55 protein-coding genes and 1 pseudogene (1 of these 56 running past the window's edge) are annotated in these 57,671 nt (G+C 45.5%); 50 read left to right on the top strand and 6 right to left on the bottom strand.

Features of this window, described 5'->3' with window-relative positions; genetic code table 11:
* On the top strand, nucleotides 1-62 hold the 3' end of the coding sequence (gene rplM, locus QGT46_RS03505; protein ID WP_006568523.1) for a 50S ribosomal protein L13. 373 nt of this gene lie to the left of the window's left edge; the window shows 62 of its 435 coding nt (coding positions 374-435); the start codon falls outside the window, past its left edge; its stop codon occupies nucleotides 60-62.
* A 16-nt stretch (nucleotides 63-78) separates the two neighbouring features.
* Nucleotides 79-471: a 30S ribosomal protein S9 gene (gene rpsI / locus QGT46_RS03500; protein WP_006568524.1), complete on the top strand. Its 393-nt coding sequence runs from the start codon at nucleotides 79-81 to the stop codon at nucleotides 469-471.
* A 339-nt stretch (nucleotides 472-810) separates the two neighbouring features.
* On the opposite strand, the gene QGT46_RS03495 is transcribed toward rpsI, so the two are convergent.
* Both QGT46_RS03495 and QGT46_RS03490 read right to left on the bottom strand, forming a co-directional pair.
* Entirely contained in the window at nucleotides 811-1,434 is a 624-nt protein-coding gene (locus tag QGT46_RS03495) for a uracil-DNA glycosylase family protein (protein WP_148459130.1), read from the bottom strand.
* Nucleotides 1,431-2,357, bottom strand: a complete 927-nt coding sequence (locus QGT46_RS03490) for a helix-turn-helix transcriptional regulator (RefSeq protein ID WP_301589611.1) — start codon at nucleotides 2,355-2,357, stop codon at nucleotides 1,431-1,433. The genes QGT46_RS03495 and QGT46_RS03490 overlap by 4 nt, the downstream gene beginning before the upstream one ends.
* Nucleotides 2,358-3,006: 649 nt before the next feature.
* Between QGT46_RS03490 and QGT46_RS03485 the strand changes: the two genes are divergently transcribed.
* The 6 genes from QGT46_RS03485 (at nucleotide 3,007) to QGT46_RS03460 (ending at nucleotide 10,085) form a co-directional block, all read left to right on the top strand.
* Nucleotides 3,007-4,920, top strand: a complete 1,914-nt coding sequence (locus QGT46_RS03485; protein WP_148459131.1) for an endonuclease MutS2 — start codon at nucleotides 3,007-3,009, stop codon at nucleotides 4,918-4,920.
* 24 nt (nucleotides 4,921-4,944) lie between these two features.
* Nucleotides 4,945-5,505, top strand: a complete 561-nt coding sequence (locus tag QGT46_RS03480) for a sugar O-acetyltransferase (RefSeq protein ID WP_024729390.1) — start codon at nucleotides 4,945-4,947, stop codon at nucleotides 5,503-5,505.
* Between the two features lie 96 nt (nucleotides 5,506-5,601).
* Nucleotides 5,602-6,273, top strand: coding sequence for an MgtC/SapB family protein (locus tag QGT46_RS03475; RefSeq protein WP_207727577.1), 672 nt, complete (start codon nucleotides 5,602-5,604; stop codon nucleotides 6,271-6,273).
* A 137-nt stretch (nucleotides 6,274-6,410) separates the two neighbouring features.
* Nucleotides 6,411-6,944 carry a VanZ family protein gene (locus QGT46_RS03470; RefSeq protein WP_024729392.1) on the top strand — a complete coding sequence of 178 codons (534 nt, stop codon included), beginning with the start codon at nucleotides 6,411-6,413 and terminating at the stop codon, nucleotides 6,942-6,944.
* A 289-nt stretch (nucleotides 6,945-7,233) separates the two neighbouring features.
* Nucleotides 7,234-8,715: a ribosomal protection-like ABC-F family protein gene (gene abc-f, locus QGT46_RS03465; RefSeq protein WP_301589604.1), complete on the top strand. Its 1,482-nt coding sequence runs from the start codon at nucleotides 7,234-7,236 to the stop codon at nucleotides 8,713-8,715.
* Between the two features lie 65 nt (nucleotides 8,716-8,780).
* On the top strand, nucleotides 8,781-10,085 hold the full coding sequence (locus QGT46_RS03460) for an NCS2 family permease (protein ID WP_301589602.1): 1,305 nt from the start codon (nucleotides 8,781-8,783) through the stop codon (nucleotides 10,083-10,085).
* Nucleotides 10,086-10,096: 11 nt separating this feature from the next.
* Here QGT46_RS03460 and QGT46_RS03455 read toward each other — a convergent pair whose 3' ends face one another.
* Nucleotides 10,097-10,726 carry an SdpI family protein gene (locus QGT46_RS03455; protein WP_301589601.1) on the bottom strand — a complete coding sequence of 210 codons (630 nt, stop codon included), beginning with the start codon at nucleotides 10,724-10,726 and terminating at the stop codon, nucleotides 10,097-10,099.
* The gene (locus QGT46_RS03450; protein WP_024729396.1) at nucleotides 10,727-10,993 is read right to left on the bottom strand and encodes an autorepressor SdpR family transcription factor; all 267 of its coding nucleotides are present in this window, start codon (nucleotides 10,991-10,993) and stop codon (nucleotides 10,727-10,729) included.
* Between the two features lie 325 nt (nucleotides 10,994-11,318).
* Here QGT46_RS03450 and QGT46_RS03445 point away from each other — a divergent pair, with 325 nt between their 5' ends.
* From QGT46_RS03445 to QGT46_RS03385, 13 genes are all read left to right on the top strand, one after another.
* Nucleotides 11,319-12,143: a helix-turn-helix domain-containing protein gene (locus QGT46_RS03445; protein ID WP_301589598.1), complete on the top strand. Its 825-nt coding sequence runs from the start codon at nucleotides 11,319-11,321 to the stop codon at nucleotides 12,141-12,143.
* A gap of 2 nt (nucleotides 12,144-12,145) precedes the next feature.
* Entirely contained in the window at nucleotides 12,146-13,063 is a 918-nt protein-coding gene (locus QGT46_RS03440; protein WP_024729398.1) for a DMT family transporter, read from the top strand.
* 57 nt (nucleotides 13,064-13,120) lie between these two features.
* Nucleotides 13,121-13,444, top strand: coding sequence for a thioredoxin (gene trxA, locus QGT46_RS03435; protein ID WP_024729399.1), 324 nt, complete (start codon nucleotides 13,121-13,123; stop codon nucleotides 13,442-13,444).
* Nucleotides 13,445-13,509: 65 nt separating this feature from the next.
* Nucleotides 13,510-14,445 (top strand): thioredoxin-disulfide reductase, encoded by a 936-nt coding sequence (gene trxB / locus QGT46_RS03430; RefSeq protein ID WP_024729400.1) that lies wholly within the window; start codon nucleotides 13,510-13,512, stop codon nucleotides 14,443-14,445.
* Nucleotides 14,446-14,770: 325 nt separating this feature from the next.
* Nucleotides 14,771-15,301: a ribosome hibernation-promoting factor, HPF/YfiA family gene (hpf, locus tag QGT46_RS03425; RefSeq protein WP_024729401.1), complete on the top strand. Its 531-nt coding sequence runs from the start codon at nucleotides 14,771-14,773 to the stop codon at nucleotides 15,299-15,301.
* Nucleotides 15,302-15,497: 196 nt separating this feature from the next.
* Nucleotides 15,498-18,065 (top strand): preprotein translocase subunit SecA, encoded by a 2,568-nt coding sequence (secA, locus tag QGT46_RS03420; RefSeq protein ID WP_024729402.1) that lies wholly within the window; start codon nucleotides 15,498-15,500, stop codon nucleotides 18,063-18,065.
* 12 nt (nucleotides 18,066-18,077) lie between these two features.
* Nucleotides 18,078-19,181 carry a peptide chain release factor 2 gene (gene prfB / locus QGT46_RS03415; RefSeq protein ID WP_301589595.1) on the top strand — a complete coding sequence of 368 codons (1,104 nt, stop codon included), beginning with the start codon at nucleotides 18,078-18,080 and terminating at the stop codon, nucleotides 19,179-19,181.
* Between the two features lie 586 nt (nucleotides 19,182-19,767).
* Nucleotides 19,768-20,211 carry an ACT domain-containing protein gene (locus tag QGT46_RS03410; RefSeq protein ID WP_006568552.1) on the top strand — a complete coding sequence of 148 codons (444 nt, stop codon included), beginning with the start codon at nucleotides 19,768-19,770 and terminating at the stop codon, nucleotides 20,209-20,211.
* 5 nt (nucleotides 20,212-20,216) lie between these two features.
* Entirely contained in the window at nucleotides 20,217-21,431 is a 1,215-nt protein-coding gene (locus tag QGT46_RS03405) for a homoserine dehydrogenase (RefSeq protein WP_301589593.1), read from the top strand.
* A 17-nt stretch (nucleotides 21,432-21,448) separates the two neighbouring features.
* Nucleotides 21,449-22,648 carry a cofactor-independent phosphoglycerate mutase gene (locus tag QGT46_RS03400; RefSeq protein WP_006568554.1) on the top strand — a complete coding sequence of 400 codons (1,200 nt, stop codon included), beginning with the start codon at nucleotides 21,449-21,451 and terminating at the stop codon, nucleotides 22,646-22,648.
* Nucleotides 22,649-22,670: 22 nt separating this feature from the next.
* Entirely contained in the window at nucleotides 22,671-23,873 is a 1,203-nt protein-coding gene (locus QGT46_RS03395) for an aspartate kinase (protein WP_148459134.1), read from the top strand.
* A gap of 70 nt (nucleotides 23,874-23,943) precedes the next feature.
* Nucleotides 23,944-24,423, top strand: a complete 480-nt coding sequence (locus QGT46_RS03390) for a deoxycytidylate deaminase (protein ID WP_301589589.1) — start codon at nucleotides 23,944-23,946, stop codon at nucleotides 24,421-24,423.
* 12 nt (nucleotides 24,424-24,435) lie between these two features.
* Entirely contained in the window at nucleotides 24,436-26,577 is a 2,142-nt protein-coding gene (locus tag QGT46_RS03385) for a Tex family protein (protein WP_301589587.1), read from the top strand.
* 1 nt (nucleotide 26,578) lies between these two features.
* Here QGT46_RS03385 and ymfI read toward each other — a convergent pair whose 3' ends face one another.
* On the bottom strand, nucleotides 26,579-27,301 hold the full coding sequence (gene ymfI / locus QGT46_RS03380; protein WP_301589584.1) for an elongation factor P 5-aminopentanone reductase: 723 nt from the start codon (nucleotides 27,299-27,301) through the stop codon (nucleotides 26,579-26,581).
* Nucleotides 27,302-27,416: 115 nt separating this feature from the next.
* Between ymfI and QGT46_RS03375 the strand changes: the two genes are divergently transcribed.
* From QGT46_RS03375 to uvrA, 19 genes and pseudogenes are all read left to right on the top strand, one after another.
* A complete protein-coding gene (locus QGT46_RS03375) occupies nucleotides 27,417-28,682 on the top strand; it encodes an LCP family protein (protein ID WP_301589582.1) in 1,266 nt (421 codons plus the stop codon).
* 71 nt (nucleotides 28,683-28,753) lie between these two features.
* Nucleotides 28,754-29,587 (top strand): YitT family protein, encoded by an 834-nt coding sequence (locus QGT46_RS03370; protein WP_301589580.1) that lies wholly within the window; start codon nucleotides 28,754-28,756, stop codon nucleotides 29,585-29,587.
* A 90-nt stretch (nucleotides 29,588-29,677) separates the two neighbouring features.
* Nucleotides 29,678-30,763 carry a PucR family transcriptional regulator gene (locus tag QGT46_RS03365; RefSeq protein ID WP_301589579.1) on the top strand — a complete coding sequence of 362 codons (1,086 nt, stop codon included), beginning with the start codon at nucleotides 29,678-29,680 and terminating at the stop codon, nucleotides 30,761-30,763.
* Nucleotides 30,764-30,787: 24 nt separating this feature from the next.
* Nucleotides 30,788-31,468, top strand: coding sequence for a cell division ATP-binding protein FtsE (gene ftsE, locus QGT46_RS03360; protein WP_301589578.1), 681 nt, complete (start codon nucleotides 30,788-30,790; stop codon nucleotides 31,466-31,468).
* Entirely contained in the window at nucleotides 31,458-32,366 is a 909-nt protein-coding gene (ftsX, locus tag QGT46_RS03355) for a permease-like cell division protein FtsX (RefSeq protein WP_301589577.1), read from the top strand. The genes ftsE and ftsX overlap by 11 nt, the downstream gene beginning before the upstream one ends.
* A gap of 10 nt (nucleotides 32,367-32,376) precedes the next feature.
* The gene (locus QGT46_RS03350; RefSeq protein ID WP_301589575.1) at nucleotides 32,377-33,531 is read left to right on the top strand and encodes a murein hydrolase activator EnvC family protein; all 1,155 of its coding nucleotides are present in this window, start codon (nucleotides 32,377-32,379) and stop codon (nucleotides 33,529-33,531) included.
* Between the two features lie 112 nt (nucleotides 33,532-33,643).
* A complete protein-coding gene (locus tag QGT46_RS03345) occupies nucleotides 33,644-34,531 on the top strand; it encodes a LysR family transcriptional regulator (protein WP_024729416.1) in 888 nt (295 codons plus the stop codon).
* A 169-nt stretch (nucleotides 34,532-34,700) separates the two neighbouring features.
* Nucleotides 34,701-35,141 (top strand): MaoC family dehydratase, encoded by a 441-nt coding sequence (locus QGT46_RS03340; protein ID WP_148459136.1) that lies wholly within the window; start codon nucleotides 34,701-34,703, stop codon nucleotides 35,139-35,141.
* Complete coding sequence (locus QGT46_RS03335; RefSeq protein ID WP_301589571.1) at nucleotides 35,129-36,697, top strand: acyl CoA:acetate/3-ketoacid CoA transferase; 1,569 nt, start codon at nucleotides 35,129-35,131, stop codon at nucleotides 36,695-36,697. Before QGT46_RS03340 ends, QGT46_RS03335 begins: the two co-directional genes overlap by 13 nt.
* Nucleotide 36,698: 1 nt before the next feature.
* Nucleotides 36,699-38,015 (top strand): GntP family permease, encoded by a 1,317-nt coding sequence (locus tag QGT46_RS03330; RefSeq protein ID WP_024729419.1) that lies wholly within the window; start codon nucleotides 36,699-36,701, stop codon nucleotides 38,013-38,015.
* Nucleotides 38,016-38,212: 197 nt separating this feature from the next.
* Nucleotides 38,213-38,491 carry a hypothetical protein gene (locus tag QGT46_RS03325; RefSeq protein WP_301589568.1) on the top strand — a complete coding sequence of 93 codons (279 nt, stop codon included), beginning with the start codon at nucleotides 38,213-38,215 and terminating at the stop codon, nucleotides 38,489-38,491.
* 97 nt (nucleotides 38,492-38,588) lie between these two features.
* Nucleotides 38,589-39,743 carry a S41 family peptidase gene (locus QGT46_RS03320; RefSeq protein ID WP_301589566.1) on the top strand — a complete coding sequence of 385 codons (1,155 nt, stop codon included), beginning with the start codon at nucleotides 38,589-38,591 and terminating at the stop codon, nucleotides 39,741-39,743.
* Between the two features lie 272 nt (nucleotides 39,744-40,015).
* A complete protein-coding gene (locus QGT46_RS03315) occupies nucleotides 40,016-40,423 on the top strand; it encodes a hypothetical protein (protein ID WP_301589565.1) in 408 nt (135 codons plus the stop codon).
* 219 nt (nucleotides 40,424-40,642) lie between these two features.
* The gene (locus QGT46_RS17190; protein ID WP_301589563.1) at nucleotides 40,643-40,849 is read left to right on the top strand and encodes a GntR family transcriptional regulator; all 207 of its coding nucleotides are present in this window, start codon (nucleotides 40,643-40,645) and stop codon (nucleotides 40,847-40,849) included.
* Nucleotides 40,850-40,974: 125 nt separating this feature from the next.
* Nucleotides 40,975-42,182: pseudogene (locus tag QGT46_RS17185) on the top strand (EAL domain-containing protein); the annotation flags it as partial.
* A 392-nt stretch (nucleotides 42,183-42,574) separates the two neighbouring features.
* Complete coding sequence (locus tag QGT46_RS16840) at nucleotides 42,575-42,772, top strand: hypothetical protein (RefSeq protein WP_330655716.1); 198 nt, start codon at nucleotides 42,575-42,577, stop codon at nucleotides 42,770-42,772.
* A gap of 1 nt (nucleotide 42,773) precedes the next feature.
* Nucleotides 42,774-43,214: a PAS domain-containing protein gene (locus QGT46_RS16835; RefSeq protein WP_330655715.1), complete on the top strand. Its 441-nt coding sequence runs from the start codon at nucleotides 42,774-42,776 to the stop codon at nucleotides 43,212-43,214.
* Between the two features lie 110 nt (nucleotides 43,215-43,324).
* Nucleotides 43,325-45,310: an excinuclease ABC subunit UvrB gene (uvrB, locus tag QGT46_RS03295; protein ID WP_024729422.1), complete on the top strand. Its 1,986-nt coding sequence runs from the start codon at nucleotides 43,325-43,327 to the stop codon at nucleotides 45,308-45,310.
* A gap of 9 nt (nucleotides 45,311-45,319) precedes the next feature.
* Nucleotides 45,320-48,142, top strand: coding sequence for an excinuclease ABC subunit UvrA (uvrA, locus tag QGT46_RS03290; RefSeq protein WP_301589560.1), 2,823 nt, complete (start codon nucleotides 45,320-45,322; stop codon nucleotides 48,140-48,142).
* A gap of 62 nt (nucleotides 48,143-48,204) precedes the next feature.
* On the opposite strand, the gene QGT46_RS03285 is transcribed toward uvrA, so the two are convergent.
* On the bottom strand, nucleotides 48,205-48,747 hold the full coding sequence (locus QGT46_RS03285) for a stage V sporulation T C-terminal domain-containing protein (RefSeq protein ID WP_024729424.1): 543 nt from the start codon (nucleotides 48,745-48,747) through the stop codon (nucleotides 48,205-48,207).
* A 157-nt stretch (nucleotides 48,748-48,904) separates the two neighbouring features.
* Here QGT46_RS03285 and QGT46_RS03280 point away from each other — a divergent pair, with 157 nt between their 5' ends.
* The 10 genes from QGT46_RS03280 to QGT46_RS03235 all read left to right on the top strand — a co-directional run bounded on the left by QGT46_RS03280 (nucleotide 48,905) and on the right by QGT46_RS03235 (nucleotide 57,574).
* A complete protein-coding gene (locus tag QGT46_RS03280) occupies nucleotides 48,905-49,414 on the top strand; it encodes a YcxB family protein (RefSeq protein WP_024729425.1) in 510 nt (169 codons plus the stop codon).
* 1 nt (nucleotide 49,415) lies between these two features.
* Nucleotides 49,416-49,838 carry a tRNA (adenosine(37)-N6)-threonylcarbamoyltransferase complex ATPase subunit type 1 TsaE gene (tsaE, locus tag QGT46_RS03275; protein WP_024729426.1) on the top strand — a complete coding sequence of 141 codons (423 nt, stop codon included), beginning with the start codon at nucleotides 49,416-49,418 and terminating at the stop codon, nucleotides 49,836-49,838.
* Entirely contained in the window at nucleotides 49,839-50,558 is a 720-nt protein-coding gene (gene tsaB, locus QGT46_RS03270; RefSeq protein ID WP_024729427.1) for a tRNA (adenosine(37)-N6)-threonylcarbamoyltransferase complex dimerization subunit type 1 TsaB, read from the top strand.
* On the top strand, nucleotides 50,539-51,243 hold the full coding sequence (gene rimI, locus QGT46_RS03265) for a ribosomal protein S18-alanine N-acetyltransferase (protein WP_301589557.1): 705 nt from the start codon (nucleotides 50,539-50,541) through the stop codon (nucleotides 51,241-51,243). Before tsaB ends, rimI begins: the two co-directional genes overlap by 20 nt.
* A gap of 14 nt (nucleotides 51,244-51,257) precedes the next feature.
* Nucleotides 51,258-52,169 (top strand): ribonuclease Z, encoded by a 912-nt coding sequence (locus QGT46_RS03260; RefSeq protein ID WP_024729429.1) that lies wholly within the window; start codon nucleotides 51,258-51,260, stop codon nucleotides 52,167-52,169.
* A gap of 10 nt (nucleotides 52,170-52,179) precedes the next feature.
* Entirely contained in the window at nucleotides 52,180-53,202 is a 1,023-nt protein-coding gene (tsaD, locus tag QGT46_RS03255; protein WP_301589553.1) for a tRNA (adenosine(37)-N6)-threonylcarbamoyltransferase complex transferase subunit TsaD, read from the top strand.
* A gap of 16 nt (nucleotides 53,203-53,218) precedes the next feature.
* Complete coding sequence (gene ispD / locus QGT46_RS03250) at nucleotides 53,219-54,004, top strand: 2-C-methyl-D-erythritol 4-phosphate cytidylyltransferase (RefSeq protein ID WP_301589551.1); 786 nt, start codon at nucleotides 53,219-53,221, stop codon at nucleotides 54,002-54,004.
* Between the two features lie 404 nt (nucleotides 54,005-54,408).
* Nucleotides 54,409-56,265, top strand: a complete 1,857-nt coding sequence (locus tag QGT46_RS03245; protein ID WP_301589549.1) for a BglG family transcription antiterminator — start codon at nucleotides 54,409-54,411, stop codon at nucleotides 56,263-56,265.
* Complete coding sequence (locus QGT46_RS03240; protein ID WP_301589547.1) at nucleotides 56,262-56,732, top strand: PTS sugar transporter subunit IIA; 471 nt, start codon at nucleotides 56,262-56,264, stop codon at nucleotides 56,730-56,732. Before QGT46_RS03245 ends, QGT46_RS03240 begins: the two co-directional genes overlap by 4 nt.
* 11 nt (nucleotides 56,733-56,743) lie before the next feature.
* Nucleotides 56,744-57,574, top strand: coding sequence for an HAD-IIB family hydrolase (locus QGT46_RS03235; RefSeq protein WP_148459143.1), 831 nt, complete (start codon nucleotides 56,744-56,746; stop codon nucleotides 57,572-57,574).
* The last annotated feature ends 97 nt before the right edge of the window (nucleotides 57,575-57,671 follow it).

Genomic DNA, 57,671 nt, shown 5'->3' with positions numbered 1-57,671 from the left:
ATGCAGGCGCAGAGCACAACAACCAGGCTCAGCAGCCAAAAGCATTAGAGATCAAGTATTAAGAAGGAGGACGATTAAGTGGCTACAGCAAAATATTACGGAACTGGTAGAAGAAAAAGCAGTATCGCTAGAGTATATTTAGTACCAGGAACAGGAAAGATCACAATCAATAAAAGAGATATTGACGAATATTTAGGATTAGAGACATTAAAAGTAGTCGTACGCCAGCCATTGGTTGCTACTGACACTCTCGGAAAATACGATGTATTGGTAAATGTTATCGGCGGTGGATTTACAGGACAGGCAGGAGCAATCCGCCACGGTATTTCCAGAGCTTTATTACAGGTTGACGGAGACTTCCGTCCGGTATTAAAGAAAGCAGGATATTTAACCAGAGATCCTCGTATGAAGGAAAGAAAGAAACCGGGACTTCGTTCTGCACGTCGTGCACCACAGTTCTCAAAACGATAATTTTTGCTATATAAGAGAATTAATCAACCCCATGAAAACTTTTTGTTTTCATGGGGTCTTTTTATAATAAGAGAATATGAATTTACTAAAAAATACAAAATTGGAATTGTAATAAATAAAATAGTATGATAAAATTTGGTTATGGAACAACCGTGTTACAGGGTGGTTTGACCTTCATACATTTGATCAGTCATTAGCTATGCATAGAAAAACCACCCTTGAGAACTTTGGCAAGTAATAGAGTGGATTTTCTGCCTTTATTATTAGGTCAAACCGCTTTGGACGGTTGTTCCTTTTTCTGCTTAAAATATACCACTAATTTGAAAGTTTGTAAAGAATTCATTTTTGATGAAGATGAAACACAATACCTTGATTGATTATATAAATCATGTTAGAAATATCTTCAGAAGCCATCTGAAACTTCGACTTTTCAATTAGGATGTTTGTCCCTGTCATAATATAGGAGGGCATCAGTCGTATATTTTTATAGTAAATTTCGCTGTGGCGCAGTTTGTATGTTGAAACAGCAGGAATTGCATTCCTTTTCGTTGTTTTTTTAGCGATCATGTTCATTGCTTTTTTTGCCACATCCCCCATCAGCATGACTACCTGGACATTAGGAAATAAGGACAGCTCCTTCTCAAGAAAGGGCAGGCTTTCTTCGATCATGCTTCTTTCAACGGAAGTGTGAGATTTTGGTTTCTTTACTGCATTTGTAATATAGATCCCCAAGTCCAGCAGCTCTTTTGCTGTTTTCACTGCTATCCCTGCGTTGTGGAAAAGAGAAATAGCGGCAGAAAGATATTCTCCCTCCTGTTTTCCATAAAAATCGTTATCAGGATCTTGGGGAACGACTTCATTAATAAGTACAGCTTTGATATTCTCCGGGACAACATCAACGTCATTGAAATAAAAATTACTGCCCGAAGCATCTATGGTTTGCAAACTTTTTTTTATATTCATAATCCCGCTCCTTTGTGATGGTTTAGAGCTTTTTCACACCGCTCTATGATTTCTTCTTTTAAGCTTATCGGGTGTACAATTTCAACATTCTCTCCGAAAGATAATAACATTTCGTACAGCCATTCGTTCCGGGGCAGCGACGCCTTTACAACAATCTGTTTATTGTTTTGTATTATCGCCTCTTCACTGAAAATATCTAAAACTCTATGCCCCATGTTCAGTGGAAAGCGAAGTTCTATTTCGCATAATACTTCCATATCCTCAGGCAGCGGCAAAATTCTTGAACTGTCATCAGAAATTTCATCAAACATAATTTCTGTGAGCTCTAGCTTTCTCATTCTTGAGATACGGAATAATCTGTAATCTTTTCTTTTGCAGCAAAATCCAAACAAATACCACGACCTGTCTTTATACAATAATTTTATCGGACGGCACCGCCTTTCACTGATGTCTCCTTTGGAGTTATAATAACAAAATATAATTTCCTGTCTTTTTAAAACAGAGGTTTTCAGCAGAGAAAATATTTCGCTTTCTTTTTGAACGCAGGCTCCCCAGCGAGAAAAATCAATTTCAATCCAGTCTGTATTTGTCTGCTTAAAAAGAGCACGTAATTTTTCTAATGTACTTTCATGATCGGAATACCGGGCAGCGGATAAGCTTTGCAGACCGATTAAGATATCCTGAATATCAGACTCAGACAGCAAGGCTTTGCTGATTATAAAATCATCATACAGTTTAATACCGCCGTCCCTTCCGGCAGCGGCATATACTGGGATTCCTGCACTGTTCATTACATCAATATCGCGGTAAATGGTTCTCACAGATACTTCAAACTTTGAGGCCAGTTCAGGTGCAGTTGCCTGTCCTTTTTCCAACAGATAGTAAATAATTTTGAATAAGCGGCTTTCGTGCAATCGTTTCACCTCCTTGTCCCCTATTATATCAGACAAACCCTGACAACGTGTGTCAGGATAAAAATGGATGTTGACAATATCAATGTCAGAGACTATAATAAATAAAAATGAGAAATGAAATGAGGTGTCTTGGTGTTACGGGTTTCTGGAATGAGCATTGCAGAAAAATAAAATATTGATCAGGAAGGACAGGTATGGATATGCCGGTCTGTCTTTTATCAGCCTGCCTATAACTGCAGTCTGATCTGATATTTTGCCTTACGAACCCGTTTCATACGCTTTATATAGATGGAAAGAGATGTTGGAACATAGCTGTAATGCTGTGTTTTTTTATTATTTTAATTTAGACTTCTTTCGTCAGAAGATCACAGGGAATGTACCGGTTTCGGGGCAATGTATCTGTGATCTTTATTTTATTTCATAGGAAAGTTCTACGACCTTCCCTATGAAATAAAAACGCTCCGCGGGTTGTGCACAGATGCGTAAGGAAATTATTTGCCTGCGGCAAATTGCATCTGGCACGCAAAGTTGTCAAGCCCCTCAAAGAGTGAGGGAGGGGTTGGGGCGTTGAAGTGGGCTTGCCCACTTTGTTCTTTCAAGAAAATGTAATTTTGATATTATAGGCATAATTCTGTCTTGACTGAGAAAGGAATCTATTATGAAAAATGAATCATTAAAGACACTAGGTTATTATCAGATATTAGAGCAGCTCAAAGACTATGCATTTTCTGCGGGTGCAAAGGAACGGATCGGCCGGATGCGGCCTTTACTGTCTGAACTGAAACTGAGGAAGTATATAAATGACACATCCCAGGCCAAAGGAATGGTGGAGGCGTATGGAACACCACCTCTTCCGGCCATGGACCATATGGATGAATATATTAAAAAAGCAGCTGCGGGGGCATTGCTCCTGCCGGAAGAACTGGAAGAATTGTGTATGTTTTTAAATTCTGTCGGACGGCTGAAGATCTACCTTGGAAAAGGGGAGGATGAAAAAATCAGCCTGGCCTTTTATAATCAGAATTTAGAATCCCTGGATGACTTGAAAGAAGAGATCAGGCGATGTATCAGGAATGGAAGAGTAGATGACTATGCATCACCGTACCTGAAAGACATCCGAAAGCAGATTGTTTTGCTCAGTGAGAAAATCGGAGAGAAAGCTGAAAAAGCACTGAAGGCAAATAAAGCTTATTTAAGCGATGCATTTGTTGTGAAGAGAAACGGAAGGTATTGTATTCCTGTTCGTAAAAAATGCAGAAATATGGTTTTGGGAAGCGCAGTTGACCAGTCTTCCACCGGTGCCACTATATTTGTGGAGCCTGCTTCGGTTGCAGGGCTCAGAGAGGAACTGGAACTTTATCAGATTGAGGAGGATTCGGAAGAAAGAAGAATCCTTTACAGCCTGACGAGCCTGGCAGCCCAGAACGAGGAAGCTTTGAAAGAAGATATTCGCGTGATCGAAAAGCTTGACTTTATATTTGCCAAGGGACGCCTGAGTCTTCACATGGATGCAGTTGAACCTGAGATCAATACAGAGCATTATATCAGGCTGAAGAAAGCCAGGCATCCAATGCTGTCAGGAAATACCTGCGTGCCATTAGACTTTGAAATAGGCAGAGAAAACCGTGGAGTCATCATAACAGGACCAAATACAGGAGGAAAAACGGTTGCAATTAAGACCGTCGCCTTAATGAGCGCGATGGCATGCTCCGGGCTTCATGTTCCCTGTGAGCGTGCAGAGATCTGCATGCAAAATGAAATCCTCTGTGATATTGGGGACGGACAGAATATTTCTGATAACCTGTCTACCTTTTCAGCCCACATCAAGAATGTTCTGGAAATATTAAAAAGAAGTCAGAAAGACAGTCTTGTAATATTGGATGAACTCGGTTCTGGGACCGACCCGGCGGAAGGGATGGGAATTGCTGTGGCGATCCTTGAAGAATTGAGGAACAGCGGGGCATTATTCCTGGTGACTACTCATTATCCGGAAGTAAAAGAATACGCTGACCGGTATCCGGAAGTGGTGAATGCAAGAATGGAGTTTGACAGGGAAACTCTGAAGCCCTTGTACCGGCTGAAGGTAGGCGAGGCGGGAGAGAGCTGCGCCCTCTACATTGCAAAGCGGCTTGGTTTCCCGGGGAAAATGCTCAGTGCTGCAGCCAGAGAGGCGTACGGAGATAAAAGCGAGGCTGTCATAGACAGTTTGCAGCTAACAGATACACAGGAGAGACTGCGGAGGGAAAAAGCCCCGTCCATTCAAAAGACAGAGAAGAAAAAGGAAACTAAAATAAGAAAATTTGTTACCGGGGACAGTGTGACAGTCCTGCCGGAAGGAGAGATCGGGATTGTAGTGAAGCCTGCCGATGAAAACGGTCAGGTGTTGGTACAGATTAAGAAAGAAAAGAAGTTCTGCAGCCATAAACGCCTGAAACTAAAAGTAGCAGCAACAGAACTATATCCCGAGGACTATGATTTTTCCATTATTTTTGATACAGTAGAAAACAGAAAGGCAAGACATAAAATGGGGAAAGGCTTTCGGGAGGACCTGGTCATAAAGACAGACGAATAGAGAAAAGAACAGGAGGAATTGAGAATGACAGAGAAGGAAAAAGCGGCTTTGGGAATGCTTTATAATGCAAACTATGATACTGATTTAAAGGAAGAGAGACTTGATTGTCAGGAGCTGTGTGCAGAATATAACCGGCTGATGCCGAAGGAATTGGAAAAAAGGACAGAACTCATGAAGAGGATTCTGGGAAAAACAGAGGGAGAATTCACAGTGGAGCAGCCGTTTTTTTGTGACTACGGCTATAATATTGAAGTTGGTGAGAGGTGTTTTCTGAACTATAACTGTACTATTTTAGACGGAGCCAAAGTTACATTTGGACACGATGTCTTCGTTGCGCCTAATTGTTCCTTTTATACAGCGGGACACCCCTTTGATATTAAACAGAGAAATGAGGGGCTTGAATACGCTTATCCGATCCATATAGGCAGCAATGTCTGGATCGGAGGAAATGTGACAGTGCTTCCCGGGGTGTCTGTCGGTGACGGCACGGTTATTGCTGCCGGAAGTGTTGTGACCAAGGATCTGCCCGCCGGGGTGCTGGCGGCCGGAAATCCATGCAAAATCATTCGGATGCTGTCTGAATAACAGAAAGGAGAAGCGGCGGGAAATTGAGGCTGCATTGCACATTTTTAAGTACAATGCTATACTCTAATTAAAACGAGAGAAAGAAGTGTGGTGCATATGACAGGCCTTATATTACAGCTGGAATACAGTGCAAGGATCCTTCTGGCAGCAGTCTGCGGAGCCTGTATTGGTTATGAGCGGACCAACAGGCTGAAAACAGCAGGTATCAGGACTCATGTAATCGTATCATTGGCCGCCGCACTGATGATGATCATCTCCAAGTATGGATTCAGTGACATTCTCGCTGTCCACAACGTAGGACTGGATCCGTCAAGGATTGCGGCAGGTGTCGTAACCGCCATCGGTTTTCTGGGTGCAGGAATTATCTTTGTGCATAACCAGAGTGTCAGCGGACTGACCACAGCAGCGGGCATCTGGGCTACTGTAGGAGTCGGTATGTCCGTAGGAGGCGGGCAGTATTTGATCGGGATTTTCAGCACGATCCTTCTGATCATCGTACAGTGGGTCCTGCACAGGGATTTCAAATGGATCAGGACGCCTACGGTGGAAGTAATTACCCTGAAGCTGCCCAACGGTCCTGATGCCGTGAAGATGATCCAGGAAACGATCAGGGAGGAATCCATAGAGATCCTGAACATCTCAGTTCAGAAGATAGGGAATGAGAGCATCAAGGTCAGACTGGATGTGAAACTGACGGACAGCTTTGATATGTACGATGCGATCCAGCGGCTGCTTGAAAATGAAAATATTGAATCTATTGATATTTGAAGGAGAAAGGGCCGGAAAGGGATAAAAAGTCATTTTACAGGGGTATTTATCTGCTGATTGTCAGAAATTTATAAGAAACTTGAAGCTTTTTTTTCTATATTGTATGATACCCTAATAGAAAGAAAAGGGGGTGCTTTATGAGAAATCATAGGAACAGGAAGCTTCGGGATGGAATATTTAACGGCGTCTTTATTTTTTATCTGGCATTTCTGTTGGAAAATATTCTGTTTAAATATGTACAGCCGTGGCAGCTATTTCAGCATGGAAGATACTTTTCAAGATCTTTAAATTTAGTTCCGTTTCGGCAAATCATTGGTTCTTCAGGAATCGGTGACCTGAATATTTATGGGAATATCATTTTATTTGTCCCGCTGGGAATTTATCTGATGTTCTTTATAAAAAGAAGAAAAGCGGTCAAAAGTCTGCTGGCAGTCTTTGGCATCAGTTTGTTCTTTGAAGCTTTTCAGTATGCAGCAGCCATCGGAGCCACAGATATTGACGATATTATTTTAAACTGTGCCGGAGGAATTTTGGGAGTTATATGCTATAAAGTTCTGCTTTTTGTCTGCATGGGAAAGGAAGAGAAGGCAAAGACTGTGATTGCCTGTATTGCGGCCGTGGTCGGAATGATCACCGCAGTTCTTACAGGCTTGCTTATTGCCTTTAATTAAGGCTTTACAAGATATAAAAGATATTTTATACTCTAATTAAGAAAAAGAAATGAGGTGTGGAAGGGTGATGATTATTTCTTGCTAAGATTAAAACGGCATAAGATGAGAAGGAGGTTTCCTTCTGGTTTTATGCGCTCTGCAAGAAAGATCATCCGAACTGCTTCTATATAGATTGATATTAGTGTACGCTTGGCGTGCGTGATATTTTTGTATGCGAACCTGCGGGGAGAGTCTTTCCTGCGGGTTTTTTGTTTTGTTAAAGATCTTATCACGGTCAGGAGGTACATTTATGTCTATGATTCAAATTTCAGATTTAACGTTTTCATATGATACCAGTTTTGATTATATCTTTGAGCATGTCTCGTTTCAAATTGATACGGACTGGAAGCTTGGATTTACGGGAAGAAATGGAAGGGGGAAAACCACATTTTTAAAATTATTGATGGGAGAGTATGAGTATAGGGGCTCTATTGCGGCGAGTGTAAAATTTGATTATTTTCCGTATCCGGTAAAGGACCCGACGGCGCTCACAGTGGATGTGCTGGAGTCTGTGGACCCGCAATATGAACTTTGGAAGGTCATGAAAGAGATGTCACAGCTGGGTGTTCCGGATGAAGTCCTGTACCGTCCATTCCAAACGTTATCAAACGGAGAGCAGACGAAAGTGCTGCTGGCTGTTTTGTTTGGCAAAGAAAACAATTTTCTGCTGATCGATGAGCCTACCAATCACCTGGATGCCGAGGCCAGAAGAAAGGTAGGAGCGTATTTAAACTCCAAGAAAGGATTTATTCTTGTATCCCATGACCGGGCGTTTCTGGATGAGTGTACGGATCACGTTTTATCTGTGAACAGAACGGAGATCGAGGTGCAGAAGGGAAATTTTTCTTCCTGGTATGAAAATAAGCTTCTCAGAGACCAGTATGAACTCTCGGAAAATGAGAAACTGAAAAAGGAGATCGGAAGGCTTTTAAAATCTCAGAGAAGGACTGAGGGATGGTCAGATCAGGTGGAAAAGACAAAAAGGGGCACCAGAAACTCCGGCCTTCGTCCGGACAGGGGATTCATCGGCCATAAGGCGGCAAAAATGATGAAGCGGTCAAAGGCGGCAGAGACAAGAAAGGAAGATGCAGTCAAAGAGAAATCAAAGCTGTTAAAGAATATCGAGACTTCGGAATCCTTAAAAATATCTCCTCTGGAACACCATGCGAAACGGCTGGCAGTATTGGAGGATGTGTCAATTTCCTATGGAAGCAAAATTGTAACCGAAAATCTGTCCTTTGACATTGAGAAAGGGGACAGGATTGCCCTGGTTGGGAAAAATGGCTGCGGAAAATCCAGTGTGCTGAAACTTTTGCTTGGAAAGGCGGTGGATCACGAAGGTTATCTTTATACAGCCAATGGTCTGAGGATATCTTATGTGCCCCAGAACACGGACGGATTGAAGGGGGATCTCAGAGAGTATGCATATAACTGCGGTATTGATGAGAGTCTGTTTAAGACCATCTTGAGAAAGCTGGATTTTTCCAGGATTCAGTTTGAGAAAAAAATAGAGGAATTCAGCGAGGGACAGAAAAAGAAGGTGCTGATCGCAGGAAGTCTGTGTGAGCAGGCACATCTGTATTTGTGGGATGAACCCTTGAACTATATTGATGTGTTTTCCAGGATACAGATTGAGGAATTGCTGAAAAACAGCGGAATAACCCTTTTATTTGTGGAGCATGACCTGGCATTCTGCAATCAGATTAAAACAAAAGAAATTTTAATGCAATAAAACAGTGCTCAGAATGAAGCCTCCTTCAAATGGAAATAATAATTCCATAAGAGAAGGAGGCTTTTATGATTCGCTGGATAGAAAAAAAATTTAAATTAAGAGAGCATCATACAGATATCAGAACAGAATTCCTGGCAGGTATCACAGTCTTTATTACCATGGCCTATGCCCTGGCTACGGTGCCCAACATGCTGGAAGCCACGGGAGTGGATAAGCACGTGATGATGACGGTTATGGTGCTGCTCATCGCCGCTGCGACACTGGCGATGGCACTTTATACGAACCGGCCCTTTGCCCTGGCACCGGGACTCAGCAGTGCAGGGATTGTGGCTGCTATGATAAGCGCCGATCACGTACCGGTAAGGATTGCAGGAGGCATTGTTTTCTGGAGCGGTCTGCTGTTTCTCGCCATTACATTTTTGGGTCTCAGGGAGGCGATCGTAAGAGCTGTCCCTGCCAGTTTAAAATATGCGGTCAGCGCCGGTATCGGTATTTTCATTGCTCTGATCGGAGCAAGGGGAGCGGGTATTATTGCGGCGAATGAGGCAAAAAACAGCCTTGTATTTGAAAACCTTGGATCGCCGGAGGTGATTACGGCAGTGTTTGGATTTGTCATTCTCCTGATTCTGAGGGCAAAGCGTGTGGCTGGAGATATGGTTCTGTCTATACTGGCGGCTGCCATAGCCGGAATACCGCTGGGAGTGACGAAACTGCCTGAAAAGATTATTTCCATGCCGGCTTCTGTCGGGGGACAGCTGTTTCAGATTGATATCCTTGGAGCGCTTCAGGTGTTCTATCTTCCGTTTCTTTTAGCCCTGTTTGTTCCGGATTTCTTTGCCACCGTGGGGACAATCCTTGGGGTTGGTGCACGCGCGGGTTACCTGGATGAGAACGGGAACTTTGACGGCATTGATCAGTGTTTCCAGGTAGATGCAGCTGCAACGAGTCTGGGAGCACTGTTTGGAATGCCGGGCATGACCACTTATCTGGAATCTTCTGCGGGTATCGAGTCCGGGGGAAAGACGGGACTGACCGTAGTGTTTACGAGCATATGCTTTCTGTTTGCACTGTTTTTTGCCCCGGTGGCCCTCATCATACCTTCTGCGGCTACGGCCCCGGTGCTGGTCTATATCGGCATCAGCATGCTGGAGGCCATGAGCCATATCAAGTATGATGATGTGACGGAGAGTATGCCGGCCTTTATGTGCGTGGTTTTCACAGTTCTGGCCGGGAATATCGCAAACGGGATCTGCACCGCCATTCTGACGTATCTGGTCATGAAAACCGCGGGAGGGAAAACAAAAGAGATACATCCGTTCATGTATCTCTTAGGTGCGGTGAGTTTGCTTTACTTTTATACGCTGTTTTGACGAAAAATATTTTAGCGTTTCCTGCGGAATTCTGTATATGAGTATACAAACGGTGTGATGACCATGACCGCCAGGACTGTCAAAAAGACAGGCACCTGAAACGATTCGGGTGCAAGAGCGGTGAGTGTGACTGTCAGTCCTCCCAGTACCCATATTTTTGCGGCCAGCCGGTGCGTCAGAAACCAGTTTTGTTCATCGGCCAGGGTCCATGGGGTTCGGATGCCAATAAAATAATTATGTTTTGTTTTGGGCAGCAGGTTTCCAAGAAAAATAAATAAGCTGCCCATGCCCAGACAGAAGATTAGGTTGACATCAAAATCAATTTTAAAGGCTGACGCAATCGTCATGATCTGGACAACGAAGAATACTAGGCCTATGACGAAGGTGTACCGGTGATATTCTTTCTGAAATTTATCATAGTTTTCAGAATTGGGATCTGTACGCCGCATAAACTGAAAAAGTATGGTGATCAAAAAGATGACAGCCGGAAATATAAAGATCGCAAATTTGGGAGCGTAACGGTCGATGGCTCCATGCGTGTTCCAATGGGCAGGGATCTGTTCGGGCAGGGAAGAGAATACTGCCAGAGAAAGCAGCAGGGAGACCGCTGTCAGTAAAATACTTGATCTGGATTGTTTCATTTATATGTCCTCCTTAAAGCTTTGAAACCAGTGAATCACTTCTTCAAATACAGAGAGATTCAATTCATAATAAATATATTTTCCTTGTTTCTTGTCAGTTATGAGATTTGCCTGTTTTAAAATGTTCAGATGATGGGAAATCGATGCTCCTGTCATATCGAAATGACTGCATATTTCTCCGGCCGGCATGGAACCGTCTTTCAGCAAGTCTAAAATTTCACGTCTGGTGGAATCCGACAATGCTTTGAATGTTTCCTGAAAACCCACAGTTCCTCCTTTCTGATACATTTAGAAGTTTATCTAAATGTATTATACCATTCTGTTCATACAAAAGCAAGAACATTTAGAAGATTATCTAAATAAATATGAGTTTTTTACCACTATTTTTGTCACACTTTGAAATGCGTTCCTCCAATAGTGATAAAAAACTATGGTTGAATGGTTCCTTTTATTGGTGGAATACCTTTCCGGCAGATGTCATACCCACAGGGTACCCCGTATTTTATGCCCTTCAGGCTTGGCGCGCTTCGCGCGATAAGGTATGCAATATCATCCAAGATTTTCTCAGCACATTTATGTTAAACTTAGTATTATGAAAGAAATAAGAGAAATATTTTATGACGAACAATTAAAGATTGAAGCCTATGGCTTTTACGGACTCAAACAGAAGTTTCCTAATCATTTTCACGATCATTACGTGATCGGATGCATCGAGAGCGGTATGCGGAAAGTGACTTGCCGGGGAGAAGAATTTCTTATTGAACCAGGAGACCTGCTGTTTTTTAATTACAGGGAGAACCATGCATGCGAGCAGGTGGGGGATTACCCTCTGAACTGCAGATTTATTAATATCAAGAGAGAAAGGATGAAAGAAATTGCAGAAGAGATCACGGGAAAGTATGAATATCCCGAGTTTGAAAGACCGGTGATCCGGAAGTGTTCAAAATCTGAGCTTCTCCGGGAAGTGTACCGGATGGTGGCAGTGGGGAATCAGGAGTTTGAAAAGGAGGAGTTATTTTATCTTCTCATGGAGCAGCTGCTCTCCGAGTATGCGGTATTTGAACAGAAGAAAGTACAGGTGCCTGACACAGAACGGCTCAATGCTGTATGCAGTTATATGAAGGAGCATTACAGTGAGAACGTTTCACTGGAACAGCTCTGTAAGATTGCAGGCGTCAGCAGATACAGCCTGATCCGGTATTTTACAAAGTATAAAAAGATTACACCGTACCAATACCTGGAATCCATCAGGGTAAACCGGGCCAAATTATATTTGGAGGAGGGAACAGAACCGGCAGAGGCGGCGGCTCTGACCGGATTCTCAGATCAGAGCCATTTTACAAATTTCTTTAAGCGGCTGTTTGGCCTGACACCGGCACAATATCAGAGAATTTTTACAGAAAAGAAAGGTTATTAATTATGGAAGACAAAAAATACATACAGGGTCATTTGTTTGCACTGGCTACTATTTTTTTATGGGGCACAACGTTTATCTCCACGAAGATTCTGCTCAGGCAGTTTCAGCCGATTGAGATTTTATTTTTCCGTTTCCTTCTGGGCTTCTTGGTGCTGATTCTTATTTATCCAAAGAGGCTGAAGACAGAAGGCTGGAGGGAAGAAAAATATTTTATGGCAGCCGGCCTGTGCGGGATCACCCTGTACTATTTATTTGAAAATATTGCCCTCACATACACGATGGCTTCCAATGTGGGGGTTATTATTTCCGTATCGCCGTTTTTTACGGCACTCCTGGCAAGAGTGGTGACGGGAGAAAAGTCTCTTGGAAGACGTTTTTTTCTTGGATTTTTGCTGGCCATGTGCGGTATTTGCCTGATCTCTTTCGGCGGCACAGCGCTGCATCTGAGCCCAAAAGGGGATTTTCTGGCAGTGCTTGCAGCCTTCGTATGGGCGGCTTATTCCATGCTGACAAAAAAAATCGGAAACTTCGGACACAATATCATGCAGTCCACAAGGCGCTGCTTTGCATGGGGACTTTTGTTCATGTCTCCGGTTCTGCTGTTTACGGATATTTCCTTGGGGAGACAGAGATTTGCTGATCCTTTAAATCTTGGGAACCTTCTGTTCCTTGGGATAGGCGCCTCAGCCATCTGCTTCGTCACCTGGAATACGGCAGTGAAAAGGCTGGGTGCAGTAAAAACTACTGTTTATATCTATATGGTTCCGGTGGTGACCATCATTACATCGGTCCTGATCCTTGGTGAAGAACTGACGGTCAGGGCGGCGTGCGGTGCTTTTTTGACGATCGCGGGCCTGTTTTTATCAGTGGAAAAGAAGAAAAAGAGTGAAAAGTGTGACTTACTCACAGAAGTATTATAGAAAAGCGATATAATGGACTCAGATAGTTAATGATGATTTAGAAAAGGAGTGACCATTATGTCAGTTTTAAAAATAACAACAGCAAATTTTGACGAGGAAGTATTAAACGCAAAGGAGCCGGTTCTGATCGATTTTTGGGCAGCCTGGTGCGGGCCGTGCAGGATGATGTCGCCGGTTGTGGATGAGATCGCGGAAGAACTTTCCGGAGTGAAGGTCGGAAAGATCAATGTGGATGAGGAACAAGAACTGGCCGTAGGATTCCGTGTCATGTCCATTCCTACACTTTTGATCTTTAAGAATGGAAAAATAGAAAAGAGCTTTGTGGGAGCAAGGGATAAAAAAGAAATCGTCGATGCTCTGAAAATGCAGGAGACAGAATAAGATGCCGAGGGAATGTGTTATAATAAGAAGCAAAGACAGTAAAGTAAAAGAAAGGGGTTTTCCTTATGAAAATTTATGATTTGATTATCATCGGCGCAGGACCTGCAGGAATGTCCGCAGCCATTTACGCCAAGAGAGCTATGCTTGAAGTTTTGGTTTTAGAAAAAGAAGCCATGTCAGGAGGACAGATCGTACAGACCTATGAAGTCGATAATTATCCCGGACTTCCAAAGATGACGGGAATGGATCTGGGAGACCAGTTCTATAACCATGCATCTGACCTGGGAGCAGAAGTCAGGACAGGAGAAGTCTCAGAGATCAGGCATGATCAGCCGATCAAAGAGATCGTTTTAAAAAACGGTGAAGTCCTGAAGACCAAAACGGTTATGCTTGCCACAGGGGCTACTCACAGAAAGCTGGGTGTCCCGGGAGAGGAAGAACTCACCGGTCTGGGAGTTTCTTATTGTGCAACCTGTGACGGAGCGTTTTTCAGGAACAAAACTGTGGCAGTCGTAGGCGGCGGTGATGTCGCTCTGGAAGATGCATTGTTCCTGAGCAGAATATGTGAGAAAGTATATCTGATTCACAGGAGAGATGAATTCAGGGGCGCAAAGATTCTTCGGGATCAGGTGACGAGAAACGACAAAATACAAGTAATCTGGAATACGGTTGTGACGAGAATTGCCGGAAATGAGAGGGTTGAATCTATTTCCATCAAAGATGTGCATAACGATGTGGATAAGTCGCTGAAAGTCGATGGAATTTTTATCGCCGTAGGCACGGCTCCGCAGAGCACGCTCTTAAAAGATGAGCTTAAAACGGACGAAAGAGGCTACATTGTAGCCGGGGAAGACGGAGTGACAAATATTCCAGGAATTTTTGTAGGTGGGGACCAGAGGACCAAAAATCTGCGCCAAGTGGTGACTGCTGCCGCAGATGGGGCAAATTGTGTGGTGTCAGTGGAGAGTTACCTCCAAAAGTTAGAATTGCCAGACAATTAACGAAACAGGCAAAAAACTTAAAAATCAAGTGTAAAAGTCTGTTTTGTCATATTTGTATAAGAGTCGTATTTTCAAGTATCAAATCGAAAAATACAGAAAAAAAACATCACATTTTATCCACAGTACAAAATCACGGTTCTCCGCGATAATACAGTTATACACAAAGTTATCCACATTATCCACAGCCGATTAAGGTCGAATTGTGGAAATAAAATTCGACAAAATGAAACATTTGTTTTGTGTAGATTTTATAAAAAGATTTGTTTTCAATGGAAAAGCTATATGATATAATAATTAGTATCAAATAGTAAAGGAGTTGGAAGCCATGAATTTCATTATTAGCGGTAAGAACATCGAAGTAACAGAAGGAATCAGGGCAGCAATAGAAGAGAAATTAGGCAGGCTTGACAAGTACCTGGCTGATGACATTGACATCATCGTTACCTTGAGCGTTCAAAAAGAGAGACAAAAGATTGAAGTAACAATTCCTATGAAGGGGCACATTATACGTGCAGAACAAGACAGTGCGGATATGTATGTATCCATTGATTTGGTAATTGATATTCTCGAACGTCAGATCAGAAGATATAAAACCCGTTTGATGAGTAAAAAATATGAAGGTGCAGGACTGAAACAGGAATTCATCGACAAGGACGAGGATGTGGACGATGATGAGATCCGCATCATCAGGAGCAAGAAGTTTGCGATCAAGCCGATGGATGTGGAAGAGGCATGTATCCAGATGGATCTTTTGGGACACAATTTCTTCGTATTCCGTAACGCCGATACTTTTGAAGTAAACGTAGTATATAAAAGAAAGGGCAATACATACGGACTGATCGAACCGGAATTTTAGGAATAAGGATTTTTTCAGGAGGCTTCGGCCTCCTTTTTGTTTACGGTAAAAATAACGTTGTTTGCGGCATTTCCGTGTATTTTTCCGCAAGAGGGGTATGATGAGCGCTGGGGCTGCCTTTTTTCTTGCCTACATTTTATAGAAGTGTTACAATATCATAGATTACATGTGAATTTAATTGTTTGGGAGTAAAACTATGAGTTTGTTAGGAAAAATTTTTGGTTCGCACAGTGAAAAAGAACTGAAGCGGATCAGTGGGATTGTGAATAAAATTGAATCTTTTGACGAACCGATGCAGAAATTATCCGATGAGGAACTGAGAAATAAAACTGCTGAGTTTAAGGAGCGTCTGAGCAACGGAGACACACTGGACGACCTTTTGCCGGAAGCTTATGCGGTTGTCCGGGAAGCGAGTGCCAGGACTATTGGGCTCAAGCACTATCGGGTCCAGCTGATCGGCGGTATTATCCTTCACCAGGGAAGGATCGCAGAGATGAGGACCGGTGAAGGTAAGACCCTGGTCTCCACTCTTCCTGCCTACTTAAACGCCCTGGAAGGGAAGGGCGTGCACATCGTTACGGTGAATGACTACCTGGCAACCCGTGATGCGGAGTGGATGGGAAAGGTTCACAACTTCTTAGGCGTTACGGTCGGTGTGGTTACCAATGAGATGGAAAACGACGAGCGGCGGGCAGCCTATAACTGTGATATCACATATATCACCAACAATGAACTGGGATTTGATTACCTGAGGGACAACATGGTCATCGAAAAAGAAGATCTGGTTCAGCGCGACCTGCACTATGCCATTGTCGATGAGGTCGATTCTGTACTGATCGATGAGGCCAGAACACCATTGATCATTTCCGGTCAGAGCGGGAAATCCACCGAGCTCTACCGTGCCTGCGATATCCTTGCAAGGCAGATGGAGCGGGGAAGCTCCGACGGGGAACTTTCCAAGATGGATATCCTGATGAACGAGGACATTGAAGAAGACGGCGACTTTTTGGTCAATGAAAAGGATAAGCACGTGCTTCTGACTGCCCAGGGCGTGAAAAAGGTGGAGGAGTTCTTCCATATAGATAACCTTGCCGATCCTGAGAATCTTGCGATCCAGCACAATATTATCCTGGCGCTGCGCGCCCATAATCTTATGTTTATTGACAAAGATTATGTAGTGAAGGACGATGAAGTGCTGATCGTCGATGAGTTCACCGGACGTATCATGCCGGGCAGACGGTATTCAGACGGACTTCATCAGGCGATCGAGGCGAAAGAAGGCGTGAAGGTTAAGAGAGAGTCCAAGACCCTCGCTACTATCACATTCCAGAATTTCTTCAATAAATATAATAAGAAATCCGGTATGACCGGTACAGCCGAGACCGAGGAACAGGAATTCCGTGAGATCTACGGCATGGACGTTGTAGTCATCCCGACCAACAAACCGGTTGTGCGTGTTGACCACGAAGATGCCATCTATAAGACGAAGCAGGAGAAGATGAGGGCGGTTGTTGAGGACATCGCGGCATCCCACGCCAAGGGACAGCCAGTGCTCGTAGGTACGATCACCATTGATATGTCCGAGGAACTGAGCCGCATGCTCAAAAAACAGGGGATCAAGCACAACGTGCTGAATGCCAAGTTCCATGAAAAGGAGGCGGAGATCATCTCCCATGCAGGCGAGATCGGTGCTGTCACCATCGCTACCAACATGGCGGGCCGTGGTACCGATATTGTCCTGGCAGACGGTGTGGCCGCTCTGGGCGGTTTAAAGATCATCGGTACAGAGCGTCATGAATCCAGGCGTATTGACAATCAGCTCCGAGGACGTGCCGGACGGCAGGGAGACCCTGGTGAATCTAAGTTTTACCTGTCCCTGGAAGACGATCTGATGAGACTGTTTGGATCTGAGAGGATGATTTCTGTATACAACGCCCTCGGCATACCGGAAGGGGAAGAGATCCAGCACAAATCCATCAGCAGGACGATCGAAAAGGCCCAGAAGAAGATCGAGAATAACAACTTCGGTATCCGTAAAAATCTGCTGGATTATGACAGGGTAAACAACGAACAGAGAGAGATCATGTACAAAGAACGCCGCCGTGTTCTGGACGGGGAAAACATGAAGGATTCTGTGATTCATATGATGGAGGAAACCATCGCAGACTATGTAAACCAGTGTGCCAGTGAAGATGCGGCACCGGAAGAATGGGATATGGATACACTGAATGCAGAGCTGCGCCCAATCGTTCCGTTCGGAAAGATCGAACTGACCCAGGAAGAGATTCAGGCAGGGAAACCTGAGATGCTCACAAAGCGTCTTCAGGATGAGGCTGCCCGGCTGTATGCCGAGAAGGAAAAGGAATTTGAAGACTATGACCTCCGGGAGATAGAGCGTATCATTCTTCTAAAGGTCATTGACCGCAAGTGGATGGATCATATCGATGATATGGATCAGCTTCGGGAGGGCATCGGTATGCAGGCATACGGACAGAGAGATCCGGTAGTAGAATACCGCATGGCCGGTTTTGAGATGTTCAATGTGATGACAAAGGCAATCCAGGAGGAGACCACCGGAGCGCTGTTCCACGTAGAGATTGAACAGAAGGTGGAGAAAGAGCAGGTTGCCCAGGTGACAAGCACTAATAAAGACGACAGCAGTGTAAAGACTCCGTATAAGAGAAAAGGGGAGAAGATCGGGAGAAATGATCCATGCCCATGCGGAAGCGGAAAGAAATATAAAAACTGCTGTGGAAGAAATTAAGGAGTTTTTGGAGTGATTGAATTAGATCAGTTAAAATATAACCTGAATTCCTACCGGGAGCCACTTGAGAAATTAAGCGGTTCTCTTGGCTTGGAAGAAAAGAAAGAGCGGATCGAGCAGCTGGAGCTTGATATGGAAGCTCCGGGATTCTGGGAGGACCTGGAGGAGTCCCAGAAGGTGGTCAGAGAGGTCAAAGGGCTGAAGGATCAGGTGGTAGGATATGAAGGGCTGAAAGGACAGTTTGAGGATATTGAGACTTTGATCGAGATGGCGTCGGAGGAAGAGGACGAAGAACTGGCTGCGGAAACTCAGGAGGCATTTGCGGAGTTTGAGACAGCCTATGAAAGCCTGCGGATTTCAACTCTCCTGAGCGGGGAATATGACAAGAATAATGCGATCCTGAGCCTTCATGCAGGGGCTGGCGGAACTGAGTCCTGTGACTGGGCCGGTATGCTGTACCGGATGTATACCCGTTGGGCCGGGAAAAAAGGATTCGAGACAAGAGTCATTGACTATTTGGACGGGGACGAGGCAGGAATTAAATCAGTGACGGTAGAAATCAAAGGTGAAAACGCCTATGGGTATTTAAGGTCCGAGAGAGGCGTTCACCGGCTGGTGAGAATTTCTCCGTTTAACGCGGCGGGAAAGAGGCAGACCTCCTTTGCATCCTGTGACGTGATGCCGGAGATTGACGAAGACCTGAATGTGGAGATCGCCGATGAAGATATCAGGATCGATACTTACCGGGCCAGCGGCGCGGGAGGCCAGCATATCAATAAGACGGATTCTGCCATAAGGATCACGCATATCCCGACAGGGATCGTTGTCCAGTGCCAGAATGAACGGTCACAGCATAAGAATAAAGACCAGGCTATGAAGATGCTCAAGACAAAGCTGTATCTGTTAAAAGAGCAGCAGCATCTGGAAAAGCTGTCTGATATCCGGGGAGACGTGGGAGACAATGGATGGGGAAGCCAGATTCGGTCTTATGTCCTGCAGCCGTATACTATGGTGAAAGATCACAGGACAAATAAAGAAAGCGGCAATCCATCCGCTGTCCTGGACGGAGATCTGGACGGTTTCATGAACGCATACCTGGCATGGAGCAATGATTAAGAAGACGCTGCGGTATACGGCCGGACAATAACTGTTTTGGTGCTGTCCGCGGCGTTGTTTTTTTATTCTGCTTTTGGCAGGTGACATCCTCGGATGATGTGCTGTATATGGAAGACAGAGATACTATCCCAAGAGCAGATGCAATTAGGGCAGTGGATAAAGACCCGCTGCATACAGATGCCTCACCGGTCACTATAGGACAGCATCTGGACAGGTACAGGTCTTGATATGCTGACGGCGGAGGTCACGAATGAAAAGGGCAGCACCGGAGACCGGACCTACACGGCCAACTGAGAAGAAGTAAAGACTACATTCACTGAAAAGAGCACGGAAAAAGAGCAGGAGGCAGACACTTCAGAAGAGACAATAACTGCCGGCAAAATACATTTCTCTGTCCGCGGCCGCGCTGCTGTGTATTATATGGCTGATGTTAAAATGTCTGAAGAAATAGAGTAAGAGATTTGCAGGACATACAATCTGCATGGTTGTATGTCCGTTTTTTATTTAAACAGTTGCTTAATTTATAAAAATATGATAGTATCGTCTGGAAAAACAAATGTGTTCAGCAGACGCACAGAGGTGGACTATGTTAGAAGATTCAAAGTATTATGTCATTAAAAAGAAAGCAGTTCCGGAGGTTCTATTAAAAGTACTGGAAGTGCAGAAGCTTCTGGATGCAGAACAGGCCAAGTCCATTCAGGAGGCCACAGAGACTGTGGGGATCAGCCGGAGTTCTTATTATAAGTACAAAGATGATATTTTTCCTTTTCACGCGAGCAAAAAGGGACGAAATATCACGTTTGTGATCGAGGTGGAAGACCAGCCGGGAGTTATGGCGACAGTGCTTCAGGTATTTGCAAACTACAAGGCCAATATCCTGACGATCCATCAGAGTATTCCGATCAACGGAAAAGGAGTGCTCACAGTCAGCGTGGATATTGTTGATATGGAGACCGATGTTTCTGCCATGATCGAGAGCGTAGAAAAGCTTGACAACATTACATATGTAAAAATAATTGCAAAGGAGTAAAACAGATGATAAACATTGCGGTATTGGGATATGGAACCATTGGATCAGGAGTCGTGGAGGTAATCGAGACAAATCACGAGAGCATCAACCATAAGATCGGGGAGCCGATCCGGGTAAAATATGTTTTGGACAAGAGGGATTTATCCGACACACCGGTGGCGTCAAAGGCAGTCACAGACTATGATATTATTTTAAATGACGACGAAGTGAGCATCGTTGTGGAAGTCTTAGGCGGAGTGGAGCCGGCATACACGTTTGCAAAACAGGCATTGGAGCACGGGAAGAGTGTTGCCACTTCCAATAAGGAATTGGTGGCTGAAAAGGGTGCGGAACTACTGGCCATGGCAAAGTCCAAGAATCTAAATTTCCTGTTTGAGGCGAGTGTGGGAGGCGGAATTCCGATCATCCGTCCGTTAAACCAGTCTCTGACAGCCGATGAGATCAATGAAATAACAGGCATACTGAACGGAACTACAAACTATATCTTAACAAGGATGGCCGATGAAGGGGCTGACTTCGATGAGGTGTTAAAGGAGGCTCAGGACAAAGGATATGCGGAACTTCATCCGGAAGCGGATGTGGAGGGATATGATGCGTGCAGAAAGATCGCGATCCTGACTTCACTGGCATTCGGCATGCAGGTAGATTATGAGGATGTACATACCGAAGGCATCACAAAGATTACAGAAACCGACATGAAATATGCAAAAGCCCTGAATAAGAGCATTAAGCTTTTGGGAACAAGTAAAAAAATCGGAGATAATGTATATGCCATGGTATGCCCGATGATGATTGGCAGAGATCATCCGCTGATCGGCGTCAACGATGTGTTCAACGGCATTTTTGTAAACGGAAATGTAATCGGCGACGTGATGTTTTACGGAGCGGGGGCAGGAAAGCTTCCGACAGCCAGCGCGGTTGTGGCAGACGTGATCGATGCGGCAAAGCATAAAGAGAGAAATATCATGCAGATCTGGAGTGAAAAGAAGCTTCATCTCGCAGATATCGGCGATTTTGAACATAAATTCTTTGTGCGTCTTCCGAAAGACTGCGACAGAGAAAAAGTAAAAGAAGTTTTTGGCGATGTAGAAGAAGTTTCAGCAGAAGGGGTGACAGATGAATTTGCATTTGTTACACTGACAATGAAAGAAAAAGACTATCAGGATAAGATCAAAGCGTTTAATTCCGTTTTGGGCATGATTCGTATGAATGTTAAATAGATTTGGAGGACTAGTTTATGAAGTATATTGTTGTGTTGGGAGACGGAATGGCCGATGAACCGATCGGTGAGCTGGGCGGCAGAACACCGCTTCAGGCGGCCAGGACTCCGGTCATGGATACCATGGCAAAGGTATCGGAACAGGGAATTGCTTACACGGTGCCAAAGAACCTTCCGGCTGGAAGTGACGTGGCAAACCTTGCTATGCTCGGCTATGACCCGCAGAAGTATTATTCCGGGAGATCGCCTCTTGAGGCGCTTTCCATCGGTGTGGATATGAAGGATACTGACATTGCTCTGCGCTGCAACATTGTCACCTTATCAGAAGATGAGACCTATGAGGAAAAAACTATCATCGATCACAGCTCCGGGGAGATCACAACAGAAGAGGCAAGGGTTCTGATCGATGCGGTGAAAAAGGAATTAGAGACAGATGAGTTTCAGTATTATCCGGGAGTCAGCTACCGCCATCTTACGATCTGGGATCACGGAGAGACGGTGGAACTGACGCCGCCCCATGATATATTAGGAAAGCGGATCGGGGAGTATCTTCCTGAGGAGACAAAGCTCCGGGAGATGATGGAGAAGAGTTTTGATATTTTAGACCGGCATCCAATCAACGAAAAACGCAGGGAGATGGGATTGAATCCGGCGAACAGCATTTGGTTCTGGGGTGCGGGCACCCGTCCTGCGCTGGATGATTTTGAGGAAAAAACAGGAAAGAAGGGTGCTATGGTATCCGCTGTGGATCTGCTGAAAGGCATCGCGGTCGGTACGCACATGCTGAATTTAGATGTGGAAGGAGCCACAGGCGGACTCGATACCAACTATAAAGGAAAAGCAATGGCAGCCGTGGATTCTCTGACGAAAGACGGGGCGGATGTGGTTTATATTCATGTGGAAGCTCCCGACGAGATGGGGCACCAGGGAAGTGTGGAAAATAAAGTGAAGGCCATTGAATTTCTCGATGACCAGGTGATCCGTGTCGTCGCAGAGGAGTTGAAGAAGCGCGGAGAAGATTTCCGTATGCTCATCGGGCCGGACCATCCGACACCCATTTCGATCCGGACCCATTCCAAAGACCCGATTCCGTTTATGATCTATGACAGCACGAAGGAAATGAAGGGACAGAAGGAATACAGCGAAGAGGCAGCAAAAAGTACAGGACTCGTCCTGGAACACGGACATGATCTGATGGGCCGGCTATTACAAAAATAAGAGAAAATTTTAGGAGGCAGCAATGTTAATTGTTAAAAAATTCGGAGGTACATCCGTAGGAAATAAAGAGAGGATTTTAAATGTGGCAAAACGCTGCATTGAAGAATACCAGAAAGGAAATGACGTGGTTGTTGTCTTGTCTGCAATGGGCAAGATGACAGATGAACTGATCGCGATGGCGAAGGATATCAATCCGAATCCGCCGAAGCGGGAGATGGATATGCTTCTGACTACAGGAGAGCAGACATCCGTTGCCATGATGGCGATGGCGATGCACTCCATGGGGATTCCGGCTGTTTCCCTGAATGCATTCCAGGTAGCCATGCACACGACCCACGCTTACAGCAACGCCAGGATCAAGAGAATCGATACGGACCGCATTTTTAACGAGCTGGAACAGAGAAAAATCGTCATCGTGACAGGATTCCAGGGTGTGGACCGTTACGACAACTATACGACTTTGGGCCGCGGCGGCTCAGACACTACTGCCGTTGCCTTGGCTGCGGCCCTGAATGCGGATGCCTGCGAGATCTATACGGATGTAGACGGTGTTTACACCGCAGATCCAAGAAAAGTCACTACGGCGAAGAAACTCCAGGAGATCACCTACGATGAGATGCTGGAGATGGCCACACTCGGTGCGGGAGTTCTCCATAACCGTTCTGTGGAACTCGCCAAGAAGCACGGAGTACAGCTGGTTGTCCGTTCCAGCCTGACGAAAGAAGAGGGAACGGTTGTCAAAGAGAGGATCATGATGCCTCAGGCAGAGATCAGCGGTGTTGCCGGAGACGATGATGCGGCACGGATCTCTGTGACGGGACTCGAGGATGAGCCGGGAGTAGCATTCCGCCTGTTCAATATCCTTGCAAAGAAGAATATCAATATCGACATCATACTCCAGTCCGTAGGACAGAACGCAAAGAAAGATATTTCTTTTACGGTGAAAGAAGACGATGCGGATCTGGCAGTCAAAACGATCAAAGAGCATCTGCCGCTGGGGTCCTATGCGGATGTGGATGCTACCACCGACGTGGCCAAAGTATCCATCATCGGAAGCGGACTGATCGGACACTCTGGAATGGCTGCCCGCATGTTTGAGGCACTGTATGAGGTTGGAGTTAATATCCGGATGATCTCAACATCTGAGATCCGTGTGACGGTTATCGTGGACCGGGCTGATATGGTGAAGGCTATGAATGCGGCACACGAAGCATTTGAATTATAACAGAAGGTGAAAGGGAACACCGCCTGCAGTCCGGGCGGTGTTTTTTGACCCGGAAGGAAAGGAGATCGGGATGAAGAGAACAGATTATTTATCATGGGATCAGTATTTCATGGGGGTTGCGCTTCTTTCTGCCCAGAGGAGCAAGGATGACCACACGCAGGTCGGGGCATGTCTTGTCAATGACCAGAATAAAATATTATCCGTGGGCTACAACGGGATGCCGACCGGCTGCCATGACGATGACATGCCGTGGGAGCGGGAGGGAGAACCTCTCGATACAAAATACTTTTATGTCTGTCATGCAGAACTCAATGCCATTTTAAATTACGGGGGAGGCTCTCTCTATGGAGCGAGAGTCTACGTAACTTTATTTCCGTGCAATGAGTGTGCCAAGGCCATCATTCAGAGCGGAATGAAGGAAGTGATTTATATGCAGGACAAGTACGCCGATGACGACATGACGGTTGCGTCCAAGAGGATGTTTGATATGGCCGGTGTGAAGTACCGGAAATTTGAACCAAAAGACCAGATAATAGAACTGCACTTATAAGGAAATGGAAAAATGGATATCATCAATATTTTAAAAGACGAGCTGGGAATCAAAAGAGCACAGGCGGAGACGGCAGTCAAGCTGATTGACGAAGGAAATACGATACCGTTCATTGCTCGCTACCGAAAAGAGATGACCGGCTCTTTGGACGACGAGACACTCAGGAACCTGGACGAGAGACTGAAATATTTAAGAAATCTTCAGGACAGAAAGGATGCGGTTTTAAAGAGCATTGAGGAGCAGGGAAAGCTGAGTGAGGAGCTGAAAAAGCAGATTGAGGAGGCGGTGACCTTAGTCACTGTGGAGGACCTGTACCGGCCGTATAAGCAGAAGAAGCGGACCAGAGCCATGATCGCAAGAGAAAAGGGACTAAAACCTCTGGCTGATCTGATCTTTTTACAGGCTTCTGACGATCCTGCCAGAGAGGCTGAAAAGTTTATTGATCCGGAAAAAGGAACAGAGACACCGGAAGATGCCCTCCAGGGAGCCAAAGATATTCTCGCGGAGATGATCTCGGATGATGCCAAATACCGTGAATGGATCAGAAGATCCTATAAAGAACATGGAAGGATTCTGTCCGCTGCTAAAAAGCATGGAAAGAAATCTGTCTATGAGATGTACTATGACTTTGAAGAACCGGTAAAAAAAGCCGCCGGATACAGGATATTGGCTATGAACCGCGGGGAGAAAGAAGGGTTCCTTTCTGTAAAGATCGAGCCTGACAATGAAAAGATCGCGGCTTATTTGGTCAGAAATGTGGTGAAGAAGCAGAAGCATCCCACTACAAAATATTTGCTGGAAGCGATCGAGGACAGTTATAAGAGGCTGATCGCACCTTCCATCGAAAGGGAGATCAGAAATGAATTGACGGAACAGGCAGAGACGGAGGCTATCAAGCTTTTCGGCAAAAATCTGGAGCAGCTCCTCATGCAGCCGCCCATCGCGGGACAGGTCGTCCTCGGATGGGACCCTGCGTTCCGAACGGGATGTAAATTGGCTGTGGTGGATTCGACAGGAAAAGTCCTGGACACGGTGGTGATCTATCCGACGGCGCCTCAGAACAAAGTGGAAGAGGCCAAAAAGACAGTAAAAAAACTGATCAAAAAATATGGGATTACGCTGATCTCGATAGGTAACGGGACTGCCTCCAGGGAATCAGAACAGATTGTAGTGGAACTTTTAAAAGAGATAAAAGAACCGGTACAGTATGTGATAACCAATGAAGCCGGTGCTTCGGTCTATTCTGCGAGCAAACTGGCGACGGAGGAATTTCCGAACTTCGATGTGGGTCAGAGAAGCGCAGCCTCCATTGCGAGAAGGGTTCAGGACCCGCTCTCGGAACTGGTAAAGATCGAGCCGAAAGCGATCGGTGTGGGACAATACCAGCATGATATGAACCAGAAACAGCTCTCCGGAGCTCTGGCAGGAGTCGTGGAGTCAACCGTCAACAAGGTGGGCGTGGATTTGAATACGGCATCTGCTTCGCTGCTGGAATATGTGTCTGGTGTTTCCAGGACGGTGGCAAAAAATATTGTTTCTTACCGGGAGGAAAACGGGAAATTTACCAGCAGGAGAGAACTTTTAAAAGTTGCCAAGCTGGGACCGAAAGCCTATGAGCAGTGCGCGGGCTTTCTGAGGATTTCGGGAGGAAAGAATCCGCTGGATGCCACCGGAGTGCATCCTGAGACTTATAAAGAAACTGACCAGCTGTTACAGAGGCTGGGATACTCGGTAAAAGAGCTTTCCAGCCAGGGATTTCAGGACATAGGGAAAAAGATTACGGATTATCGGAAACTTTCCGGGGAATTGGGAGTGGGAGAGATCACACTCCGGGATATTGTGAAAGAACTGGAGAAGCCGGGGCGTGATCCGAGAGAGGATATGCCGAAACCGATTTTAAGGACGGACGTCATGGAGATGGAGGACCTGAAGGAAGGGATGAAGCTGAAAGGCACTGTGAGAAATGTCATCGACTTCGGAGCCTTTGTGGACATCGGAGTCCATCAGGACGGGCTGGTGCACATCTCCCAGATGGCCGACCATTTTGTGAAACATCCTCTGGAAGTGGTCAGCGTGGGCGATGTGGTGGAAGTGACCGTACTGAGTGTGGATCAGGAGAAGAAGAGAATACAGCTTTCCATGCGAGAGTCTTAATTTACCAGCCTCCGGAGAAGGTGATGACCTCTCCCGTCAGATACCGGGGTGCGGTGCAGGTATGATAGATCATTTCTGCGGCTTCCCTGGGATCGGCAATCCGGTCTGCCGGTATCTCCTGCCGGATCATGTCTTTTTCTTCTTCGGTGAATCCGGAGTTCATTTCTGTGTCGATCATGCCGAATGCCACTGCGTTCACGGAGATATTGCTGGGTGCAACCTCCTTGGCCAGGGCTTTCGTAAACGTGTTGACGGCGCCTTTGGCGGCAGAGTACAGCACCTCACAGGAGGCGCCTGTGTCACCCCACACGGATGATACGTTGAGGATCGTACCGGATTGCCGGCGGATCATATGAGGGAGGACACTTTTGCAGGAGGCAAACATCGGCATCACATTGATGTGGAATATTTCCTGCCAGTCTTTTTCGGTGGTATCAGTAAACAGGCCCACTCTGGAAATTCCTGCATTGTTTACAAGGCAGTCCAGTTTTCCAAAATGAGAGATTGTCTCCCGGATCATCCGGTCTACGAAAGAGGAACTGGATATATCACCTGTAAAAGAAAGGCATTGGACGCCGAACCTTTTGATGTTTTGTTCTAGGGATGCGAGGCATTCGGGATGACGGTAACCGTGGATTGCCACATTCCAGCCGTTTTGGGCAAAGACCAGAGCTGTTTCTCTGCCGATGCCTCTGGAACTGCCTGTGATGAGTACTGTATTCATAGCTTCTCCTCCTGGATTTAAGAAAACTTTAAGGAGAGTATAGCATATAGTTTTGTTGAAATAAATCGATTTATTTGGTATACTGAACGGAGTTTCAAGGGAAGGAGCATGAGAAATGGCCAGAAGAGCAAGGAGAAAAGCAGGAGCCGGGGCGATCATCCTGCGCATATTGGTAGTCATCGTATTATCAGCTGCGGTAGGTATCGGTTCTTTTGCAGGGAGTAAAGCATTTTTTCTGAATAGATTTAAAAAAGACAAAAAAGATAAAATAGCGGAGGCGTTAAAGGCAGAGAGCCAGGAAAGGGTGGATATCTCTCTGATCAGAGTAAAAGATGCCTTATCGATCCGCATCTATCATAACAAGGATAAACAGATGGTTTTTGTACCGATCAGAAAGGACACCATACTGACTCTGGACAACGACGGAGTCAAAGCCATGGGCGGAGACACGAAGACAGCGACTGTCGAGCAGCTGGCAGAGAAGGTCAAAGACATCAAAGTCATCAAGGCACAGGTGGAAAAGACTCTGGGAATTACCATTGGCAGCTATGAGAGCTTGTCACAGAAGAACTTCACAAAGGCAGTGAACAATGCCGGAGAAGTAGAACTGGATCTCGAAAAAGAAGTGGCTTACAAAGACCAGAACAAGATGCTGGTCCATATTCCTGCGGGGAATAACACGATCAATGGGAACCAGGCACTGGGAATGATCCTTGACAGCAGCCAGTTCAGCGACGAGAATGAGCACATCGCTCTGGTCGGGGAACTGACGGTTAAAATAGCGCAGAGTATCAACAAGAAGTCATTAAACGACTATAAAAAGTTTGCGAAAGATTATTATGGCAGCTATGCAAAGAGCAATGTGTCATATGACAGCATCAAAGACAATCTGAGCAGGATGCATGAGGTCAGCGCCAAGGACGTTACCTATCTGATCCTTACCGGTACCGACGAAGGGGAAAGCTTTAAGCTGGATACAAAGAAAACGAAAGAGATGTTTGATGAGCTTCTCTCAGAAAACGGGGGAGTTCCGAAATCATCCGGTTCAGAAAAAACAACAAAAAAGGAAACAACAACAACGACGGAAAAGAAAGAAGAGACAGAAGTATCTTCAAAGGGAATCTCTATTGAGATCCAGAACTCCACGAGGATCAGCGGTCTTGCCGGAAGCTGGAAAGACAAGCTTTCGGGAGACGGATTCACGATTGGAAGCATCAAGACGAACCGACAGGGAACTCTGACCGACACAAAGATCATAGTTGCGAAAAAGGGTATGGGCGAAGACCTGAAAAAGTATTTCAAAAATCCAATCATTGAGGTCGGAAGTGTTGACAGCGGTGCACAGATCTGCATCATCCTTGGAACCAACGATGATATTTAGCAGGGCAGAATAAAGGGTTTAAAAGAGGCCATACTAACATTAACGATGATGTTTATGTTAGGAGGCGTCCGGTGAAACGAAAAGAAGCATTTAGTATTATTATCGGAACATTTTGCATGGCGGCAGCTACCAATACAGTATTCCAGCCGTTCGGGATCGTCACAGGCGGTTTCGGCGGCCTTGGGATCATCTTTGACAAGCTGTGGGGCATCCCTCTGTGGATGACGAACGTTACGCTGAATGTTCCTCTTTTTATATTTGCATTCCGCTATAAGACAAGAAAATTTATGCTGAGAACTATATGCAGCGATATTATGCTGACCGTCTTTTTAGGCGTGCTGCCCAGATTCTCATTTTTTCCGAAAGATTTTTATGTCAATCTGATTCTGGGGGCCATCCTGATGGGGATCGGGCTGGGGCTGGTGATGAAAGAAAGGACGTCCACGGGGGGAACGGATCTGTTGGCGTTTTTGCTGCACGTTGTATTTCCGCATATGAGCATTCCCATGCTTCTTGGTATGCTGGACGGCACGATCGTACTGTTCGGCGCTTTTATTTTCGGAGTCGAGAAAACAAGTTTTGCGCTTCTTGTCATATATGGGATCACGAAGATCACAGACAGTGTGGTCGAAGGCTTCCAGGTTTCCAAGCTGGTGTTTGTGATCAGCCGGCATCAGGAACAGATATCGGAACAGATTTTGTTCCGCATGGGCCGCGGAGTGACCAAGCTTTCTTCTATGGGAGCCTATACCGGGCAGAGTAAAGAGACTCTGATGTGCATCGTATCAAAGAAGGAAGTGCCTGTGTTAAAGAAAATCGTCATGGAAACAGACCCGAAAGCATTTGTGATTATATCTGACACAAGAGAGACAATAGGGGAGGGGTTTGTGGATTATACACAATAAAATAAAAAAGTTACTATCTTTCTCTTTTTTTTTTGTATATTTTGCTATATAGTATTAGAAAAGGTCGGTAATAAGAAAGGGCGTGTAAATATGATTTCAAATCAAATCCTGCAGGAGACATTAGATGGAATCCACAGTATTTCCAACGTGGATCTGTATGTGATAGATTTAAACGGAAAGATTCTGGCGAAAACAAAGGAGACGGAGGCAGAGGACGAAGACACACTGAAGGGCTTCATCAATTCCGTGGCCGAGAGCCAGGTTGTGGGCGGCAAGCAGTATTTTAAAATTTTTGACGACAAACGTCTGGAGTATGTGCTTTTAGCTGACGGAGAGAGTGAGAGCATGTATATGGTGGCAAAGATGGCGGTATTTCAGATTGAAAGCCTGCTTGTCGCCTATAAAGAGAGGTTTGACAAGGATAATTTTATAAAAAATCTCCTTCTCGATAATCTTCTCCTGGTGGATATTTATAACCGGGCCAAGAAGCTGAATATCGATATTGAGGCCACAAGAGTTGCCTATCTGATCGAAGCTGCCTACGGCAAAGATCAAAATCTGGTGGAGACAGTGAAGTCGCTGGAGAATACTACAGATGATGACTTTATTGCCGCCGTCGATGAAAAAAGCATCGTTTTGGTGAAGGAAGTCTGTGTAAATGCTCAGTCAAAGCAATTTGTCAAGACGGCTGAGAAGCTTTTGAAAAACCTGAAAAGTGTCGGGATCAATGACGCAAGAATTGCTGTCGGGACCATAGCCAAGGGGATCAAGGATGTGTCCCGGTCTTACAAAGAGGCACAGATCGCTCTTGAGGTAGATAAGATTTTTTATGAAAACAAAGAGGTGGTAGCCTATGACCAGCTGGGCATCGGAAGGCTGATCTATCAGCTGCCCCTGCCGCTATGCAAAATGTTCATAAAAGAGGTGTTTGGGGATTATTCTCCGGAGGAGATCGACGATGAGACATTGGCAACGATCTATAAGTTTTTTGAGAACAATCTGAATGTTTCCGAAACGTCCAGGCAGTTGTATATACATAGAAATACTCTTGTGTACCGCCTGGATAAAATACAGAAAAGCACAAACCTGGACCTGAGGAATTTTGAGGATGCCATTGCTTTTAAAATTGCTCTGATGGTCGTACAGTATATGAAGCATATGAATACACTTGGATAAGCGTGTGAGAGGGGAGTTATTTCTATGATTACACTGCAGAATGTGACGAAAGAGTACCAAAAAGGCAGCATAGGGCTGTACAACGTGTCACTGGAGGTAAATAAAGGGGAATTTGCCTTCATAGTGGGTAAGAGCGGGTCCGGCAAGACGACACTGATCAAGCTGCTGCTAAAAGAACTGGAAGCGACCTCCGGGGACATCGTCGTCAACGGTTATCACTACCAGAAGATGAAGCGGCGGCAGATCCCGTATCTCAGGAGACAGATCGGCGTTGTTTTTCAGGATTTCCGGCTGCTTAGGGACCGGAGTATCTATGAGAATGTGGCGTTTGCACAGCAGGTGATCGAGGTGCCTAAAAGAGCCATGAAGCGGCAGGTGCAGAACGTCCTTGAGTTGGTGGGGCTGGGGAACAGGCTCAGGGCCCTGCCGGACGAATTATCCGGAGGCGAGCAGCAGAGGGTCGCCATTGCCAGAGCTTTGGTCAATCACCCGGCGCTTTTGCTGGCGGATGAACCTACGGGGAATCTGGACCCGCAGAATGCACAGGAAATTATGGAGCTTCTGGTGGAAATCCAGAAGAGAGGAACGACGGTGATTGTCGTAACTCATAATAAAGAAATTGTAAACCAGATGGGAAAACGGGTAATCGCCTTGAATGAGGGAGCAATCCATCACGATGAGAAAGGCGGTACATATGATATTTAGACGGCTGGCCTATGGATTTAAAGAAGGGCTGAAAAACATTTTCAGAAACAAAATATTTTCTTTGGCAACGGTAGGGACGATCATGGCCTGTATTTTCCTTCTGGGAGTGACATTTTCCGTGCTCCTCAATGTAAGGGCTACGGTAAAACAGGCAGAAGATTCAGTGACCATTTCCGTATTCTTCGATGAAAAGCTGCCGGAGGGCGGGAAGTATGCCATCGGAAAGAAAATCAAATCTTACAAAGAAGTCCAGTCTGTCCGGTATGTATCGGCGGAAGAAGCGTGGGCAAAGTATAAAAAAGAAGTATTCAAGAATAATGAAGATCTTCTGGAGGGATTTGAGGGCAAGAACCCATTAAATGAATCGGACTCCTATGAAGTCATGCTAAAAGACGTAAAGTATCACGGAAAAATGGTCAAGCAGTTTAAAGGCCTGGACGGAGTCAGAAAAGTAGAGTATGCGAAAGGAGCAGCAGAGGGTATTTCCAAAGCAAATCTCCTCGGAGCCTACGTAGCAGGGGCTATTATCCTGATTCTTTTGCTTGTGTCGGTCTTCCTCGTGAGCAACACCGTCTCTATCGGTATTGCGGTGAGAAAAGAAGAGATCGCCATTATGAGACTGATCGGTGCCACCAACCGGTTTATCAGGGCTCCATTTATTGTGGAGGGAGCCGTCATCGGGATCGTCGGCTCCCTGATCCCGATGGGCGTCATTTATATAGGATATAAGGTGATTGTCAACTATATTATAGACAAATTTCATGTGCTGACAAATTTTATGGAGTTTGTTCCCGTAAATCAGATCATGATTTATCTGATTCCCGCGTCTCTGTTAGTGGGGCTTGGCATCGGCTGTCTCGGAAGCAGCTTTACGATTCGCAAATACCTTAGAGTGTAGGAGGATTCCTATGAAGAGAAAATATTTTGGTGTAATAGCATTTTTTTTGGCCGTATGTCTTTGTTTTGGGAGTATGCCGGGATTGGCAGTGAAGGCTGACAGCAAGACAGAAGACTTGAAGAATAAGGCAAAGAAAAAAGAAGAGGAAAACAAGGAGCTGGAAAAGAAGGTTTCCGGGATGGAAAAGGAAATCGAGGCCATGGATCAAAAGATCGAGAAGGCTTCCGATAAAGCGGACAAGCTGGAAAAAAAGCTGAACGAAACGAAGAAGCAGGTGAGTGATACAAAAGAAAAGCTCAGTGAGGCAAAGGCATCTAAAGAGAAGCAATATAAGATTATGAGCAAACGGATAAAGTATCTCTACGAAAACGGGAACACAGGTTATATTGACGTCATCGTACAGGCGAAATCTTTCAATGAGTTTCTGACAAGGCTTGACTATGTATCAAAGATCTCTAATTATGACAACAACATGTTTTACAAGCTCAGAAAGACTCAGGACAAGATTGCTTTAGCTTCAAAAAAGCTGGAAGAAAGCTACAAGGAGATTAAAACTGTGACGAATGAGGCGAAGGCTGAAGAGGCCAAGATCGTCAGCCTGGCCGACAGTAAGAAATCGAAGCTGATACAGTTCCAGCAGAAGATTGCTTCCAACAAGGATCTGATGCGGAAGTATCAGGACCGCATAGATTACTACGATACTGTCGCAAACAAGCCGTCCGGAGGAAACGCAGGGAACAGTCCTTCGTCCGGAAGTTCCAAACCCGGGGGCAGTTCTTCTTCACTGACATGGCCGGTCCCGTCCTGCCATACAGTCACTTCACCGTTTGGGAACCGGACACATCCGGTCCAGGGGGGAACGAAATTCCATGAAGGCATTGATATCGGAGCGCCAAAGGGTTCCACGGTAGTAGCAGCGGGAAGCGGCACTGTGGAAGTGGCAGGATACAGCCCGTATAACGGAAACTGGGTGAAGATCGACCACGGAAACGGATTGGAAACGCTGTATCTGCATAATTCTTCTCTGAAAGTCTCAGCCGGACAGAGGGTCAGCAGGGGGCAGAAGATCGCATCATCCGGCTCCACCGGCATGTCCACCGGGCCGCATCTTCACTTTGCAGTAAAGAAAAACGGCAGCTATGTGAATCCGATGAATTATATGTGACAGGAACTGTGGAATCAGGGGTATGAAAAAAAGTCATACCCCTGTTCTTTTAATATATGAAAATTTCATAGTATAATTGATTTAAAGGGATATCATGGGAAAGGAGTGGAGTATGAATTTAAAACAGCTGACTTATTTTGTCGCACTGGCAAAGAATCAAAATTTTACCACTGCCGCAAATGAATTGTTCATATGCCAGTCGGCGCTGAGCAAGACGATAAAAGCCATGGAAGAGGATTTGGATGTACAGCTTGTTGACCGGACTGCAAAGCGTTTTTGCCTGACGCCGGAGGGCAGGATGCTCTACCAGGAAGGCAGGGACGCGCTGGAGAACATCAATAACCAGATGGAGCATTTAAGAGACTGTATCAATGCAAAGAACGGAGAAATTTCGGTGGGGATACCTCCGGTGATCAGTACCATTTATTTTGCGTCTATTATCCATGGGTTCCGGAAAGCCTATCCGGGAATCCGTCTTGTTATTGCGGAAGAGGGAGCAAATACTGTGAAAGAGAAGGTTCAGTCCGGAGAGATTGACATTGGTGTAGTCATACTTCCTTTTGCCTCGGACGATTTTCATATCCTTCCTGTATTTAAGTCGGATAATGTGCTGACGGTCAGCACGGATCATCCTCTCGCAGGCCGTGAGAAAGCAGCCTTCCGGGAATTGAGAAATGAAGAGTTCATCTCGCTTGACAAGACGTTTATGCTCCACAGCCGGACCAGGGAGCTGTGCCATATGTCGGGTTTTGAACCGAACATCGTCATGGAGAGCTCCCAATGGGACTTCATAGCCGAGATGGTTTCACTGAACCAGGGAGTGGCCATCCTTCCGCGGCCGATTTTATCCCGTTTTAATTCAGATAAAATAAAAATTCTTACACTGACAGAACCGGAGTTTCCATGGGATATAGCATTGATTATAAGAAAGGACAAATACGTTTCAAATCCTATCAGACATTTTCAGACGTATGTAAAAAAACACGGGAATATTAAATAAAGAAATTGCAAAGAACTAAACCTGAGATAGAATACAGGCTTAGTTCTTTTTTTTCATGCCGTCTATGAATTTTATATATTTTACTGTGAGAATCAACCAAATATATAATGGATTTATAGAAGTAATTATACAAGATAATCAATGAATTGCATCAGGGAAGGAGTAATCAATGGGGAATTGTTCATTAAAAGTCGGAGATGAATGTTCTTTTTGTAAACAAATCAGCAATGAGGATGTCCTGGCATTTGCAGAGGTGACGGGGGATAAAAATCCGCTGCATCTGGATGATGACTATGCGAAAGGTACGGTATTTAAAGAAAGGATAGCACACGGGATGATCAGTGCCGGAGTCATCTCGGCGGCCATTGCCATGAAGCTTCCGGGACCCGGTACCACATATCTGGGCCAGTCGCTGAAGTTTACGGGACCTGTGAAGATCGGAGACACAGTCACAGCCAATTTGAGGGTAAAGGAATTAAAAGAAAAACCCAAGTTTACGATCGCCACAATCGCCACTACTTGTGTCAACCAGGAAGGCAAGGTTGTCGTGGAAGGGGAAGCAACCGTTATCCCACCGGAGCATAAGGAGGATACAGCATGTCAAAATTAAGCAGTGCAGAAGAGGCAGTAAAACAGATCAAAGACGGCGACACGGTAGCGTTCAACGGATTTGCCTTTGGGTTCGGTTTCGCTGAAGAAATAGCAAAGGCTTTGGGAAAACGCTACGAGGAGGAGGGACATCCAAAAGATTTGACGCTCCTGTTTGGATCAGGCTGCGGAGACGGAGGAGCCCTCAAAGAAGATTTCGGCCTGGACCATCTGGCGAAAGAAGGAATGGTCAAACGGATCATTGCCGGGCATGTGGGACTGGCAAAGAAGCTGAGCAGAATGATCAATGAGAATAAGATCGCGGCTTATAATTTTCCGCAGGGTGTCGTTGCACATTTATTCAGGGCCATTGCAGGGGGCAAGCCCGGGGTGCTGACTCAGGTGGGATTAAAGACATTTGCAGATCCAAGAGTGGAAGGCGGACGGATGAACCAGGCTGCCCGGAGCGAGAGCTTTGTGGAGGTTATGGAGGCAGCAGGGAAAGAATATCTTCTGTACCGTTCCATTCCTGTGGACGCTGCCATTATCCGCGGGACGGTGGGAGACGAGAAAGGCAATATGACGGTCGAGGAAGAAGGGGTGCTTTTGGAAACACTCCATATCGCTGAGGCAGCTAAAAATTCCGGAGGGATCGTGATCGGTCAGGTAAAAGAGGTGGCAAAAGAGGGGACTTTGGACCCAAGAGATGTATATGTCCCGGGAATCATGGTAGATACATTGGTAAAGGCCAAACCGGAAAATCATCGGATGACTTGTATATTAGACTATGATGCTTCTTTTACGGGGGAAGTGAAAGTGCCGTCTGACAGCATTGCGCCTATGGAAATGGGAATACGGAAGGTCATCGCAAAGCGGTGTGCGAAAGAGATTCAGCTGGATACTACGATCAATCTGGGGATCGGAGTGCCGGAGGGTGTCGCTTCCGTCGCCCTGGAAGCAGGGATTGCAGACCGTCTGACAATGACCATCGAGGCCGGGGCGATCGGAGGAGTGCCTCAGGGAGGACACAGCCTCGGAGCCGCAGCCAATGTAGAAGTACTGATCGGCCAGCCCAATCTGTTTGACTTCTATGACGGCGGCGGGCTTGACCTGACCTGCCTCGGGCTTGCACAGGCAGATGCCAAAGGAAATATTAATGTAAGCAAGTTTAACGGCAGGATGGTTGGCTGCGGAGGATTCGTAAACATTTCACAGAATACGAAAAACGTCATTTTCTGCGGTACATTTACGGCCGGAAAGTCGCTGATCGAAGTAAAAGACCGGGGACTTCAGATCGTACAGGACGGAGAGTTTACCAAGTTTGTGGACCAGGTGGAGCAGATCACCTTCAGTGGAGAGTATGGTGTGCAGACAGGACAGAATGTGCTGTATGTGACGGAACGGGCGGTGTTCAGACTGACGGAAGGCGGCCTGGAATTGATTGAGATAGCACCTGGAATAGATCTCGAAAAGCACATTTTAGACAAGATGGATTTCAAACCTTTGATTTCCCGAAATCTAAAAGAGATGGATGCAGATATTTTTGACAACACCCCATTAAAGATCGGAGGCAGATAGTATGGTTGGAATTGTTTTAGGGCTCGCATTGCTTGTGTTCCTGGCGTACAAGGGATATTCAATTATCTGGGTAGCTCCGGTATCCGCCATGGTTGTGGCGCTGACCGGGGGACTTTCTCTGCTGCCTGCATACACAGACACTTATATGCAGGGGCTTGTGGACTTTGCCAAATCCTGGTTCCCAATGTTCCTTTTGGGAGCAATTTTCGGAAAGGCAATGGAAGTTACGGGGGCAGCCCATTCTGTGGCGAAAAAATTATCCTCAATGATCGGAGCACAGAGGGCAATCCTGGCTGTTATTATCAGCTGTGGTATTTTGGTCTACGGTGGCATTTCACTGTTTGTAGTTGTGTTTGCCATTTATCCGATTGCCGTATCCTTATTTCGGGAGGCCGACCTTCCGAGAAGGCTGATCCCAGGCTGCATTGCCTGCGGCGCATTCACATTTTCCATGACCGCATTTCCTGGGAATCCCCAGCTGAATAATATTATTCCCACAAAGTATTTCGGAACCAACGCAATGTCAGGACCTATCATGGGAATCGCAGGGGGACTTGTCATGCTCGTGGGAGGATATCTGTGGCTGTCTTACCGCGCAAAGAAAATGACTGCCGCGGGAGAGCACTTTGATGAACCTGACAATATAAAGGAGAGTACTTCAGAGGATCTGCCCAATCCACTGCTGTCGGTCGTGCCATTGCTGATCGTCGTCGCATCGCTGAATATCCTGCCAATGTGGATAGCGTTTCCGGAAGATAAGAAGTCCACTTACGCTATCATCATCGCCCTGCTTTTGGGGATCGCCGCATCTATCCTGTTAAATCTTCGAAATTTGAAGGATATCATCGGCGCTGTCAGTGAAGGTGCCAACGGATCTGTCATGGCGATTATGAACACATCTGCAGCCGTGGGATTCGGAGCAGTGGTAAAGGCTGCTCCCGGGTTTGCCGTACTTACAAAGGCTGTCCTGGGCATCAAAGCAAGCCCTCTGATTTCGGAGGCGCTGGCTGTAACACTTCTGGCAGGAGCTACCGGATCTTCCTCCGGAGGCATGGGCATCGCGCTGGAAGCATTGGGGCCGAAATATATGGAAATGGCTGCATCTTTGAACATTGATCCAGGCGCTTTCCACCGTGTCGCTTCCATCGCATCCGGGGGACTGGATTCTCTGCCCCACTGCGGAGCTGTCATCACGCTGCTGGCCGTAGCAGGAATGACACATAAAAAATCTTATGCAGATATCGGCATGGTTACTTGTGTGATTCCCATTGTGGCAACCATTGTTGTTGTGGCGATGGGGATGATGGGCATAGTTTGACATTTTGTACGTGATTTCCGTTCGGCTCTTAGAATGCCTCACTCCAATCATGTACAAAATGGACGTAATATCTGCCGGATAAGTATTTCTTTAGCAAAAGAAGCTATGCAACGATACTTTATTTGCCCACATTGTCCGTTTGCATCATGTTATAGTTTCCATAGAGTATGAAAATTATGAAGTAAGGAGGGTATAACATGAATTTTTGGCAGAACGCAGTTGTGACGGACGCGGGTATCGCGCTGCAGTCCAGAATAATCAACGGTCATACATTGTGTAAGGGCTGTTACAGGGGCCGGTACTGTCCCGCCTGTAAATCTGAGGCAGCAGACAGAAGTAACGTCCCCGAAGCAGGCAATCATGGAATAAAAATTAAAGTAAATGCAGAGTTTAAGAAAGCCATGATGAAAAATCATGGTTTTTCTTTTGAGAAAATTAGCCGGATACGGCGGTTAAGTTTATATATTGCTAATTAGTTGAGGGTTGTAGCGGCTTTTTCTCAGTGTTATAATGGAACACATATTTGGAGGATGCTCTTTATTTATAAAGAGATATCCGGACGTGGAGGTCGATATGAAAAAACAATTCTCAAAAATCCTGATCGCAATTCTTCTTGTGATCTCTCTCGGAGAGGGATTCCTTTTATACAGGACGTATTCGGTATCGGGGGAAAATCTGGAGATAGCAAATAAACTTCAGCGCCTTAAAAAGACCGTGGATCAATATTATACCGGCGATGTGGATCAGGAGCAGCTGGAAAATTACGCTTATAAAGGATATCTGGCAGGTCTGGGAGACCCATATTCCACTTATTATTCAGAGAGTGAATTTAAAGAACTGATGGAAGCGACGAACGGTGTATTTTCAGGTGTAGGAATTTATCTTTCCCAGGATACTGTCACAGGTGAGATAAAGGTGATCAGGGTCATCAAGGGAGGTCCAAGTGATGGAAGAGGAATCAAGGCCGGAGACGTTCTGATCAAGGTGGACGGCAAATCTGTCGGTGACAAGGATCTGGATAAAGTCGTGGCAGAAGTAAAAGGAGAAGAAGGCACTAAGGTAAAACTTTCTTTTCTGCGCGGAAAGGAGAAGAAAGCAAAAAACTACACAATTACGAGAAAAAAAGTTGTGACTCAGACCGTTGAGACAAAAATGCTTGATAACAGTATTGGCTATTTGTCTATCTCTGAATTTGATGAAGTGACCGTTGGCCAATTTAAGAAAGGTATAAAACAGCTGCAGAACAAAGGAATGAAGGCTTTGATTCTGGATGTTCGGAATAATCCGGGCGGACTGGTGGATTCCGTTGTGGATATCTGCGACGAACTGCTTGGTGAAGGCAGGATTGTGTCTATAAAGGATAAACAGGGCAAGGAAAAGGTATACCGTTCAGATGCAGAGCAGTCGGTAAAGGTTCCGGTCTGTGTCCTTGTGAACGGAGAGAGCGCCAGCGCTTCTGAAATCTTGTCAGGAGCTGTCAAAGATCATAAAAGGGGAACCTTAGTAGGTGAAAAGACCTTCGGAAAAGGGATTGTGCAGGGATTCTTTAAATTGGGAGACGGTTCCTATGCCAAATTAACCTATGCGTCATATTATACGCCTTCAGGAGCCAATATCCATAAGAAGGGGATAAAACCTAATATAAACATAAAAGATGACACCAAGACAAAAGTGGATGAACAGCTTTTAAAAGCACAGCAGCTTTTAAAGAAGAAGCTGAAGAAATAAAATTTTACAGGAGCCGGAAAAGCAACGAAAGCATGAGAGCGAAAAAGGATGGATTTACCTTAGTGGAACTGATTGTGATTTTGCTGATCCCTTCACTGACAGGGTATAGACTATTAAGAGGACTTCTTGGGCAGTATTGCCCTGGGGGTCTTTTTATTTGCCTTTGGATCAGAACTGTGATAAAAATTATTAATATATATATGAGCAGAGTTTAGAACTGCAGAGTCTTTCATAATCTGCCGTCGATATCGAAAATCTGCGCTGTATTTCACATGGCCCCGGCTACGGTCCGTGTGGGCTTGTCGGCTTTGGAAAAACAGGGGTACATAAAAATTGATGCCAGAAAAGCATCGGAAGTGATCTATAAGTCAGATCCGGCAATGCAGAGAAGGAGTGCCGCCGAATATTTTGTACCGGGAAAGAAGGCAATACAGGATCTTCTTGTGTCCAGTGAACTTCTGTTTGGAGCGTGCTGGGCACTCAGATTGAATCAGTTAAGCGCCGGGGAATGGGAAAAATTCAGATCCTCATCCGAACAGAACACTGACCATACGGTATCCGTCACCTTCCAGTTCTGTCTGATGGCACTGCGTGCCCTGGATAACAGTCTGATTCTGAATCTTTATTGGGAGGTCCTCCGTTTTCTGAAGTTTCCATATTTAACGGAGGACGAAACGTGAAATATTCCGCAGGAAAATTCTGAGGGAAAATCTAAATCCGAGAGTATTGTTATGCTGATGGGTTATTTTAAGGACTGCTTTTATAAATTGGTAAAAAGACTGTTTGATTTTATAGACGAAGTCCAGAAAGAGTTTGAACTGGAACAGGCAGAAACATTTTCTTTTCAGTGAAATATTTTCCGGCAAAGACCGCAGCTTTGCTATACCTTAGTCTGCAGTGTGATAAGGGATATCGAAAAAGGCATATATGCAAAAAGAAGCTTTCTGCCGTCTCTGCCGAAGATGGCAAAACATTATAAGGTCTCTGTCAGCACTGTTCGGCGGTCGTTAAGTATTCTAAACAACGCCGGACTCACAAAATCTTTCCAGGGTAAGGGAACTCAGGTTCTTCCGAAAGTTGTGCAGGCAGACATTGGACTGCCTTGAGATGCTGTTTCAACAGGAAGAACAAGATATAAAAGAAACTGCTGTAAATTGATAAAGATAAGGGTTCCCATGGAATAAAAATGCTCCGCTGGGCTGTGCACAGATGCATTAGGAAAGGGATTTGTATGCTATCTCAGAAAAAGATATTAGTAGTGGAAGATAATGAACTGAACCGGCAGCTGCTGTGCCAGATACTGGGTTCTGAGTACGATGTTCTGGAAGCGGAAAACGGAAAGGAGGCCCTGAAAGTATTAAAACAGTATGGGGAGGGTATTTCACTGATTCTTCTTGATATTGTCATGCCGGTCATGAACGGGTATACATTTTTGTCTGTTATGAAAGAGAATCCGGAGTATTCCTCAATTCCGGTGATCGTAACGACTCAAAATGATGCAGAGTCCGACGAGCTGGCAGCATTATCTCATGGGGCTTCTGATTTTGTGACCAAGCCTTACAGACCCCGGATCATACTGCACCGTGTGGCCGGGCGCTTCTGGCTGCCCGCAGTATTAAAGGTCAGTATGGAAAATATTTTGCGTTATACGACGATAAACTGCGCAGCAGTCTGCTGCATGACCAGGCCATCGCGGACAGTATGGAGGACGCCCTGGCCGAAGAACAGTTTCAGATCTATCTCCAGCCAAAATACCGGATCATAGACGGAGCCCTGGCCGGGGCAGAGGCATTGGTGCGCTGGGAACACCCGGAGTGGGGAATTCAGTCGCCGGCAAACTTTATTCCTCTTTTTGAGAAAAACGGATTTATAACGAAAATGGACCAATATGTTTGGGAGAAGACCTGCGGGGTGCTTCGGGAATGGGAAGACAAAGGATATCCTCAAATCCCGGTATCCGTCAATGTTTCCAGGGCAGATATTTTTAACGCAGATCTTTCCTGTATTCTTCAGAGAACCGTGAAAAAATACGGACTGCACCCTTCCAGGCTGCATTTAGAGATCACAGAGAGCGCATACACAGACACCCCTTCCCAGATCATAGACACCGTTGCACGCTTAAGGGAGATGGGATTTGTGATCGAAATGGATGATTTCGGGAGCGGCTATTCTTCACTGAACATGCTGAACAATCTGCCCATCGATATACTGAAACTGGATATGCAGTTTATCCAGAGCGAAACGGCCAAGCCAGTCAGCCAGGGAATCCTGAAATTTATTATCAGTCTGGCGCGATGGATGCATCTGAGTGTTGTGGCAGAAGGGGTTGAGACGAAGGAACAGCTGTCCAGACTGGAAGAGGCAGGATGCGATTATGTGCAGGGCTATTATTTTGCAAAGCCTATGCCGTGCCATGAATTTGAAAAGCTGCTGGCAGAGTAGCTGAAGAGAGACAGGGATCTTGAGAGTATACCGGTCATTGTCTCCTCAGAGCCGGACCCGGAAGCAGAGGAGAAAGCCCTGGAGGCCGGAGCAGATGATTTTATCGGCAAGCCATTTGCTGTGAAAAGTTTGCTGAAGAGGCTCAAAAGAGCCAGTGAGGTCATTGACCTGCGTGCCCGTGAGGAGATATTGTGAGCAGGCCAGAGAGAGCTGGCTTGTGAGGTGCATTCATTTTTCGGAGTTCGCGGTGAGCCCACTGATGGTGGAGAATTTGTCTTCCCTGCGCCAGCAGATTTTGAACGATTCATTTGCAGGAGGGATGACGGCGATGAATATACGCTGGAATACCGTATGAGAAAAAAGACGGTTTTTATATATGACTGCACGATGTGGCATACAAGGTTGTGACAGAAGATGAGCGTGATGCCATTATATCGGTCTGTATTGATGTTACGGTACAGAACGAGATTATACATATTTACAACAATATCCCCGGCGCCGTGTTTCGCTGCCGGTTTGATGAAAAATTTTCTGTCATAGCGGCGAATAACGTGTTGTTCGACTTCATCGGTTATAAACGGAAATAATATGGCAGCAGTGATCCATCCGGATGATATAGTGGTGATGAAAGAGAACCTGCAGGAACAGCTGAAATGCGGCAACACGATCCACAATGAGAACAGGCTGATCCGAAAAGACGGTGAGATCGTATGGATTTCGATCCAGGCGCAGCTGTTCACGGAAGAGGATGGGGAACATCATTTTTACTGTGTATTTGTTGATATTACGGAAGAAAAGCTTTTGCAGGACAGAGTCAGGGAATTGCACGAGAAGGAGCTGACTTATTTTGCCGATATGTCATTGAACGGAGGCAGCATCAGATCCGGTCTACGGCGACAAAATCAGAGAAGAAATGAGACGGAGCAGAAGATGCAGGAGATCCGCGGTCTGATTTTATATACGGTGGTGAAGAATATTCACATTTTAAAGTACAGAACAAACATTCGAATTTGTTCTGTACTTTTTTAGTGGGGTCTGATATAATCAAGGCTGATACACAGAGTATGATATTTCAGAGAATGGGAATCATAATTATGGGAATTTCTATTCCGTTTTACGATATACGGAGGTGTATATTTATGGATCATTTTGAATTGGTATCTGAATTTGAGCCTACTGGGGATCAGCCGGAAGCGATTAAACAGCTGGTTTCTGGATTTAAGCAGGGGAATCAGTTTGAAACGCTATTAGGGGTTACAGGGTCAGGCAAAACGTTTACAATGGCAAATGTCATTCAAGAATTAAATAAACCTACATTGATCATTGCCCATAACAAGACCCTGGCAGCACAGCTTTACAGTGAATTTAAAGCATTTTTTCCGCATAATGCCGTGGAATATTTTGTTTCCTACTATGATTATTATCAGCCGGAGGCCTATGTACCGTCCACAGATACCTATATTGAAAAAGACTCTTCCGTCAACGATGAGATCGATAAACTGAGGCACAGCGCCACAGCCGCCCTCATAGAGAGGAAGGATGTGATCGTGGTATCCAGTGTTTCCTGCATTTACGGGATAGGAAGCAAGGAAAATTACTCTGAGATGATGATTTCCTTAAGACCCGGTATGCAGAAGGACAGGGATCAGGTTATTGATGAACTGATCAATATCCAGTATGTCCGAAACGAACTGGACTTTAAACGGGGAACCTTCCGGGTGAAAGGTGATGTCCTGGAGATCCTTCCGGTCTCTACATTTGAGGAGGCTGTCCGGGTAGAGTTTTTCGGAGATGAGATTGACAGGATCGTGGAATTTGATGTTCTCACCGGAGAAGTCAAGAGAAGCATTAACTTTCTCGCCATATTTCCGGCATCCCACTATGTAGTTCCGCAGGAACAGATAGAGCAGGCGATTGTTAATATCAAACAGGAGCTGGCCGAGAGGGTAAAGTATTTTCAGGAAAATGACCAGCTGATCGAGGCACAGAGGATTGCGGAACGAACGAATTTTGATATTGAGATGCTGAGGGAGACCGGGTTCTGTTCCGGTATTGAGAACTATTCCAGGCATCTGACCGGGGGTAAACCAGGGGAACCGCCGAGTACGCTGATCGATTTCTTTGGGGATGATTTTCTGGTGATCGTGGACGAGTCCCATATCACAGTGCCCCAGATCGGGGGTATGTATTCCGGAGACCAGTCCAGGAAGTCTACCCTGGTGGATTTCGGATTCCGTCTGCCGTCGGCAAAGGATAACCGCCCGCTGGAATTCAGCGAATTTGAGAGTAAGATCGATCAGATGCTGTTTGTTTCCGCAACGCCGAACAAGTATGAAGCAGAGCATGAACTTCTCCGGGCAGAACAGATCATACGCCCGACCGGACTTTTAGATCCGCCGATTGATGTGCGTCCGGTAAAAGGACAGATTGACGACCTTTTATCTGAAGTGCATAAAGAGACAGAGCAGGGACATAAGGTTCTGGTTACCACCCTTACAAAGCGGATGGCGGAGGAGCTGACCGATTACATGAGGGAGGTTGGAATCCGGGTTAAATACCTGCATTCTGATATTGATACCCTTGAGCGGACAGAGATCGTCAGGGATTTGAGGATGGACGTATTTGATGTGCTTGTCGGCATCAACCTGCTGAGAGAAGGTCTGGATATTCCGGAGATCACGCTTGTCGCGATCCTGGATGCAGATAAAGAAGGCTTTTTAAGATCAGAGACTTCTCTGGTGCAGACAGTGGGTCGTGCGGCCCGAAACAGTGAAGGACATGTTATCATGTACGCCGACAATATGACAGATTCCATGGAAGCCGCCATCAGTGAGACAAACCGGAGACGAGCGATTCAGGATCAGTACAATAAAGAGCATGGCGTCACACCGCAGACGATTCAGAAGGATATACGTGATCTGATCAAGATTTCTGAGGAGGAAGAAGCAGAGCAGACCAATGAAAAGGATATTGAGTCTATGAACAAGAAAGAACTGAAGGAAAATATTGAACGGCTCACCAAGAAGATGAACAGGGCGGCGGCAGAGCTGAATTTTGAGGAGGCCGCAACGCTGCGGGATGAACTGAAAGAATATAAGATTGCTTACAGAGATTATGATAAGTAAGGAGATACTATGAAGAAGGATGTTATTCGGATCAGAGGAGCGAAAGAACATAATTTGAAAAATGTAGATTTAGTAATACCCAGAAACGAGTTCGTTGTTCTCACAGGACTGAGCGGTTCCGGGAAATCGTCCCTGGCATTCGATACAATTTATGCGGAAGGGCAGAGAAGATACATGGAGTCTTTGTCCTCCTATGCAAGACAGTTTCTCGGACAGATGGAAAAGCCGGATGTAGACAGTATTGAAGGTCTGTCCCCCGCTATTTCCATCGACCAGAAATCCACCAACCGAAATCCCAGATCCACAGTAGGTACGGTGACAGAAATTTACGACTACTTCCGTCTGCTGTACGCCAGGATCGGGATTCCGCACTGCCCTAAGTGTGGGAAACCGATCAGCAGGCAGACGGTAGACCAGATGGCAGACCGGATCATGGAATTTAAAGAGGGAACAAAGTTCCAGCTTCTGGCGCCGATTGTCCGCGGAAGGAAGGGAAGGCATGAAAAGATTTTCTCAAATGCCAGGAGAAGCGGCTATGTCCGTGTCAGGGTGGACGGAAACATTTATGATCTGGAGGAAGAGATCACACTGGACAAAAATAAAAAACACAACATTGAGATCGTTGTGGACCGGCTGGCAGTGCGTCCGGGGATTGAAAAGAGACTTACAGATTCTATTGAGACGACTCTGGACCTGGCGGATGGATTGATGACTGTGGACATCATCGGGGGAGAACCGATGAATTTCAGCCAGAGTTTCTCCTGTCCCGACTGTGATATCAGCATTGACGAGATCGAGCCGAGGAGCTTTTCTTTCAACAATCCGTTCGGAGCCTGCCCGGTCTGTCACGGTCTCGGATATAAGATGGAGTTTGATGTGGATCTTATGATTCCCGATCCGAAACTGAGCATTGCGGAAGGTGCAATCCAGGTGATGGGCTGGCAGTCCTGCACAGACAAGAAGAGTTACACTCGGGCGATCCTCGACGCTCTTGCAAAAGAATATAAATTCGACCTGAACACACCTTTTAAAGACTATCCGAAAAAGATCAGAGATGTGATTCTCTACGGAACAAATGGAAAAGAAGTGAAGGTTCATTATACCGGGCAGAGGGGACAGGGTGTCTATGATGTCTCCTTTGAAGGTCTGATCAGAAATGTAGGCCGGAGATACCGGGAATCCTCTGAATCTATGAAGGCGGAGTACGAAAATTACATGACAGTTACCCCATGTGAGGAGTGCCACGGACAGAGACTGAAGGCAGAGTCGCTGGCTGTGACTGTGGCCGGAAAAAATATTGCGGAAATGTGTGATATGTCTGTGGGAGAAATTTCTGCCTTTTTGGACGGGATGGAACTGACAGACCGCCAGCAGTTTATCGGAAGCCAGATTCTAAAGGAAATTAAGGCCAGAGTTGGGTTCCTCAACAATGTGGGGCTTGAATATCTGACACTCTCCAGGGCAACCGGCACACTTTCCGGGGGAGAAGCCCAGAGGATACGTCTTGCAACCCAGATCGGATCGGGTCTTGTGGGTGTGGCATATATTTTGGATGAACCGAGCATCGGTCTGCACCAGAGAGATAATGACAAGCTGATCAATGCCCTGAAAAATTTAAAAGATCTGGGAAATACCCTGCTGGTCGTGGAACACGATGAGGATACGATGCTGGCGGCGGACCATATTGTGGACGTAGGACCCGGAGCCGGAGAGTACGGCGGTGAGATCGTAGCCCAGGGAACTGCCCAGCAGATAATGAAGAATAAAAAGTCCATCACCGGTGCATATTTGAGCGGAAGGATTAAGATCCCGGTTCCAGAGGAGCGCAGAAAGCCTACCGGCTGGATGAAGGTGATTGGTGCCAGAGAAAATAACCTTAAAAATATTGATGTAGATATCCCTCTTGGGGTCTTTACCTGTGTGACCGGTGTGTCCGGTTCCGGGAAAAGCTCTCTGATCAATCAGATTGTTTATAAGAGACTGGCGAAAGAGCTGAACCGTGCAAAAATCAAGGCGGGGAAACACACAGACATCGAAGGTTTTGACCAGCTGGATAAGATCATAGATATTGACCAGTCTCCGATCGGACGGACGCCGAGATCAAATCCGGCGACTTACACGGGTGTATTTGATCAGATCAGAGATTTATTTGCCATGACAAAGGACGCAAGGAGCCGTGGATACAATAAAGGAAGGTTCAGTTTCAATAAAAAGGGGGGAAGATGTGAGGCATGTGCCGGGGACGGTATCATTAAGATCGAGATGCATTTCCTTCCGGATGTTTATGTTCCCTGTGAAGTGTGTCAGGGAAAGAGATACAACAGGGAAACACTGGAAGTTCTCTACAAAGGAAAGAGCATTTATGACGTCCTGAACATGACGGTTGAGGAAGCCTGTGAATTCTTTTCGAATATTCCGAGCATCAGTCGGAAGATGGAGACGCTGAGAGACGTGGGTCTTTCCTATATCCGCCTGGGGCAGCCTTCCACCCAGCTTTCAGGCGGAGAAGCCCAGAGAATCAAACTGGCTACGGAACTGAGCAAACGGAGTACAGGAAAGACAATCTATATTCTGGATGAACCGACCACAGGACTTCACTTTGCAGACGTCCATAAGCTGGTAGATATCCTGGGCAAGCTGACGAAAGGCGGCAATACGGTTATTGTCATCGAACACAATCTGGAGGTCATAAAAACCGCCGATTATATTATTGACATTGGACCGGAAGGCGGCAGCAATGGGGGAACTGTCGTTGCTCAGGGGACTCCTGAGGAGATATGTAATGCAAAACAGTCTTATACTGGAAAATATCTTAAGAAATACCTGGATTAATAATAAACTGCCGGACATGCGGTGAGCATGCCGGCAGTTTTTGCACGGCGGTTTCGGTGCGATTAATCTTCCATTTGTTTTCCCAGGAAAGAAGCACCTATTTTTGCGATGGTCAGATCCTGTTCATTCATTTTGTTTTCATTGGAAAGTATACAGACCAGTCCAATAGCATCTCCTTCGGCAATAATAGTAGCCACAGCCTGATTTGTAAACTCATCAGGGAAATCGGAGATGATTGGAACAAAATTCTGATCTCCTTTGACTGCACTGAACTGTCCGCGGTCAATGATGATCTGTTCTGCCTGCTCATGCAGGAGCTTTCCGGACAGCTTTTTTCCATTTGGACCTGCCGCTGCGATAACAGAATCCTGATCGCAGATACAGATTGTATGAGGAAGGGTGGCAGCTATGGACTCAGCATACTGTTTTGCTATCTGCCCCATTTCCCCGATCGGAGAATATTTTTTAAGAATGATACTTCCGTCATGTTCTGTAAATATCTCCAAAGGATCACTTTCTCTGATATGCATTGTCTTGCGGATTTCTTTCGGAATTACGATCCTTCCCAAATCGTCAATACGTCGTACTATTCCTGTTGCTCTCATGTGTTTACGTCTCCTCTCACAAACATATATTTTCCCATGTGGATATTGTTTGCATCGGGAGAAAAAATATACCAAAACTCTTTTTACTATGATATAATTAAAAACTAGAGCGAGATGAAAAGCATAAATTCAATGATAAAAGATAAAGGAGTAAGAGATGAATTTTAATATTAGATTAACCGCAAAAGATCTGTATCAGTTCTCTATGACCCATGCGTATAATGGACAGTCGGGAATTTTTACAGCCATCTGTGTTCTGGTCGGAATTATGATGGTATTCCGCGGCACAGCGGCCGGAGGCGGAATGTATTATGCAATGCTTGGAGTATTAATGATCGCACTTTTCACGATCGTCACACCGCTTACTTTATATATGAAGGCAAAGAAACAGGCTGCAGGGAATCCAATGTATCAAAATGAAACGGAATATGATCTTCAGGAAGACGGAGTTCATGTGACAATGGGAGATCAAACGGGAGTCATTCCTTGGAATCAGATCGTTAAGATCAGACACAGCAGAGGAATGTATATTTTATATACAGGAAAACAAAGTGCATTTATTTATCCTGATGTAGCGCTCGGAGAACAGAAAAACGAAATCATGAATTATATTTACCAGCATGTACCGGCCAGTACAAAGCTTCCAAAGTATGCAAAGAGGTCTTAGTATGACAGAAAGCTTAAGTTATGGGGATACATTTCGTACAGGCTTTCTGCTGGGAGAAAAGGCCGAACCTGGAGATGTGTACTGTCTCTGCGGAGATTTAGGAGTAGGCAAGACAGTCTTTACCCAGGGATTTGCAAAGGGTCTCGGAATAGAGGAACCCGTGCAGAGTCCTACTTTTACGATCGTGCAGGAGTATGAAGAAGGACGTCTGCCTTTTTACCATTTCGATGTCTACCGCATCGGGGACGTTGAGGAGATGGACGAAATCGGGTATGAAGATTATATTTACGGGCAGGGAGTTTCCCTGATCGAGTGGGCCAACTTGATTGGGGAGATCCTGCCTGAGCATTATACGAAGATTACGATTTCCAAAAACCTGGAACGGGGATTTGATTACCGGGAAATCAAGATTGAGGAGATATAGATGAAGATTTTAGCATTGGATAGTTCAGGGCTTGTAGCATCGGCTGCTTACCTTGTGGACGGCGTAATGGTCGCTGAATATACGGTCAACGATAAACTGACTCATTCACAGACACTGCTTCCCATGCTGGATGTGATGAGAAAACAGGTGGGATTTGAACTGGCTGAACTGGATGCCATTGCAGCAGCCATGGGTCCGGGTTCGTTTACCGGGCTTCGGATCGGGGCAGCCACAGTGAAAGGGCTCGGTCTGGCTCTTGACAAGCCGGTCATTCCGGTCCCGTCCGTGGACGGTCTGGCTTTTCAGCTGTACGGAGCACATGGAATCATCTGTCCCATTATGGATGCCAGAAGGAATCAGGTTTATACCGGATTTTACCGTTTTGAGCATGGAAAGTTTACTGTGATAAAAGAACAATGCGCCCAGAGTATGCAGGATACGCTGGATCAGCTGACGGATTTTGAGGATACGGTAATTTTTCTGGGGGATGGGGTTCCTGTCCATAAGGAAGCGATCTCAAAGCAGATGGGTGATAAGGCTTTTTTTGCTCCTGATTTTGCAGGACGGCAGAGAGCCGGTGCTGTAGGAGCGCTGGCCGGCATCTATTACCAACAGGGAAAGTTTGTCACGGCAGATGATTTTGAGCCTGAATATTTACGGAAATCCCAAGCAGAAAGGGAAAGAGAAGAACGACTGAAACATGAAGAAACCAATATTTGAGGTAAGAGAAAAAGATCTTGCAATGATTGCTGAACTGGAAAAGCAGTGTTTTTCAGATCCATGGTCTCTCCGCACGCTCGAGGATGCCTTCAGACAAAAGGATTACTTTATATATGTGTGGCGTGATATGAAACGCGTCAGCGGTTATGTCATAGGCCGGCTGGCGGCAGACGAGGGAGAACTGCTCAGAGTCGGTGTCCTGCCTTTCATACGGAATTTCGGTATCGGAGCACGGCTGGTTCGTGTTTTGCAGGAGGAGCTCGCAAAAAGATTTGTCTCCGCCATTTATCTGGAGGTGAGAGAATCCAACAAACCGGCGATCCGCATGTATAAAAAGCAGGGATTTATTGTTCAGGGCCGAAGACCCAAATATTACCGGAATCCGATGGAAGACGCTGTTTTAATGCGCTGGGACGTGCCGGCCCAGTCATTACCAGTAGTATCGGAAGAAGAACCTTCTTATAATGAGACCTATAAGGAGGAGAATGAGATGAAGTGCAACTTATGTGGTCGAACAATCAAAGAGAAGGAAGATTTTTTTAAAGGTGAGAAGGAGTGGGGATATTTTTCAGGCAAAGATCTGGAATGCCATGAATTTTTCCTTTGCGAACACTGTTATGATGAACTGGTAAAAAAATTTAAAATACCGGTTTCTGTGAAAGAAAAGAAAGAAGTCTTGACTTAGAAAAAGGATGAAAAATGTTAGATGTATGTTTATTAGGTACCGGAGGCATGATGCCTCTTCCATATCGGAAATTGACGGCATGCATGACCAGATTCAATGGTCATGATGTGCTGATCGACTGCGGCGAAGGGACACAGGTGGCGATCAAAGAACGGGGGTGGAGTGTGAAGCCTCTGGATGCTATCTGTTTTACACATTTTCACGCAGATCATATCAGCGGGCTTCCGGGCCTTTTGCTGACTCTTGGAAATGCCGAGCGGACAGAGCCGTTATTGATCATCGGGCCGAAAGGCGTGGAGCGGGTCGTACAGTCTCTGAGGGTCATTGCTCCGGATCTGCCATTTGAGATCGAATTTCTGGAACTGTCCGGGAAACAGCAGATAATCCCTATGGACGGATATCAGATCGAGGCGTTCCGTGTACAGCATAACATTATGTGCTACGGATATAATATGATTATACCGAGAGCCGGAAAATTCGATCCGGAAAAGGCAAGACAGAACGACATCCCGATGAAGTACTGGAGCCGTCTTCAGAAAGGTGAGACGATAGAAGCCGATGGACGTGTCTTAACCAGTGATATGATTCTCGGTGAAGCCAGAAAAGGGATCAAACTGACCTATTGTACGGACACAAGGCCTGTTCCTTTCATAGCAGAAAATGCCCGTGGTGCAGATCTGTTCATCTGTGAGGGCATGTATGGAGAAGAAGGCAAAGAGAAAAAGGCAAAAGAATATAAACATATGACATTTTATGAAGCTGCAAGGCTTGCGAAACAGGCAGATGTGGGTCAGCTTTGGCTGACCCATTACAGCCCGTCTTTGGTAAGACCAGAGGAATTTATGGGGAAGGTCAGAGAGATCTTTCCGAGATCCAAGGCCGGAAAGGACGGAAAAACGGTTACTTTGGATTTTTGTGAGGAATAGGGAGCAGACAATGGATAAAAATATTAAAATACTGGCAATTGAATCTTCCTGCGATGAGACTGCCGCGGCAGTAGTGGAGAACGGGAGAAGTGTTAAATCCAATATTATTTCATCACAGATAGAACTACATAAGCTGTACGGAGGAGTCGTACCTGAGATCGCATCGAGAAAGCATATCGAAAAGATTAACTATGTGATCAGAGAGGCATTGAACGAAGCGGATGAGACCCTGGATTCAATCGATGCAGTGGCAGTTACCTATGGTCCGGGACTCGTAGGAGCTTTGCTTGTGGGAGTTGCGGAGGCAAAGGCGATTGCTTTTGCCAAAGATAAACCCCTGGTAGGAGTTCATCACATTGAAGGACATATTTGTGCCAATTATATAGAACACCACGAGCTGGAACCTCCGTTTTTATGTCTTGTTGTATCCGGCGGACATACTCATCTGGTGGATGTAAAGGATTATGGAGTCTATGAAATCATCGGGCGTACGAGGGACGATGCTGCCGGAGAAGCATTCGACAAGGTAGCCAGATGCATCGGTCTCGGTTATCCGGGAGGTCCAAAGATCGAAGCTCTGGCCAGAGAAGGAAATAAGGAAGCAATCAAATTTCCAAGGGCAAAAGTGGACGATGCACCGAATGACTTCAGTTTCAGCGGACTGAAGTCCTCTGTACTAAATTATCTAAATAAGTGTGAGATGAAGGGGGAAGAAGTGAACCGGGCAGATGTGGCGGCATCTTTTCAGGAAGCTGTTGTGGATGTACTCAGTACCCATGGCGTAGAAGCGGCAAAGAATCTTGGATACCGGAAACTTGCGATTGCCGGAGGAGTCGCTTCCAACGGAGCTTTCAGGGAGAAGATTCAAGCCAGATGCCGAGAAGCAGGAATTGAATTTTATCACCCATCACCCATATTATGTACGGACAATGCGGCAATGATTGGAGCCGCAGGGTATTATGAATATATGAACGGAGCCAGAAGCGGCTGGGATCTGAATGCGGTTCCGGGATTGAAGATCGGCCAGAGATAAATAATTAGGAGATGCCATGAAGGAGAAAATCGTAGCCATAGTACTTGGCGCGGGAGAAGGAAAACGCATGGGGAGCGGGATTCCCAAACAGTATATGATCATTAAGTCAAGACCTCTGATCTACTATGCCCTGAAAGCCTTTGAACACAGTCCGGTGGATGAAGTCATATTAGTAACCGGAGAGGATGAGATCGACTATTGTCAGAAATATATTGTAGGCAAGTATCAGTTTGAAAAGGTGAGCAGAATCGTAGCCGGCGGTCGGGAACGGTACGAGTCTGTCTATCTTGGGCTGAGAAGCATTGAGGAGGCAGACTATGTTCTGATTCACGACGGAGCGAGGCCGATGCTGAATGCCGATATTATACGAAAATGTATTATCAATGTGCGCAGGCATAAAGCTTGTGTGGTTGGCATCCCTTCAAAAGATACGATCAAGGTTGTGGACAATGACACTTATGCGGTTTCGACGCCTCCGAGAAGAAAGCTTTGGCAGGTCCAGACTCCTCAATGTTTTGATTTTGATCTGATCTATGATGCCTATCAAAAGCTGATGGACAGCGGAGATACTACCGCAACCGATGACGGTATGGTGCTTGAAAATTATGGAGACCAGAGAGTTAAAGTAAAGCTCATTGAAGGAAGTTATGACAATATTAAGGTGACAACTCCCGAGGATGTGAGGATCGCAGGAAGTCTTGTGAAGGCCAGAAAGCTGTTCCGGTTCCTGCACAATGTACATGATAAGATTATTTATCTGCAGATGAAGATACTGCAGAAGCGGTTTTTTACGAAGAAATAGGAAGAATGTACCAGGGGTAGTGCAGTGCATTGTTTGGCAAATGGAAAAATGTTATAGATAGTCTATGCAGAAATGCATAGGCTTTTTTCATTTCATAGGAAAGTTCTACGACCCTCCCTATGAAATAAAAACGCTCCGCGGGCTGTACACAGATGCATAAGGAAATTATTTGCCTGCGGCAAATTGCATCTGGCACGCAAAGTTGCCAAGCCCCTCAAAGAGTGAGGGGTTGGGGAGATGAAGTGGGCTTGCCCACTTTGTTCATTGGTGTACTAAAACTTCCTTAGAGCTAGAGTAGGAGTTTTGTATTTTTAGAAGAACAATTGGGTGATATAGTTTGTTTAAAGAGGAAGGAAACAATCCTGAGAGGTAACATATCAGATATCATCCCAGAGGGAGAGAACATGAAGAGTTTAAGTAAGAGACAAAAGAATTTTATAAGGATGATGATGCAAGAGGATTGCTACAGGTCAGTTCATTATTATGCCGACAAATTAAAGGTGTCAGATAAGACATTAAAGGATGATTTGAAAATGATACGGCAGGTTTTAGAAGAAGAAAAGATTCAGGTCATAGGCAGGACAGGAAGAGGGATTTTGCTGGATATGGAAAACAGAGACCGCATCAAAATGACAGACATTTTGGGAGCATATGGACCGGAAGACAGCAGCGGTTCGGTAGAGTGGCGGAGGGGCATTATTCTCAAAAATCTGCTGATTCATTCCGGCAAATCTACATCGCTTCAAAAATTATCAGAGGAATATTATGTCGGAAAGGCAAGTATTGTAAATGATCTAAAGCTGATTGAAAAATGGCTGGCAGATTTTGATTTGAAGTTGGTCAGGAATGTGGAAGGAACCCGGATTGAAGGTGAAGAAATTAATATCAGAGAAGCAATTGCATCACTGATCAACGGAGAGGGAACAGCAGGCGGTCTCAATGACGATATACAGCCGGACGGGATATGTAGGCTGAATATGCCGACACTGCGGGGACTGCTGGAAGTGTTTTCGCTGGAAGAAATCATTTTTGTGGAATCTCTTCTTGTCAGTTTGGAAGAAGAAGAGGGAATCGACATCAATGATATTTACTATGTAAATATTCTTACTCATATTTTAATCTGCATCAAACGTGTCAGGGATGGCAATAAGATGGATTCACTAAATGATGATTTGTCAGAGACGGACAGGAACAGAGTTTATCAAAAAGCAGATCAGATTGCCCGGAGTATTTGGGAGAAATACGAAATTAATATTGGAGAGGAAGAGATTACTTATATATACCAGTATTTAAGCTCGCTGAGTACGATTGAGGGAGTAAAAAAAGAGATAAAACAGAAGAGAAGCATCGGTGAAAAGGTGGCGATGGCTTTGACTGATTATATGTCCGGCGTAATGGGCGTTAACTTCTTTAAAGAAAAAACCTTACTGGAAGGACTGATGCTCCACATAAGGCCGATGCTGAACCGTCTGGAATACAATATTCAGATTACAAATCCATTGCTGGAAGAAATGCAGCAGTGGTACCCGCAGATGCTTGGGATTTGTAAGATTGCCTGTACGGTTGTGGGGAAACGTTTTCATCTAAAAAAGATAAGACTCGATGAGATTGCTAATATTGCTACATATTATCAGACAATGATCGTCAAGCTGTCATCCAGAATCAATGTTTTGGTAGTCTGCCACAGCGGATTTGGAACTTCTCTTCTGCTGAGCGAGAAAATCAAACAGGAATTTCCTAAAATCCGTGTGATTGATACGATTTCTTCGCGGAAGCTGAAGGAGAGGGAGCTGGGAGACACAGACTTTATTATCTCCACAGTTCCGGTAAACCCGGGGAATATTCCGAACCTGATGATTTCCGCACTTCTGACCAAACAGGATATAAAGGCTATCAGGAATTATATATATGATATCTGCAAAAGCCAGGAGACCAATAGTGCAGGCGTTAAACTGGGGGAAATGATCCGGGAAAGTCCGTCTGACGCTGAAAGGGAAATGATATGTAAAGCGGAGCTGATATCCGGTTTCTATGTGAACTTATGGTACCAGGAGAAGTCAGAAATATATCTGGATATGGATGCTGAGACATCTGCACTCACGATTGATGTGTGTACGAGTTCAGAAGAAGAACAGCAGAAGATTCTTCATGAATTATATTGCCTGTCGATGGACAAAAGAAGGACGGAAAGGCTGAAATCCGCTAAGACCAGAGAGGAAGCCCTGGATGTATTAATGAGAGGAGGGAGAGCAGAACAATGAACATAGAGGATTTGATGCCGGAGGAAAAAATTCTGCTACATGCAGATATCCACACGAAGGAAGAAATGATAGAACAGCTGAGCGGCCTGCTGACCGGTGGGACAGATTCTAAAACGAAGAGCAGACTTATGAAAGAAGTGTGGAAAAGAGAAAAGGATGGATTCACTGCGATCGGAAATTCTGTCGCACTGGCTCATGCTGTATCGGATTTTATTTCTGAGGTCAGCATAGTCTGCATCAGATCCGAGCATGAGATTGACTGGGCACCGCAGCAGCATGTAAATAAGAATAGGATGGTCCGGCTGGTATTTTTATTCGTCATACCCGAAATTATGGTAGATGATGAAGACAGAGAAGAGCTGGAAGTATTGAAACAGGTGGTGCTTAAGGCAGGGAGAACAGAAATTGTTCAAGGACTGCTGAAAGCTGTGGATAAAGAAGAGTTCAGGAATATTATCAGTGGATAAAAGGAGTGTGTATGAATTATTATTCAATGTTTCTGTCAGATGTTGACGGAACTTTAGTGGGAAATGATTTTCATCTGCATGATGATGTGATCCAGGCGGCAAAAGACTATGAGGCTTCCGGAGGCCGCCTGATCCTGTGTACCGGAAGATCTGTGGAGGCATTAGAGGAATACAGCAGAAAACTGAATCTTAAATTTCCAGCAGTCGTCTATAACGGAGCCGGAATTTATGATTTTCAGAGGAAGAGGCTGATCTGGAAGAAGCCACTAGGGAAGGATATCCTGCATGATATTCAGTTTATTTATGAACATCTGCCTGAAATATGTATCCAGATCTTTACTGAAAAAGGAATCTACAGAATGAGAAGCAACTGGATGATCGAGAATCACGGAGTGAAGGAGGAGATGGGAAAAGAAATTTTCTCAGCCGGACAGGCACAGGGTGATATTTTGAAACTGTCTTTTACGGCAAATCATAGAACGATACTTGAAAAGTGTAGGAATCTGCCTTTGTGGAAGGGGAGAAGATACGAATATTCCAGCAAACATTTTACGGAGGTAACTTCTGAGCAGACTGGCAAGCACGTGGCAGCAGCTCATTTGATGGAAGTTCTCGGAGCAAAAAAAGAAAAAATATTTGCTGCCGGGAATGGAATGAATGATTTGAGTATGCTGAAGATGGGGCACTTCTCCTTCGCACCGAAAGATGCTGCCAGACAGGTACTGGAGATAAGCGATATTTTGATTGATTCTCCTGCCAGCTGCGGAATGAAACAGGCATTCAGGCTGGCGGATCAATATAATCTGCAAATTTCAATAACTTCTCGGAATCTCAATGAATGAGATTCTAACTGAAATTTGAAAACTGAATATCGTGCAGGAATAGAGATTTGGCAAAAAAGGGCATAAACGTTGGACATAGAGGAAGCTATGCCTTGAA

Source organism: Anaerostipes faecis, assembly GCF_910574135.1.
Taxonomy (GTDB): Bacteria; Bacillota; Clostridia; order Lachnospirales; family Lachnospiraceae; genus Anaerostipes; species Anaerostipes hominis.
This window is presented reverse-complemented; position numbering and strand designations above follow the sequence as displayed.

What these genes read in the sequence shown, in the direction of transcription:
- QGT46_RS03495 (WP_148459130.1), bottom strand. Translation starts at nt 1,434, where the DNA reads ATGAATATAAAAAAAAGTTTGCAAACCATAGATGCTTCGGGCAGTAAT.
- QGT46_RS03485 (WP_148459131.1), top strand. Translation starts at nt 3,007, where the DNA reads ATGAAAAATGAATCATTAAAGACACTAGGTTATTATCAGATATTAGAG.
- QGT46_RS03480 (WP_024729390.1), top strand. Translation starts at nt 4,945, where the DNA reads ATGACAGAGAAGGAAAAAGCGGCTTTGGGAATGCTTTATAATGCAAAC.
- QGT46_RS03475 (WP_207727577.1), top strand. Translation starts at nt 5,602, where the DNA reads ATGACAGGCCTTATATTACAGCTGGAATACAGTGCAAGGATCCTTCTG.
- QGT46_RS03470 (WP_024729392.1), top strand. Translation starts at nt 6,411, where the DNA reads ATGAGAAATCATAGGAACAGGAAGCTTCGGGATGGAATATTTAACGGC.
- abc-f (WP_301589604.1), top strand. Translation starts at nt 7,234, where the DNA reads ATGTCTATGATTCAAATTTCAGATTTAACGTTTTCATATGATACCAGT.
- QGT46_RS03460 (WP_301589602.1), top strand. Translation starts at nt 8,781, where the DNA reads ATGATTCGCTGGATAGAAAAAAAATTTAAATTAAGAGAGCATCATACA.
- QGT46_RS03455 (WP_301589601.1), bottom strand. Translation starts at nt 10,726, where the DNA reads ATGAAACAATCCAGATCAAGTATTTTACTGACAGCGGTCTCCCTGCTG.
- QGT46_RS03445 (WP_301589598.1), top strand. Translation starts at nt 11,319, where the DNA reads ATGAAAGAAATAAGAGAAATATTTTATGACGAACAATTAAAGATTGAA.
- QGT46_RS03440 (WP_024729398.1), top strand. Translation starts at nt 12,146, where the DNA reads ATGGAAGACAAAAAATACATACAGGGTCATTTGTTTGCACTGGCTACT.
- trxA (WP_024729399.1), top strand. Translation starts at nt 13,121, where the DNA reads ATGTCAGTTTTAAAAATAACAACAGCAAATTTTGACGAGGAAGTATTA.
- trxB (WP_024729400.1), top strand. Translation starts at nt 13,510, where the DNA reads ATGAAAATTTATGATTTGATTATCATCGGCGCAGGACCTGCAGGAATG.
- hpf (WP_024729401.1), top strand. Translation starts at nt 14,771, where the DNA reads ATGAATTTCATTATTAGCGGTAAGAACATCGAAGTAACAGAAGGAATC.
- secA (WP_024729402.1), top strand. Translation starts at nt 15,498, where the DNA reads ATGAGTTTGTTAGGAAAAATTTTTGGTTCGCACAGTGAAAAAGAACTG.
- QGT46_RS03410 (WP_006568552.1), top strand. Translation starts at nt 19,768, where the DNA reads ATGTTAGAAGATTCAAAGTATTATGTCATTAAAAAGAAAGCAGTTCCG.
- QGT46_RS03405 (WP_301589593.1), top strand. Translation starts at nt 20,217, where the DNA reads ATGATAAACATTGCGGTATTGGGATATGGAACCATTGGATCAGGAGTC.
- QGT46_RS03400 (WP_006568554.1), top strand. Translation starts at nt 21,449, where the DNA reads ATGAAGTATATTGTTGTGTTGGGAGACGGAATGGCCGATGAACCGATC.
- QGT46_RS03395 (WP_148459134.1), top strand. Translation starts at nt 22,671, where the DNA reads ATGTTAATTGTTAAAAAATTCGGAGGTACATCCGTAGGAAATAAAGAG.
- QGT46_RS03390 (WP_301589589.1), top strand. Translation starts at nt 23,944, where the DNA reads ATGAAGAGAACAGATTATTTATCATGGGATCAGTATTTCATGGGGGTT.
- QGT46_RS03385 (WP_301589587.1), top strand. Translation starts at nt 24,436, where the DNA reads ATGGATATCATCAATATTTTAAAAGACGAGCTGGGAATCAAAAGAGCA.
- ymfI (WP_301589584.1), bottom strand. Translation starts at nt 27,301, where the DNA reads ATGAATACAGTACTCATCACAGGCAGTTCCAGAGGCATCGGCAGAGAA.
- QGT46_RS03375 (WP_301589582.1), top strand. Translation starts at nt 27,417, where the DNA reads ATGGCCAGAAGAGCAAGGAGAAAAGCAGGAGCCGGGGCGATCATCCTG.
- QGT46_RS03365 (WP_301589579.1), top strand. Translation starts at nt 29,678, where the DNA reads ATGATTTCAAATCAAATCCTGCAGGAGACATTAGATGGAATCCACAGT.
- ftsE (WP_301589578.1), top strand. Translation starts at nt 30,788, where the DNA reads ATGATTACACTGCAGAATGTGACGAAAGAGTACCAAAAAGGCAGCATA.
- ftsX (WP_301589577.1), top strand. Translation starts at nt 31,458, where the DNA reads ATGATATTTAGACGGCTGGCCTATGGATTTAAAGAAGGGCTGAAAAAC.
- QGT46_RS03350 (WP_301589575.1), top strand. Translation starts at nt 32,377, where the DNA reads ATGAAGAGAAAATATTTTGGTGTAATAGCATTTTTTTTGGCCGTATGT.
- QGT46_RS03345 (WP_024729416.1), top strand. Translation starts at nt 33,644, where the DNA reads ATGAATTTAAAACAGCTGACTTATTTTGTCGCACTGGCAAAGAATCAA.
- QGT46_RS03340 (WP_148459136.1), top strand. Translation starts at nt 34,701, where the DNA reads ATGGGGAATTGTTCATTAAAAGTCGGAGATGAATGTTCTTTTTGTAAA.
- QGT46_RS03335 (WP_301589571.1), top strand. Translation starts at nt 35,129, where the DNA reads ATGTCAAAATTAAGCAGTGCAGAAGAGGCAGTAAAACAGATCAAAGAC.
- QGT46_RS03330 (WP_024729419.1), top strand. Translation starts at nt 36,699, where the DNA reads ATGGTTGGAATTGTTTTAGGGCTCGCATTGCTTGTGTTCCTGGCGTAC.
- QGT46_RS03325 (WP_301589568.1), top strand. Translation starts at nt 38,213, where the DNA reads ATGAATTTTTGGCAGAACGCAGTTGTGACGGACGCGGGTATCGCGCTG.
- QGT46_RS03320 (WP_301589566.1), top strand. Translation starts at nt 38,589, where the DNA reads ATGAAAAAACAATTCTCAAAAATCCTGATCGCAATTCTTCTTGTGATC.
- QGT46_RS03315 (WP_301589565.1), top strand. Translation starts at nt 40,016, where the DNA reads ATGGCCCCGGCTACGGTCCGTGTGGGCTTGTCGGCTTTGGAAAAACAG.
- QGT46_RS16835 (WP_330655715.1), top strand. Translation starts at nt 42,774, where the DNA reads ATGGCAGCAGTGATCCATCCGGATGATATAGTGGTGATGAAAGAGAAC.
- uvrB (WP_024729422.1), top strand. Translation starts at nt 43,325, where the DNA reads ATGGATCATTTTGAATTGGTATCTGAATTTGAGCCTACTGGGGATCAG.
- uvrA (WP_301589560.1), top strand. Translation starts at nt 45,320, where the DNA reads ATGAAGAAGGATGTTATTCGGATCAGAGGAGCGAAAGAACATAATTTG.
- QGT46_RS03285 (WP_024729424.1), bottom strand. Translation starts at nt 48,747, where the DNA reads ATGAGAGCAACAGGAATAGTACGACGTATTGACGATTTGGGAAGGATC.
- QGT46_RS03280 (WP_024729425.1), top strand. Translation starts at nt 48,905, where the DNA reads ATGAATTTTAATATTAGATTAACCGCAAAAGATCTGTATCAGTTCTCT.
- tsaE (WP_024729426.1), top strand. Translation starts at nt 49,416, where the DNA reads ATGACAGAAAGCTTAAGTTATGGGGATACATTTCGTACAGGCTTTCTG.
- tsaB (WP_024729427.1), top strand. Translation starts at nt 49,839, where the DNA reads ATGAAGATTTTAGCATTGGATAGTTCAGGGCTTGTAGCATCGGCTGCT.
- rimI (WP_301589557.1), top strand. Translation starts at nt 50,539, where the DNA reads ATGAAGAAACCAATATTTGAGGTAAGAGAAAAAGATCTTGCAATGATT.
- QGT46_RS03260 (WP_024729429.1), top strand. Translation starts at nt 51,258, where the DNA reads ATGTTAGATGTATGTTTATTAGGTACCGGAGGCATGATGCCTCTTCCA.
- tsaD (WP_301589553.1), top strand. Translation starts at nt 52,180, where the DNA reads ATGGATAAAAATATTAAAATACTGGCAATTGAATCTTCCTGCGATGAG.
- ispD (WP_301589551.1), top strand. Translation starts at nt 53,219, where the DNA reads ATGAAGGAGAAAATCGTAGCCATAGTACTTGGCGCGGGAGAAGGAAAA.
- QGT46_RS03245 (WP_301589549.1), top strand. Translation starts at nt 54,409, where the DNA reads ATGAAGAGTTTAAGTAAGAGACAAAAGAATTTTATAAGGATGATGATG.
- QGT46_RS03240 (WP_301589547.1), top strand. Translation starts at nt 56,262, where the DNA reads ATGAACATAGAGGATTTGATGCCGGAGGAAAAAATTCTGCTACATGCA.
- QGT46_RS03235 (WP_148459143.1), top strand. Translation starts at nt 56,744, where the DNA reads ATGAATTATTATTCAATGTTTCTGTCAGATGTTGACGGAACTTTAGTG.